The 57671-nt window shown below is 39.1% G+C and carries 61 protein-coding genes and 4 pseudogenes (1 of these 65 running past the window's edge); 26 read left to right on the plus strand and 39 right to left on the minus strand.

Annotated features, from left to right (window positions below; genetic code table 11):
• A partial coding sequence (locus AC1DDX_RS09800; protein WP_477622002.1) for a nuclease/transposase family protein occupies positions 1-1038 on the plus strand: 1038 nt, incomplete at its 5' end.
• 797 nt (positions 1039-1835) lie between these two features.
• On the opposite strand, the gene rfbA is transcribed toward AC1DDX_RS09800, so the two are convergent.
• The 15 genes from rfbA to uvrB form a co-directional block, all read right to left on the minus strand.
• A complete protein-coding gene (gene rfbA / locus AC1DDX_RS09805; protein ID WP_288883107.1) occupies positions 1836-2696 on the minus strand; it encodes a glucose-1-phosphate thymidylyltransferase RfbA in 861 nt (286 codons plus the stop codon).
• A 37-nt stretch (positions 2697-2733) separates the two neighbouring features.
• The gene (locus AC1DDX_RS09810; protein WP_172662096.1) at positions 2734-3312 is read right to left on the minus strand and encodes a DUF3109 family protein; all 579 of its coding nucleotides are present in this window, start codon (positions 3310-3312) and stop codon (positions 2734-2736) included.
• Between the two features lie 6 nt (positions 3313-3318).
• Positions 3319-4095 (minus strand): DUF3108 domain-containing protein, encoded by a 777-nt coding sequence (locus AC1DDX_RS09815; RefSeq protein WP_172662097.1) that lies wholly within the window; start codon positions 4093-4095, stop codon positions 3319-3321.
• Between the two features lie 30 nt (positions 4096-4125).
• Positions 4126-4641 (minus strand): DUF2480 family protein, encoded by a 516-nt coding sequence (locus AC1DDX_RS09820; RefSeq protein ID WP_172662098.1) that lies wholly within the window; start codon positions 4639-4641, stop codon positions 4126-4128.
• A gap of 64 nt (positions 4642-4705) precedes the next feature.
• Entirely contained in the window at positions 4706-6802 is a 2097-nt protein-coding gene (locus tag AC1DDX_RS09825; protein WP_337716910.1) for a peptidylprolyl isomerase, read from the minus strand.
• Positions 6803-6929: 127 nt separating this feature from the next.
• Entirely contained in the window at positions 6930-7502 is a 573-nt protein-coding gene (locus AC1DDX_RS09830; protein WP_337716912.1) for a hypothetical protein, read from the minus strand.
• The gene (gene bamG / locus AC1DDX_RS09835) at positions 7502-8752 is read right to left on the minus strand and encodes a BamG family beta-barrel-assembly machinery protein (protein WP_477622003.1); all 1251 of its coding nucleotides are present in this window, start codon (positions 8750-8752) and stop codon (positions 7502-7504) included. The genes AC1DDX_RS09830 and bamG overlap by 1 nt, the downstream gene beginning before the upstream one ends.
• A complete protein-coding gene (locus AC1DDX_RS09840) occupies positions 8677-9447 on the minus strand; it encodes a type III pantothenate kinase (RefSeq protein WP_477622004.1) in 771 nt (256 codons plus the stop codon). Before AC1DDX_RS09840 ends, bamG begins: the two co-directional genes overlap by 76 nt.
• 80 nt (positions 9448-9527) lie before the next feature.
• Positions 9528-10508, minus strand: a complete 981-nt coding sequence (locus AC1DDX_RS09845) for a DUF6427 family protein (protein WP_172662101.1) — start codon at positions 10506-10508, stop codon at positions 9528-9530.
• Positions 10509-10537: 29 nt separating this feature from the next.
• The gene (locus tag AC1DDX_RS09850) at positions 10538-11524 is read right to left on the minus strand and encodes a glycosyltransferase family protein (protein ID WP_337716917.1); all 987 of its coding nucleotides are present in this window, start codon (positions 11522-11524) and stop codon (positions 10538-10540) included.
• Positions 11525-11641: 117 nt separating this feature from the next.
• The gene (locus AC1DDX_RS09855) at positions 11642-12493 is read right to left on the minus strand and encodes a UDP-2,3-diacylglucosamine diphosphatase (protein ID WP_337717138.1); all 852 of its coding nucleotides are present in this window, start codon (positions 12491-12493) and stop codon (positions 11642-11644) included.
• Positions 12494-12717: 224 nt separating this feature from the next.
• A complete protein-coding gene (locus AC1DDX_RS09860; RefSeq protein WP_337716921.1) occupies positions 12718-15201 on the minus strand; it encodes a hypothetical protein in 2484 nt (827 codons plus the stop codon).
• An 84-nt stretch (positions 15202-15285) separates the two neighbouring features.
• Entirely contained in the window at positions 15286-15546 is a 261-nt protein-coding gene (locus AC1DDX_RS09865; RefSeq protein WP_172662104.1) for a DUF4834 family protein, read from the minus strand.
• Positions 15547-15726: 180 nt separating this feature from the next.
• Positions 15727-15927, minus strand: a complete 201-nt coding sequence (locus AC1DDX_RS09870; protein WP_337716922.1) for a YwbE family protein — start codon at positions 15925-15927, stop codon at positions 15727-15729.
• Positions 15927-17963: an excinuclease ABC subunit UvrB gene (uvrB, locus tag AC1DDX_RS09875; protein WP_288883094.1), complete on the minus strand. Its 2037-nt coding sequence runs from the start codon at positions 17961-17963 to the stop codon at positions 15927-15929. The genes AC1DDX_RS09870 and uvrB overlap by 1 nt, the downstream gene beginning before the upstream one ends.
• A gap of 172 nt (positions 17964-18135) precedes the next feature.
• Between uvrB and upp the strand changes: the two genes are divergently transcribed.
• From upp to AC1DDX_RS09910, 7 genes are all read left to right on the plus strand, one after another.
• On the plus strand, positions 18136-18780 hold the full coding sequence (gene upp, locus AC1DDX_RS09880) for a uracil phosphoribosyltransferase (protein ID WP_172662106.1): 645 nt from the start codon (positions 18136-18138) through the stop codon (positions 18778-18780).
• A gap of 12 nt (positions 18781-18792) precedes the next feature.
• Positions 18793-19482 (plus strand): YjjG family noncanonical pyrimidine nucleotidase, encoded by a 690-nt coding sequence (locus AC1DDX_RS09885; protein ID WP_288883090.1) that lies wholly within the window; start codon positions 18793-18795, stop codon positions 19480-19482.
• Between the two features lie 55 nt (positions 19483-19537).
• Positions 19538-20278, plus strand: coding sequence for a DUF4476 domain-containing protein (locus AC1DDX_RS09890; RefSeq protein WP_337716924.1), 741 nt, complete (start codon positions 19538-19540; stop codon positions 20276-20278).
• A 30-nt stretch (positions 20279-20308) separates the two neighbouring features.
• The gene (locus tag AC1DDX_RS09895) at positions 20309-20698 is read left to right on the plus strand and encodes a hypothetical protein (protein ID WP_172662109.1); all 390 of its coding nucleotides are present in this window, start codon (positions 20309-20311) and stop codon (positions 20696-20698) included.
• 23 nt (positions 20699-20721) lie between these two features.
• Positions 20722-22062 (plus strand): flippase, encoded by a 1341-nt coding sequence (locus AC1DDX_RS09900; RefSeq protein WP_172662421.1) that lies wholly within the window; start codon positions 20722-20724, stop codon positions 22060-22062.
• Between the two features lie 82 nt (positions 22063-22144).
• Positions 22145-22480: a hypothetical protein gene (locus AC1DDX_RS09905; protein ID WP_477622005.1), complete on the plus strand. Its 336-nt coding sequence runs from the start codon at positions 22145-22147 to the stop codon at positions 22478-22480.
• A 4-nt stretch (positions 22481-22484) separates the two neighbouring features.
• Positions 22485-23384 (plus strand): glycosyltransferase, encoded by a 900-nt coding sequence (locus AC1DDX_RS09910; RefSeq protein WP_288883085.1) that lies wholly within the window; start codon positions 22485-22487, stop codon positions 23382-23384.
• A gap of 3 nt (positions 23385-23387) precedes the next feature.
• Here the strand turns inward: AC1DDX_RS09910 and AC1DDX_RS09915 are convergent, their stop codons facing one another.
• A complete protein-coding gene (locus tag AC1DDX_RS09915) occupies positions 23388-24137 on the minus strand; it encodes a class I SAM-dependent methyltransferase (protein ID WP_337716925.1) in 750 nt (249 codons plus the stop codon).
• A 169-nt stretch (positions 24138-24306) separates the two neighbouring features.
• Between AC1DDX_RS09915 and AC1DDX_RS09920 the strand changes: the two genes are divergently transcribed.
• Genes AC1DDX_RS09920 through AC1DDX_RS09930 form a run of 3 tightly spaced genes read left to right on the plus strand, consistent with a single transcriptional unit; the run spans position 24307 to position 27088 of the window.
• Complete coding sequence (locus AC1DDX_RS09920) at positions 24307-25578, plus strand: glycosyltransferase family 4 protein (protein WP_288883082.1); 1272 nt, start codon at positions 24307-24309, stop codon at positions 25576-25578.
• Positions 25579-25598: 20 nt separating this feature from the next.
• Positions 25599-26348, plus strand: a complete 750-nt coding sequence (locus AC1DDX_RS09925) for a glycosyltransferase family 2 protein (protein ID WP_172662114.1) — start codon at positions 25599-25601, stop codon at positions 26346-26348.
• A gap of 8 nt (positions 26349-26356) precedes the next feature.
• Positions 26357-27088, plus strand: a complete 732-nt coding sequence (locus tag AC1DDX_RS09930) for an AAA family ATPase (RefSeq protein ID WP_337716927.1) — start codon at positions 26357-26359, stop codon at positions 27086-27088.
• A gap of 5 nt (positions 27089-27093) precedes the next feature.
• Here AC1DDX_RS09930 and AC1DDX_RS09935 read toward each other — a convergent pair whose 3' ends face one another.
• Both AC1DDX_RS09935 and typA read right to left on the minus strand, forming a co-directional pair.
• Entirely contained in the window at positions 27094-27810 is a 717-nt protein-coding gene (locus AC1DDX_RS09935; protein ID WP_337716929.1) for a 3-ketoacyl-ACP reductase, read from the minus strand.
• A 92-nt stretch (positions 27811-27902) separates the two neighbouring features.
• Positions 27903-29702, minus strand: a complete 1800-nt coding sequence (gene typA / locus AC1DDX_RS09940; protein WP_337716930.1) for a translational GTPase TypA — start codon at positions 29700-29702, stop codon at positions 27903-27905.
• Between the two features lie 138 nt (positions 29703-29840).
• On the opposite strand from typA, the gene AC1DDX_RS09945 reads away from it, so the two are divergent.
• Positions 29841-30050, plus strand: a complete 210-nt coding sequence (locus tag AC1DDX_RS09945; RefSeq protein WP_337716932.1) for a hypothetical protein — start codon at positions 29841-29843, stop codon at positions 30048-30050.
• A gap of 10 nt (positions 30051-30060) precedes the next feature.
• Positions 30061-30723, plus strand: a complete 663-nt coding sequence (locus AC1DDX_RS09950; protein ID WP_337716934.1) for an oxidoreductase — start codon at positions 30061-30063, stop codon at positions 30721-30723.
• On the opposite strand, the gene AC1DDX_RS09955 is transcribed toward AC1DDX_RS09950, so the two are convergent.
• Entirely contained in the window at positions 30720-31541 is an 822-nt protein-coding gene (locus AC1DDX_RS09955; RefSeq protein WP_288883075.1) for an alpha/beta hydrolase, read from the minus strand. The two genes, AC1DDX_RS09950 and AC1DDX_RS09955, sit on opposite strands and share 4 nt — an antisense overlap.
• Before the next feature lie 215 nt (positions 31542-31756).
• Between AC1DDX_RS09955 and vapB the strand changes: the two genes are divergently transcribed.
• From vapB to AC1DDX_RS10015, 12 genes are all read left to right on the plus strand, one after another.
• Positions 31757-31963 (plus strand): type II toxin-antitoxin system VapB family antitoxin, encoded by a 207-nt coding sequence (gene vapB, locus AC1DDX_RS09960; RefSeq protein ID WP_288883074.1) that lies wholly within the window; start codon positions 31757-31759, stop codon positions 31961-31963.
• 105 nt (positions 31964-32068) lie between these two features.
• Entirely contained in the window at positions 32069-32332 is a 264-nt protein-coding gene (locus AC1DDX_RS09965) for a type II toxin-antitoxin system VapC family toxin (protein ID WP_288883073.1), read from the plus strand.
• 565 nt (positions 32333-32897) lie between these two features.
• On the plus strand, positions 32898-33611 hold the full coding sequence (locus AC1DDX_RS09970; RefSeq protein WP_337716936.1) for an esterase family protein: 714 nt from the start codon (positions 32898-32900) through the stop codon (positions 33609-33611).
• A 20-nt stretch (positions 33612-33631) separates the two neighbouring features.
• Positions 33632-34627, plus strand: a complete 996-nt coding sequence (locus AC1DDX_RS09975) for an ATP-grasp domain-containing protein (RefSeq protein WP_337716938.1) — start codon at positions 33632-33634, stop codon at positions 34625-34627.
• A gap of 27 nt (positions 34628-34654) precedes the next feature.
• The gene (locus AC1DDX_RS09980) at positions 34655-35761 is read left to right on the plus strand and encodes a carboxylate-amine ligase (protein WP_477622006.1); all 1107 of its coding nucleotides are present in this window, start codon (positions 34655-34657) and stop codon (positions 35759-35761) included.
• Positions 35758-36591: a type 1 glutamine amidotransferase gene (locus tag AC1DDX_RS09985; RefSeq protein WP_337716942.1), complete on the plus strand. Its 834-nt coding sequence runs from the start codon at positions 35758-35760 to the stop codon at positions 36589-36591. Before AC1DDX_RS09980 ends, AC1DDX_RS09985 begins: the two co-directional genes overlap by 4 nt.
• A 2-nt stretch (positions 36592-36593) precedes the next feature.
• Positions 36594-37247, plus strand: a complete 654-nt coding sequence (locus AC1DDX_RS09990) for a hypothetical protein (RefSeq protein WP_477622007.1) — start codon at positions 36594-36596, stop codon at positions 37245-37247.
• Positions 37248-37263: 16 nt separating this feature from the next.
• On the plus strand, positions 37264-37644 hold the full coding sequence (locus AC1DDX_RS09995) for a hypothetical protein (protein ID WP_448636257.1): 381 nt from the start codon (positions 37264-37266) through the stop codon (positions 37642-37644).
• 50 nt (positions 37645-37694) lie between these two features.
• The gene (locus AC1DDX_RS10000) at positions 37695-37853 is read left to right on the plus strand and encodes a FeoB-associated Cys-rich membrane protein (RefSeq protein WP_172662124.1); all 159 of its coding nucleotides are present in this window, start codon (positions 37695-37697) and stop codon (positions 37851-37853) included.
• A gap of 9 nt (positions 37854-37862) precedes the next feature.
• Positions 37863-38459 (plus strand): Crp/Fnr family transcriptional regulator, encoded by a 597-nt coding sequence (locus AC1DDX_RS10005; RefSeq protein WP_172662125.1) that lies wholly within the window; start codon positions 37863-37865, stop codon positions 38457-38459.
• A gap of 87 nt (positions 38460-38546) precedes the next feature.
• On the plus strand, positions 38547-39077 hold the full coding sequence (locus tag AC1DDX_RS10010; RefSeq protein ID WP_477622008.1) for a YceI family protein: 531 nt from the start codon (positions 38547-38549) through the stop codon (positions 39075-39077).
• Between the two features lie 40 nt (positions 39078-39117).
• Positions 39118-39993, plus strand: coding sequence for a pirin family protein (locus AC1DDX_RS10015; RefSeq protein WP_337716946.1), 876 nt, complete (start codon positions 39118-39120; stop codon positions 39991-39993).
• A gap of 55 nt (positions 39994-40048) precedes the next feature.
• On the opposite strand, the gene ispF is transcribed toward AC1DDX_RS10015, so the two are convergent.
• From ispF to porV, 3 genes and pseudogenes are all read right to left on the minus strand, one after another.
• The gene (gene ispF, locus AC1DDX_RS10020; RefSeq protein ID WP_172662128.1) at positions 40049-40525 is read right to left on the minus strand and encodes a 2-C-methyl-D-erythritol 2,4-cyclodiphosphate synthase; all 477 of its coding nucleotides are present in this window, start codon (positions 40523-40525) and stop codon (positions 40049-40051) included.
• A gap of 26 nt (positions 40526-40551) precedes the next feature.
• Positions 40552-40716 (minus strand): annotated as a pseudogene (locus AC1DDX_RS10025) (type IX secretion system outer membrane channel protein PorV); the annotation flags it as partial.
• Positions 40717-40733: 17 nt separating this feature from the next.
• The gene (gene porV, locus AC1DDX_RS10030; protein ID WP_477622009.1) at positions 40734-41648 is read right to left on the minus strand and encodes a type IX secretion system outer membrane channel protein PorV; all 915 of its coding nucleotides are present in this window, start codon (positions 41646-41648) and stop codon (positions 40734-40736) included.
• Between the two features lie 212 nt (positions 41649-41860).
• Here porV and AC1DDX_RS10035 point away from each other — a divergent pair, with 212 nt between their 5' ends.
• Positions 41861-43447, plus strand: coding sequence for an SUMF1/EgtB/PvdO family nonheme iron enzyme (locus AC1DDX_RS10035; RefSeq protein WP_288883470.1), 1587 nt, complete (start codon positions 41861-41863; stop codon positions 43445-43447).
• 55 nt (positions 43448-43502) lie between these two features.
• Here the strand turns inward: AC1DDX_RS10035 and AC1DDX_RS10040 are convergent, their stop codons facing one another.
• From AC1DDX_RS10040 to AC1DDX_RS10120, 17 genes and pseudogenes are all read right to left on the minus strand, one after another.
• Positions 43503-44000: an acyl-CoA carboxylase biotin carboxyl carrier protein subunit gene (locus AC1DDX_RS10040; protein WP_337716950.1), complete on the minus strand. Its 498-nt coding sequence runs from the start codon at positions 43998-44000 to the stop codon at positions 43503-43505.
• Positions 44001-44002: 2 nt separating this feature from the next.
• Positions 44003-44659 (minus strand): DUF4159 domain-containing protein, encoded by a 657-nt coding sequence (locus AC1DDX_RS10045; protein ID WP_337716952.1) that lies wholly within the window; start codon positions 44657-44659, stop codon positions 44003-44005.
• Entirely contained in the window at positions 44656-45360 is a 705-nt protein-coding gene (locus AC1DDX_RS10050; RefSeq protein WP_337716954.1) for a 16S rRNA (uracil(1498)-N(3))-methyltransferase, read from the minus strand. Before AC1DDX_RS10050 ends, AC1DDX_RS10045 begins: the two co-directional genes overlap by 4 nt.
• Before the next feature lie 11 nt (positions 45361-45371).
• Complete coding sequence (locus tag AC1DDX_RS10055) at positions 45372-46688, minus strand: hemolysin family protein (RefSeq protein ID WP_477622010.1); 1317 nt, start codon at positions 46686-46688, stop codon at positions 45372-45374.
• Entirely contained in the window at positions 46688-47242 is a 555-nt protein-coding gene (locus AC1DDX_RS10060; RefSeq protein ID WP_048903407.1) for an inorganic diphosphatase, read from the minus strand. The genes AC1DDX_RS10055 and AC1DDX_RS10060 overlap by 1 nt, the downstream gene beginning before the upstream one ends.
• A gap of 8 nt (positions 47243-47250) precedes the next feature.
• A complete protein-coding gene (locus AC1DDX_RS10065; RefSeq protein WP_172662135.1) occupies positions 47251-47913 on the minus strand; it encodes a DedA family protein in 663 nt (220 codons plus the stop codon).
• Between the two features lie 45 nt (positions 47914-47958).
• Positions 47959-49310, minus strand: a pseudogene (locus AC1DDX_RS10070) (NADH-quinone oxidoreductase subunit N).
• 4 nt (positions 49311-49314) lie between these two features.
• Positions 49315-50781: a complex I subunit 4 family protein gene (locus AC1DDX_RS10075; protein WP_172662137.1), complete on the minus strand. Its 1467-nt coding sequence runs from the start codon at positions 50779-50781 to the stop codon at positions 49315-49317.
• Between the two features lie 21 nt (positions 50782-50802).
• A pseudogene (locus AC1DDX_RS10080) lies at positions 50803-52391 on the minus strand (NADH-quinone oxidoreductase subunit L).
• A gap of 22 nt (positions 52392-52413) precedes the next feature.
• Entirely contained in the window at positions 52414-52734 is a 321-nt protein-coding gene (gene nuoK / locus AC1DDX_RS10085) for an NADH-quinone oxidoreductase subunit NuoK (RefSeq protein ID WP_216854440.1), read from the minus strand.
• Between the two features lie 8 nt (positions 52735-52742).
• Positions 52743-53240, minus strand: coding sequence for an NADH-quinone oxidoreductase subunit J family protein (locus AC1DDX_RS10090; RefSeq protein WP_048903402.1), 498 nt, complete (start codon positions 53238-53240; stop codon positions 52743-52745).
• A gap of 59 nt (positions 53241-53299) precedes the next feature.
• Positions 53300-53797 (minus strand): NuoI/complex I 23 kDa subunit family protein, encoded by a 498-nt coding sequence (locus tag AC1DDX_RS10095; RefSeq protein ID WP_048903401.1) that lies wholly within the window; start codon positions 53795-53797, stop codon positions 53300-53302.
• A 36-nt stretch (positions 53798-53833) separates the two neighbouring features.
• Positions 53834-54561, minus strand: a pseudogene (locus AC1DDX_RS10100) (complex I subunit 1/NuoH family protein).
• Positions 54561-55565 (minus strand): NADH-quinone oxidoreductase subunit G, encoded by a 1005-nt coding sequence (locus AC1DDX_RS10105; protein ID WP_048903399.1) that lies wholly within the window; start codon positions 55563-55565, stop codon positions 54561-54563. The pseudogene AC1DDX_RS10100 and the gene AC1DDX_RS10105 overlap by 1 nt, the downstream one beginning before the upstream one ends.
• 5 nt (positions 55566-55570) lie before the next feature.
• On the minus strand, positions 55571-56938 hold the full coding sequence (gene nuoF, locus AC1DDX_RS10110; RefSeq protein WP_172662139.1) for an NADH-quinone oxidoreductase subunit NuoF: 1368 nt from the start codon (positions 56936-56938) through the stop codon (positions 55571-55573).
• The gene (locus AC1DDX_RS10115; protein WP_172662140.1) at positions 56938-57450 is read right to left on the minus strand and encodes an NADH-quinone oxidoreductase subunit NuoE family protein; all 513 of its coding nucleotides are present in this window, start codon (positions 57448-57450) and stop codon (positions 56938-56940) included. Before AC1DDX_RS10115 ends, nuoF begins: the two co-directional genes overlap by 1 nt.
• A protein-coding gene (locus tag AC1DDX_RS10120) for an NADH-quinone oxidoreductase subunit D (RefSeq protein WP_048903397.1) crosses the window boundary here: on the minus strand, positions 57443-57671 show its final stretch. It continues 980 nt past the right edge of the window; the window shows 229 of its 1209 coding nt (coding positions 981-1209); its start codon lies off the right edge, out of view — the gene reads right to left on this strand; the stop codon is at positions 57443-57445. The genes AC1DDX_RS10115 and AC1DDX_RS10120 overlap by 8 nt, the downstream gene beginning before the upstream one ends.

The raw sequence follows: 57671 nt of genomic DNA on the forward strand, positions 1-57671 counted from the left end.
AAAGAAGAGATTAAGGCCGCAAAGGATCAATTGTACAGCTGGCAGCGGATTTGTTTCCGTGCCGCCAACATGATCATGAGCCATCATTTTGTGCAGGAACAGGTCAAAGATTTTTTTTATTTAACAGAAGAAATCAAGCTTAAAATCGCTGATGAAAAGAAAGAGGAAAACGGAATTTTAAAATCCTCCCGTCAAAACACCACCTATCGGCTGCTCTCCAATCATTTTAAAGGACAGATTCCTACAAATATTCTAAGCTACCTAAACAACACCCTGATATCCTCTTTTAACAAGGAAAAGGTGGCCTATTGGAAAGGTGAAAAGTCGCTGAGGAATTATAAAAAGAATATTCCCTTGCCTTTCGGGGCGGAAGTGATTTCAAAGCTGAGCCATACGCCCGATGGACGAAATTTTTACTTTAAGCTGTTTCAGATTCCATTCAGGACCTATTTGGGTAAAGACAGATCAGATAAAAAGATTATGCTGAACAGGGTACTCAATGGCACCCTAAAACTTTGTGCCAGCCATATCCAACTGGATCAAGGCAAAATCTATCTGTTGGCGGCCATTCAGATCGAAAAGGAACAACATCATTTGGATACCTCCGTCATTGCTGAAGCATCCTTATCTATTGAACATCCCGTTACCGTTAAAATCGGCAGCCAGGAACATACTATTGGSAACAAGGAAGARTTCCTACACCGGAGAYTRGCCATACARGCRGCGATCTRCCGGGTAAAGAARGCGGTTRCTTTTAACCGRGGTGGCCATGGACGRAAGCGAAAAAGGAAAAGCCTGGAAGACTACCRGCATCAGGAAAGAAAATATATTGACTATAAACTYCATGTGTATAGCCGCATGCTGATAGACCTGTGTGTAAAGCATGAGGCGGCAACACTTATTCTCGTCAATCAGGAACTAAAGGAGGAAATAGCGAAAGAAGATCCGTTCTTATTGCAGAACTGGAGTTATTACAGCCTGAAAGAAAAAATTGCCTATAAAGCTGACAGAGCGGGCATTCAGCTAGTAGTTGAATAGAAGTATCAGGCTCAGGCCAGTCCTGATGGTGATAAAGTCAGTTCTTTGAAAGGAAGCTATTTAATATGGAGGCTGTTTGTACAGCCATAGGGTGAGGTTACTTTAACACTCACTGAATTGTTTAGGTAGAAATGTCTATTAGTGGACATCACCTATCTTGAAAGCAATATACAATGCTCTATTGTAAGTCCGTTTCAGAAACGCATATGCTCTAGGCATGACAAAATGTAGATCTTGGTAATTGATTAGATCCTGGGTTGATAGATATGCCATCCGGGAAAATTTTATCTCTTTTCGAATGCCACGGGACACCAGGCTGTTTGTATAGAAATAAGAGGCTGCTTGTACAGCCATAGGGTGAGACTGAAACCGTGCTCACTAAGTTCCTGGCAGCATTTGGCAGTGTCATTTGCCTGCTCCATAGCGAACATACCATGCCGGGGTAGCTTATTAAAATCCCTTTGGACATTTAGGTCTGGAAAAAAAGTATAAGAGGTTACTTCTACATGTAAATATTAAAGAAACTTGAGGCTGCTTGTACAGCCATAGGGTGAGACAAAAAATGTACTCACTGAGTGTAAAAGACAATACAACCGCTACGGGCTCTATTAATATGACGTATATAACATCTTTGCAACTAGCGTAAAAAAGGCCTTTTATATTTTTATAGGTTTCCCCCGCATGCATTAATAAGCTAAAACATGCAGGGTAAAAAGTCCTCCACCAACAGAAGGCATTGGCAGCGGTAAGCTCACTGCAGGATGACTCGTTGGTAAAATTATTATTTGCAAAAAATGCTATCTTAAAATCTTCAACAGGTAAGAGCCGTATCCACTTTTCACCAAAGGCTCGGCTACTTTCCTTAACTGCTCTTTATCAATAAAGCCCATTCTGTAGGCAACCTCTTCGATACATCCGATTTTCAATCCCTGACGTTCTTCGATTACCTGTACAAATTGTCCGGCCTGCATCAGAGAAGCAAAAGTACCTGTATCTAACCAGGCAGTACCTCTGCTCAATACGCCAACTTTTAGCTTGCCTTGCTCCAGATAAACTTTATTTACATCAGTAATTTCGTATTCCCCTCTTGGTGAAGGTTTGATGTTCTTCGCAATTTCTACAACAGAGTTATCATAAAAATATAAGCCTGGAACTGCATAATCTGATTTAGGTTGAGCTGGTTTCTCTTCAATTGAAATCGCTTTGTTTTGATCGTCGAACTCCACAACACCATAACGTTCAGGATCTGAAACCCTGTATGCAAATACAACACCACCATCCGGATCTGCACTTGATTGTAATAATTTAGCCATTCCATCGCCATAGAAGATGTTATCTCCAAGCACTAAAGCAACTTTATCATTTCCAATAAAGTCAGCCCCGATTACAAAAGCCTGTGCAAGACCATTTGGCTGCTCTTGTACGGCGTAAGAGAACTTACAACCAAGAGATGCTCCGTCGCCAAGAAGTTTTTCGAAATTAGGGAGATCGTGAGGTGTTGAGATGATCAGAATTTCTTTGATTCCCGCCAGCATCAATATAGACAATGGGTAATAGATCATCGGCTTATCATAAACCGGCATCATTTGTTTACTCATTACCAGGGTTAAAGGATGCAACCTTGTGCCACTTCCCCCTGCTAAAATTATTCCTTTCAAGTTATAGCGTTTGTTTGTTTAAAAATCTATTAAGGTGTTAACTATTTACGTCTTTATCCGAAGATACATTATCTTCCAGCTCTTTAAACCATTCCGCACCATATTTTCTGGTCAAAGGCCCTTTTAAAAATTGATAAACCGGTACTTTTAACTCTCTTCCAAATGAACATGCATCATGGCAGATGTGCCATCTGTCGTAATTTAAAACTTCAAATTCCGGGTATTGGGTTACCCTGATCGGATATAGATGGCAAGAGATTGGTTTTTGCCAATCGATTATTCCCTGCTCATATGCCTTCTCAATTCCACACTTCGTAATTCCGTTCTCGAAGGTAACATAAGCACATTCTTTGTGCCCATCTACGCATGGCGTAGTTAAATCGCCATCTGCATCAACGACAGATGTTCCCTGCTCTTCAATTGCGGCTATTCCCTTAGGTTCAAGCAAATGCTGAATCTTTGGATAAATTTCTTTAAGTATTGCTGTTTCTGCTACATCTAAAGGTGCACCAGCATCACCCTCTACACAACAAATACCCTTACATTTGTTGAGGTTGCACACAAAGTTTTCCCTGATCAGGTCTTCATGCACGAGGGTATTTTGTACTTCTATCATCTTCTTCTATTTTACTATAGCCAGGGGATACCTTAATCCATCGGCCGATTTAATTTCCATTATTACTGACCCTACCAGAATCTCCACCTGAGCCTTTACAGGCACCCTGTTGCCATCATCAGTAATCCATAAGTACAATTTACTGTCTTTACGGAATATCCTTCCTGGCTTTATGGAAGGGCTAAATTTAAGACAGCTTATTTTTCCAAGCTTAGTCTTTATCACTTCCTTACCTAAATATTGTATTTGGAGCTGACTGATCTCATCGCTCAGGAAATAGTTTAGTTTAACAAAATCACCGGATTTCATTTTAGAGACATCAAGGCTTCTGGCAAAATAGTAAGAAGAAACCAGGTCGAATGTTTGATTACTAGGGGCAATAAATGTACCCTTTGTAGCCACTACTTTCCTCTCCTCCTGATTAAATCTGGCTTTGTCCTGTCGCCTGTAACTCCCTTCCCTGATATTCTCCTGAAAGAAATAGGGCTTTAAGTTAACCTTATCTATGTAGGAATCGTAATGATCTCTGATCTTATAAAAGATATCGAATGTTCCGGAGGTTACTCCATCCACACTTAATTTATAAGTCGGATTACCCTCAAATTTAAGATCAGAGTTAAGCACTTTTAATGTGCCTTCTGCCGCGGTAATAAATCCATATTTCAATTTATAGGTTAAAACCTCTCCGGGTTGAAACACCGGTTCCTTTACAAAAGGTAACTCCTGGGCCGCGGCTCTAAAGCTTAGGAATGCAACAACAATAAACAATAGTGATTTTCTCATACCTAAGCTAAAACAAAAAACAATCCAAAATTAATCCTTTCGCTTATATATGGGCACAGTAGAACATGGCTCTCCATACATAATGCTTTTTACAACTGGCGTTAGCAGATTAGTAATCTCTACATAAGCTGCAACAGGCAGATCAATATCTGCACAACCTTTTACGACCACACGCTCACCGGCAAAGGCATTAAGATCAATCTTTGCCAGGGCTTTAGTAAACAACACGGCTTCTAATGTTTCAAGGCTACCAAATACAACCTCATTTGCATATGGTTTCATTTTATTGGCTAACAGCATGTAAGCCCAGGTAGGTACTATAGCATCGGCACTGCAGGTGATTGCTACATTTTTACCAGTATAAGCGGCCCAGTCGTGCGCTTTTATAAACTCTCTGAAATCTTTCTCTCTTAACATTAGTCCGTGAAAAAGATTATCCTTAATATCATAAACGACTCTCTCGCCCTGATTAAGGTAATCTTCAAGGTTAAACGTAATTAAACCGCTGGCCGCTACTTTATTGACAAAATTTTCTTGAATCTCCATCTCTCTAAAATAAAAAAACCGGAAGTAGAAACTACTTCCGGTTACAAAATTACGTAAAATAAGATTAATAGAATTTCACCCTATTGTCTTTTATGTCGCTTTTATCTTGCAATGCCTGAAATGCCGCACCCAAAGAGCGCTGAGCAGTAGCCTGCATCATTATTTCTTTTTGTTTATAAGTATTCGCTAACGGTGCAGGATTAGTAAATCCATCTACTGAGAATGCATAAACACCACGCTCGCCATCAATTGCTTTAGAAAGCTTACCTGGCTGAGATCCAAATACTGCTCCAACCACTTTATTTTCCTGGCCACCGCCTGGGATAATAGGATTAGAGAATACGATGTTTTGAACCGGTGTTGCTGGTTTAGCCAGTTTTTGAGCTACCTGATCAATGTTGGCCGCACCTTGTAATGCTTTGTCAACTTTTTCTTTAAGCATTTTAGCTTTAACTAGGTTACGAACCATTGGCTCAATATCTTTCTTCACTGCATCTAATGGTAATGTTCCTTTTGGTCTAATATCCGTAACACGTGCTACCACAAATGAATTATCCATTTGATATACCTGGTCTAACACATCTCCTTTTTTAGCATCATACGCATCACGAATTAATTGACGTGGATTATCTAAGCCCGGAGCGAAACCTTGTGTTGGTGTAATTTTATCAGCTACACCTACAGTATAACCTTTTTTCTGAGCAAGCTCAGAGAAACTGCCACCTTTAACTTCACTTAAGAAGTTACTTGCTTTTTTATAGGCCGCATCTTTAGTTTTATTACTTGCCAATAAGCTCTTCTCGATGTAAGCCAGTTTAGCCACTTTTGAAGAACCAATTTGTTTCTCGATTTTAATTAAGTGCACACCAAACTGTGAGGTTACCACTTTAAGGTCGCCAACGCTACCGTTAAATGCAGCATTCTCGAATTCAGGCACCATTTGGCCACGTGCAAAAGTACCAAGATCTCCGCCTTTATCTTTAGATCCGTCTTCGCTGTACTGAGCGGCTAAAGTAGCAAAGCTTGCGCCTTTTTGAATCAGTCCTTTTAACGAATCGGCCATTTTTACAGCTTTATCTACACCACCAAGTTTGCTGGCATCAAGTAAAATATGACTTGCTTTCACTGAATCAGGAGAGAAACGGGTATCTATAACTTTAACCAGTTTGTAAGAGTTACCTGAGAATTTAGGCCCGAAGAAACTTCCTGCAGGCAGATTAAATACTACTGAATCTACAGCTGGGTCCAATTTACCTTTATTAATATAAGTGTATGGAACTTTAACGTCTGAGTTAACCGCAGCAAAAAGAGAATCGTTGGCTGCTGTTTTAAAGTCGGCTGCAAGTTTCTCAACCTGAGATTTAACCGCTGCAGAATCTTCTTTAGTTGGGCTAACACTGAAAGACACATACTCAAATGCACGTGTTTCTGTAGGGTTTTCAAAACGTTGTTTGTTATCGTTATAGTAATCTGAGTAATCAGATTCTGCAATCTTTACGCTTGCGTCAGGAATAGATGCATATTCAAGACCAACATATTTAAAGTTAGCCAGTTTATTACGGTTTATATATTCATCATTAGCTTCTAATGAAGTTACATAAACAGCGTTGCTGATCATCTTAACATATTTTTGTTGTAATGCCTGTCTTTCTATTTCAGCTTCAACTGCCTGAAGCTGTTTTGCCATATTAGGATCTTTGTAACCTTCTTTAAAGGTTCTGATCACCTGAGCTCTATCAACCTGACCAGTTTGAGGGTTTCCAAAATATTGTACAATTATCGGGCTTGGATTGTCTCCTTTAATCAGGTCAGCCAATTCATCACCAGAAACGTTTATACCTAAACGGTTATACTCTTTTCCTAAAAGAACTCTTGCTACTTCACCTTGCCACACATTATCAACCGCCATAGCCTGCATTTGGGCATTGCCTGAACCACCATATTGTTGTTTGAACTGAGCAAGGCTTTGATCAACCTTAGCCCCAAACTCATCTATGTTTATATCCTCACCATCAACAGACCCCACAACTTTTTGAGAAGCAGCCCAAAAAGGCTTACCTACGTTAATTGCATCACCAACCAAAAATGCAACAATTGCAAAACCGATGGCTCCTATCAGAATATAGCCTGCGCGATTCCGCAAAAATGTCATTAAACCCATAATATTCTTATTTATAATTTTTTTTAAGAGGGCGCAAGATACAACTTTTGCTAAAAAAAGAAAATATTAAATTGTATTTGAATAAGTATTTAAAAATTAGGGAAATAAGGCCCTTAAATAATTGTGCTTATTCTCCGAAATTATCCGGCACATAGGTCTCACCCGATCCGTTTTTCCAGTTGATAAAATTGAAATCTTCGGTAGCAGTAAAGTCGACCGCATTAAGCACTGTACCGTCTGGTTTTGTAACTACTCCCTTTGGAGATAAAAACAGTTTCTTGTTTTGGTCCCAAACCAATTCTTCGGTATTAAAGGTCATGTTTTCATTAACAACAACAACGTTTCTCCTGAAGATGGTCAGCTTCTCGGTATCCTTCATAATCGCATAGTCTGAAGTTATAGAGCCTTTGATCTTTGTCGTGATTTCGTCGATGAAGTTGATTTTTACACCCTTTGGCATTTCCTGATAAACAGCGCCATTGGCGGGAGTAACTTTATCCAGAATAGGTGCAAACCCTTGCGCTTTAACTTTAGCAGAGTCGCTATAAATAATGTCGACACCGGTTGTACGGTCCCTGTTTAAGGCAATCTTTTCAGATAGCTTTGCGGCTTTCTTCAAGTCGTCTTCTCCACAGGAGCTTAAACAAATTTGCAGCAGACAAAGTATAACACTTCCATATATTATACCCCCGGTTTTCATTAGTCGAATTTATATCTTCTGAACCAGGTATCGTTAAGTGTAAATCCTAGATGGAAATTAATATAGTTCTCCTGGATAAGTCCGTTCGTTAGTGATCCTCTTTTTCCTACTTCAGTAGTAAAGTTTAGCTTGTAAAAAGAGCTTCTGCTAAGTGCTAAAGGAAGCCCTACACCAAAGGTAACTGCCATTTGCTTTACGTCCTGATTATTTAGCTGGATATAGGTTTTATCATACTGGAATCCAACACGATAATCTACATGCTTAAAATATCCCGAAACTGCACTTGCATCCGGCGTGATTTGTCCACCTGCCGAGAAACCCCAGCTATCCTGCAATCCCTGATTAACACCATCCATGCTCAATTTAGACCACTGGCCCATTCTATAATCGGCACCAATCATCCATTTGTTATCTCTTTGAATAGAGATCCCGAAATTGTGCATTAATGGAAGTTTCATTTTAGCTGAGCTGTTTTCAACTATTTTAACAGTATCAACTTGTGGCAATTCATTACCTTCATTATCCCTTTGGTATAAGGTAGTTAAGAAAGTCTTTTTGTAATTGACTGACGAAGAAGAGGATCCTGAATAACCTAAAGTAATGCGTTTTCTTGTTCCCAGTGGAATTTCATATTGTGCGCCGTAAGAAAAACCAATTCCACCAACACTATTCTTTTTAATGTTGCGGCTATTACGGGCAACCTGATTAACCGGCTCTAAAGAGGCGCTTTCCTGCAGGTTTCCGAATATGTATTCGATGTTACCACCAATTCTGAAATGGTCTCCGAATTGCTGTCCGTAACCAAAATATGCTTTTGTTAAGTTTCCTTCTCCTGAATAAAGGTAATTTACGCTGTTTGTATCCAGTTTATCACTAACCGTATATTCGTAACCAAGCTCTGTAAATGGCAACAAACCAAAGCTTAAAGCTGATTTTCCTGATATTACCGGGAAAGCAAGTGCAACATGACTAAGTGTACCGTTAAAACTGCTTTCAGATTTTGAGCCATCTTTTAGGGTAGTAAAAGCTCCGCTTAAACCCATATCAAGTGTGGTCATTGTGATTCCGGAATAGGATGCGGGGTTCTGCATATTAATATTGCTAAATCCGCTGGGTTTATAAACCCCTGTGGAAATACCACCCATTGCCTTAAACTGAGGAAGTAATGCTCCTTTTACGTTTCCAAGTCCAAACCTGGAGTATGGCGACTGTGTTGTAACCTGCGCATTAACAGAAATACTGGTAAGCAATAACAATATATAATTTGAGGCGCAAAGATGCTGTTTTTTAATTGTTTCAGCAAAAAAGCTGCATCTCCTCCTGTTATTAGTACCGTCAGATCCTTATTTTCTTTATTTTTATGGGAAATAAATCCCTCAACTTCATTAATTACGCCTTGTAAAACTCCGCTTTTAATGGCAGTTGGCGTGTCTTCACCCGCGGGTATCTCTGTTTCAGTTCTATCCCACTTTACGAGGGGCAATCTGCGGGTAAAATGATGTAATGCTTCAAAACGCATGTGTAAGCCTAAACTTATACTACCTCCAAAATAGGCATCATCGCTATCCAGCAAATCATATGTGATGCAAGTTCCTGCATCAATTATAAAACAATTTCTTTTGGGATAATAATAATGGGCTGCAATAATCTTTGCCCACCTGTCCAAACCCAGCGTAGAAAGTGTTTTATAGTGATTCTTGATTCCAGTGTTTATCCTTGTAGAAAACTCAATATAATTTGTGTTCTCTTTTAAAATGCCAATGACATCTTCAAATTCAATGGCTACACTTGAAATTGTTGAATTGCTAATCTTATACTGCTTAATTAAACCTATCAGCGCCTCAGCCGTTACTTGTTTCAGCGTTTGATATTCAACCAGCTTCCGGTTATTAAAAACAGCCAGTTTACTATTCGTGTTACCAATATCTATGACAAGATTATGCATTCAGGACAGCTACTCCAAACTTCATTGCACAAAGCTATTAATCTTTAGCAAGTTTCAACATTTCAAATTGTTAAAAAAAGTTAAACAAACAAAAAGTACTGAATAGCAAAAACCAGGATTAGAAACATACTTTCATAAAACCATCTTTTTTTGGCATTTGAGAAATAGTACGCCAATAAAACCGCTCCCGGGGGTACACACAACAAGAAATGATATAACCTGAAATCGGGTTTGGTATAAAAACTGACAATGCTGATGATGAACATAAAGAACAGCATTTGAAATGCCTTTCGTGTACTGATGAAGCTTCTAAAAAAGTTCTCGCGCAGCTGCAGTGTGGCCAGAACAATCATCACCACCACCGGAACCAGCACCAGGTAGTCGTTATAATTGATTGTAAATACAGATGGGAATTTATTGGTTAACGGCAGCCAGATCTTGTAGAACATGGACAAATTATCATTCCAATAGTAGTAAACGCCTACAAAGAAAAATATGGTTAAGAACCCCACCAGACCAGAAATCCACTCTCGCCAGCTAAACGACCTGTATAGCAATAATGTAAACCACAGCATGGCCAGCATGACAATAAAAGGAAAATAAATAAGCGTTCCGATAGCGATGATCATCCCTACATCAAACATCGTCATGATTGCGTTTAGAGATTTCCCCATCTTCAAAAATTTGTCCATTATCCATATCATGAGGAAATTACAAATCAAAGTAGGACTCAGAATAAGAAAAGGCATAAACAAGCTCGAAGCGGTAACATATAACAGTGCAGGTAAATACCCCGGCTTACTTAACAAGCCATGATTGTTGACCACCCTGTTAAACAGGATTGCCTGTACAAAAATGATTATCCCTGCAAAAAAAACATTGCCTGCAGGCGAAAAAGTATTTTGAAGAGGCATCTGAATAAAGAATTTAGTATACGGTTCTAAAAATTCAAACTGAAGCGATGGAGGGAGGTCAGCAAATATTGCCATGCGCATAAAAAATGTATATGCGAATAATATGAGCAGGTTTATGGGGTTTAAATTTCTAAATTGATTGATCATGCCTGTATATTAAGGCAAAGTAAAGCAAATTATCTGGCAAACTGCCTCACAACTTTATCAATTACCGCAGCGGTTTCATCTGGAAAATGAAATTGATGCTCCTGAGGATTGCTTACCCAGTTTTTAATAATTGGCAACCAGTTTCTATTGCTTCCCCATATTACGGGTAGTCCGAATTGCTTTAATGCGAAAGCATTACATTGCTGTTCGTACTGAAATTTCATGGGCGCAACAAGCAATTTTTTACCCATATGCAATGCTTCGGCAGGCCCCTCAAATCCGCCACCTGTAAACAAACCTTCGCAGGAAGCTAAGCTCTTATTGAACAACTCATTATTCACCGGCTGAACAGCCACATTTTCATCAGTATAGGCCACTTTAGTATGTTTAGAGAAGACCTCCCATTTGATATGCGGGATTTGTTTTAAGATAGGAACGAGAAATTTATCGTCTATTGCAGGCAGGTAAACGGTATAATGGCCCAGGTTTGAAACAATCATATTCCTGATTTCAGCACGAATTACCGGTGTATAAATGAAATCATCATATCTATCGAAATGGAAGCCAACATAATGAGATGCAGGAGCATAGTATTTCATAACCAGCTGCGCCCAATCTATACTTTTAGGTTTAGGAACTTTTTTAGATTGAAAGGAAGCCTGGTGACTGAGCCCAACGCTTTCTATCCGCTGGCGTTTACAAGCCCAGGCGGTAACCGGTTCAAAATCATTAAGGATCAGATTATACTCCTTAAGCGGCACACTACGCATGTCTTTAATAAAAAGGGGAAGATTCATTTCCTTCCACGTTTCATAATGATTTACACCACCTTTTTTACCGAAAATAAAGCTAAAGCCATGAAGCTGATATTTCACCTGCTGTGTTAATTTAACATCGGCCTGGGTTCCGCTGATTAAAAGATCAACATCTCCATATTGCTGTAGCAATGGCACAATTTCTCTTGCCCGGCTAATGTGTCCATTACCGGTTCCCTGAATGGCGTAAAGTATCTTCATCCGCACCGAATATCTGTAATTTTAATCAGAATATATTGCTTTTTTATAGGTTATAAAGCTTGCATGAGCTGAATTCAAAGTAAAAGAACAAATGTAAGCTCATGCAGGTTTAACGCGCTAGGCAATTTCTAATTTAATCTTTTGCAATAAAGTATTAATATCCAATTTACTGTGAAGATCTTCACTGTCTGACAAAACACCTTCCTCTGCTTCATCCTTCTCAAAGTCCTTTTGATCGTACTTAAAAATCTTCCAGCCTTTATCGTAGTACTCGAGTGCTGTTAAATTTTCAACCCAGTCGCCACTATTCAGATAAGTTACTTCACCATCTTCTGTGGTAATGGTACGCATTTCGGGTTGGTGAATGTGCCCACAGATCACATACTGGTAACCTTTTTCGACTGCAAGTTCTGCAGCGGTATACTCAAACTTATTGATGAATTTTACCGCATCTTTAAACTTGGCTTTAATTTTTTTAGAGAAACTCATCTTCTCGCTTCCTATAGAAGTAAGGCACCAGTTTACAAAACTGTTTATCAAAATCAGTGTATCATAACCTACTGCACCAAGTTTGGCCAGCCATTTAGAATGCTGCATGGTTACATCAAAAACATCACCATGAAAGAACCATGCCTTTTTTCCATCGAGTTCCAGGATCAGCTTATTCTGAAGGTGAAATGCACCTAAATGCATGTCGGCAAATTTTCTCAGCAATTCATCATGATTACCTGTTAAATAATATACTGGAACGCCCTCTACTACAAATTTCATTAGTTTTCGAACGACCTTCATATGGGTTTCTGGCCAGTATCTTTTACTAAACTGCCATACATCTATGATGTCGCCGTTCAGCACCAGCATTTTAGGTTTAATGCTTTTAAGGTATTTTAACAATTCTTTGGCGTGACAACCATATGTCCCAAGGTGAACGTCGGAAATTACAGCTATATCAACTTCTCTTTTAGATATCATCTTCCTCCATTGTTAATTCGTATGGGCTGAAAAAGAAAGCTACTATTGCAATGACACATACTATTAAAAACAGTTCCAACATAGGATATTAGTTTATTATACAAATTTGCAACACGTAGATTAACAAGGCGTTAAGAAAACATTATGATTAACCGGAAGGACAAAAAAAAAGGCCGCCACTTTTTAAAGTAACGGCCTGTGTAAAATTTTATAAACGACTATTATTTAGCTGCTTTTTTCTTTCTCTTATCGTCATAGAACGCAAATCCAAGACCAGCTACTAAAAGGATAGAACCGGCCAAAGAGATTTTTTCACCCAAATAATATGAAGTTGGCTCAAATTTAAATTCAACCTTATGGTTACCCGCATCAAGCTGCGCAGCACGAAGTACATAATCTGCTCTGAAGTATGGTTTCTGAACCCCATCAACATACATATTCCATCCTTTATCGTAATAAATTTCAGAGAACACAGCAATGATATCACGAGGAGCGCTGTAAGAGTAAATCATATGATCGGGGCTATAGCTATCCAGCTTAATGGAAGCCGTTGGATCTGCCCCAACATTCTTAGAGCTGATCTGATCTTTGTATCTGACATCAACAATAGCTTCTTTTTTAGGATCAAAGCTGCTAATTGCTTTCATTTCCTCATCCGCATCTTTAACAAACTGGACGTTCTGAACAATCCATACGTTTCCTGCTGCTGTTGCATTATTTTTCATCTGGTAAGATCCGTTTTTAGGATCCTGGGTGATGATATATTTCGTGTTCAGCATGTCCAGCACATCCTGGTTAACACTTTTGGTAAGCTGGTTGTCTATCAGTTCCTGATATCTTTTCAGTTTTGCTGCGTGATACCCGCCGATGGTTTTATGGAAAGCAGAAGTACTTGCATCGGAGAAAGTATTAATGGTTAAATCCATTACCCTGAAATCAGGATCCTTATCTGAAGAGATGAAAGTATCCACTTCACGTGGTTGGAAATGGTTATTTAAATCCGTTTTACTCGCAAAATTACCGTTGTTCAGATAACGGCGATCTACCTGCCACATGTCAATCATAACGGCGCATCCCAACAGGATAAATGCAAGTTGCATGTTGATCTTTTTAGTGATAAGTGCCCATACCAAAGCGTATCCAACAGCAATAAACAGGAATGAACGAATGGCATCTGCACGTGCAATATCAGCCCTATCGGCAATAAGTGCATTGGCGATAGATTGCGCAACGCTGGCATTATTTTGAAGCATCTGTGTAAGCGCCTGTACCATTAACTGATGATTAGCTGTAGTGAAGCTAAACAGCGCGGTAGGCATGATGGCCACAATTAGTGCAAAACCACCAGTTATCCCACCTGCGATCGTCAGTTTTTTAACAAGTGTTTTTTGATCATAAGTGCCTTCCTGAGCTTCTTTAATGGCAAGAAAAGCTAAAACAGGGACCATTAAACCAACAAGGGCCAGAATAGACTCAACTGCTCTAAACTTATTATACAACGGGAAATACTCGAAGAAAAGGTCAGAGATCAACGGGAAGTTCTTTCCGAATGACAGGAACATGAACAGAATGGTTGTACCGAGTATCCACCATTTTAATCTGCTTCTTACGATTAGTAAGCCAAACACGAACAGGAAACATACGATAGCACCAAAGTAGTACGGGCCGGATGTTCCAGGTTTCTCGCCCCAATATTGCTGCAAGCCGATTTGTCCTGCCAGCTGGCCTATTGCCTGTGTTGGATCGCCGCCGGTTATACCCTGCAAAGTTTTATAAGTATGGCTTTCGGGCTTTACCAATGCATCTATACTGGTTGCACCACCATAAAGGTCCGGGATCAGGAAAGTAAAACTTTCGCCAATACCCTGACTCCAGCCATAAGCATATTCTTTTGACAAGCCATTTTTCTCCTCTGCCGCATCGGTAGTTAAGTTAGATTTGCCTCTGTTAGATTCTTTGCCGTACTCGTAAGTAGTCCATAGCTTACCTGTATTAACCATAAATGCAACCAGCATTCCAACGGCCAAAAAGCCTAAAGCCTTGCCCAACTGGTCAAGTTTCTTAGCTTTTACAGCATGGTAAATTTCAATACCGATGAATATTAACAAAGCAATCATCAGGTAATAGGTCATTTGAATATGGTTTGACCTGATCTCTAATGCAAGGAATAAAGCAGTTAAACTTGCCCCTATCCAATATTTTCCCCTGAGTGTTAAAATTACACTGGCGATTATTGGCGCACAAAATGCAATAGCAAGTGCTTTGTTGCTATGCCCTGCAGCAATAATGATAAAATTATACGATGTAAAGGCGAAAGCTATTGCTCCCGCTGCTGCCAGCCATGGATTGATGCGCAGCACGATAAACAGGAAATAGGCACCAACAAGGTACAATAAAACCGAATCTACCGGGTCAGGAAAAATAGTTTTTATTAGAGAGATGACATAAGTTGCTCCATTATACGGATGCTGAACCCAAATCTGGTATGCCGGCATACCACCAAAAATCTGGTTAGTCCATAATGGACCTTTACCATCTTTTTCTTTGTAGTGCATGATTTCCGTGGCGGTTGCCTTAGCTCCCAAAACGTCTCCCTGAGCAGGTGCCTTACCTTGCAGGACAGGACTGAAGTAGACAAAACAGATGATTATAAAAAATCCAATAATGGCCAGGTGTATGCCATTTGCTTTTAACCAATTATTCATTAAGGTTTGTTTATGATTTAAACTAACCCCAAACTTAGATAAAAAATCCTTTTTAAAAAAAATAAAAAACTGGCAAAAAAACGGCTATTTTATCTCTTCGTAATCTACAAAATCGCCTAATTTATCTGAATTTCCCTTCTTTTCTCTAGGTGGTACGTATTCGATTGAGATGTCGCCTTCTGGCTTTGAATAGCGTTGATTGTTCGGCTGGCGAGACTGGTTTGCAGCTTGCTGCTGAACTTTGCTAAACATACTTCTCAATACTACAGGAAATATTAAACGGAGGATGATCCGGATAATATACATGACCAGTACCGATATTAATATGAATTTTATAAGTCCCATTTCTTTATTTTAATATTTACAAATTTAAGTAAAACTGTTCAATTACAGCCTTACTAACCTCTCTGCAACCTTTGAAAAGAGATTTATTGGTAAAATATAGACACAGTTGCGATATCAATATTACAAACGCAATTAGATTATTGCAAAGCAATTACAATATACCTTATTTATTCTTCATATTTATTCTTCATCAACAATGGCTGCAACCCTGCCCACTTGCCCGTCTTCCAACCGAACCTTAATTCCTCTGGAGTGATATGGTGCTGAGGTTAATAAATTACTGACAATGCCTCTTGTTAATGCACCATTACGCTGATCTTTTTTCAATATGATATCCACTTCTAAACCCGGATATATGTCTTTTCTGTTTTTTCCGTCCATTATTTACCAAATCTTTCTTCAAACATTTTTTCCATTGCAAACATCTCATCTCTCAATCTTGCAGCCAACAAGAAGTCCATCTCTTTTGCAGCTTTAGCCATGTCTTTACGTGTTTTGTCTATTGATTTTTGCATTTCGGGCTTAGTCATGTACTGAACAATCGGATCAGCAGCTATGCTCACTTCATCAACTTCTACATATGCCTTTGCACGGGTAGCATTACCAGAGAAATCCAATACTGATGTTTGCTCGAGTATTGCCTCTCTGCTTTTACCTACAGTTTTAGGGACGATGCCATTTTCCAGATTATAAGCAATTTGTTTGTCTCTTCTTCTGTTGGTCTCCTCTATAGTTCTTGCCATAGAATCTGTAATTTTATCGGCATACATGATTACCCTCCCCCTATCATTACGTGCAGCTCGTCCAATTGTTTGAATTAACGCGCGATCAGAACGAAGAAAGCCTTCCTTATCTGCATCCAGTATGGCTACAAAAGAAACTTCCGGCAAATCCAGACCTTCCCTTAACAAGTTAATCCCTATCAGCACATCAAATTCACCTAATCTAAGTCCCCTTAAAATTTCTACACGTTCCAGTGTTTTTACTTCAGAGTGTATATAGCGGACTTTGATGTTTAAGCGGTCCATATATTTGGTCAATTCCTCAGCCATTCTTTTTGTAAGCGTGGTTACCAATACCCTATCGCCCATTTTAATGGTTTTATCGATTTCATCAAGCAAATCATCGACCTGGTTGATTGCCGGACGAACTTCAATTAAGGGATCTAGCAAGCCAGTGGGGCGAATTACCTGCTCCACATACACCCCATCAGATTTTTGCAGTTCATAATCGGCAGGTGTCGCACTTACATAAATCGTTTGTGGTGCCAAACGCTCGAATTCATCAAAATTAAGCGGGCGGTTATCCAGTGCTGAAGGCAAGCGGAAGCCATATTCTACAAGCGACATTTTACGGGATCTGTCGCCGCCATACATGGCTCTGATCTGCGGAACAGTGACATGGCTCTCATCAATCACCATCAAATAATCGTCGGGAAAATAATCAAGTAAGCAGAAAGGCCTCATTCCCGGCGAACGTCCATCGAAAAACCTTGAGTAATTTTCAATACCTGAACAATAGCCCAGTTCTTTCATCATTTCGATATCGAAATTTACCCTTTCTTCAAGTCTTTTTGCTTCCAGTAATTGTCTGTCGTCAATCAATTGATTTTTCCTGATCTCCAGTTCTTCCTGGATACCCCAGATAGAAGAGTTAAACCTGTCCTTTGGCGTTACAAACAAATTGGCAGGGTAAATGGCCATATCTTCAAGCTTCTCAAGTGTTTTCCCAGTCACAGGATCAATAGCACTAAGCTCTTCAATATCGTCGCCAAAGAATGAAACACGATAAGCCGTATCCAGGTAAGCAGGAAAAATATCTACGGTATCGCCCTTTACCCTAAACGTCCCCCTCTTAAAATCATTTGTGGTACGTGCATATAAAATCTCGACCAGACTATGTAAAAATGAATTGCGTGAGATCCGAGTTCCTACTGAGAAACGAAATACTGATCTTGAAAAATCTTCAGGATTACCCATACCATAGATACAGGAAATGGAAGAAACCACGATCACATCCCTGCGACCCGACATGAGTGCCGATGTAGTACGTAATCTTAATTTCTCTATTTCTTCATTTATACTAAGGTCTTTTTCTATATAGGTGTTGGTACTGGGCATAAAAGCCTCAGGTTGGTAATAGTCGTAATAAGACACAAAATAGTTCACGGCATTTTCTGGGAAGAATTGTTTAAACTCTCCATACAGTTGTGCCGCAAGCGTTTTATTGTGGCTGAGGATTAAAGTAGGCTTTTGAGTTTGCTGAATTACATTGGCAACAGTAAATGTTTTTCCTGAACCGGTAACACCTAAAAGCGTTTGATAATGTTCATCTCCATTCACACCCTCAACCAGTTGTTGAATGGCGTTAGGTTGATCGCCTGTAGGTTTATAATCTGAAACAAGTTGAAATTTCATCCGTGCTTTTTATGATTTTTAATTTTAGATGGTACCTGGCATAATTTTCAAATTTACAAAAAAAAGTACACAACGGCTATGCAGCCGCCAAGCTGAAGGTGGCAACTGTAACACCTTTAACTTAAAAGAGCAACCAATTGTTTTAGAGGGCAATTTTGTTTAAATTTATGTGATGATATTCGAACTCAGCAAAATAAATTCACATGCCAATGTTTTCATTTCGGAACTTCGGAATGAGCACATCCAAAAAGACGCCATGCGTTTCCGCAGAAATATGGAACGTATAGGTGAATTTTTTGCCTATGAAATCAGCAAGACGCTTGAATACACAAAAACGGAAACCCAAACCCCATTGGGCATTGCACCAAGCGTGCAATTGTTGGATCAGCCGGTTTTGGCAACGATTTTACGGGCAGGACTCCCCTTACACCAGGGATTGCTGAATGTTTTTGATCAAGCTGATGCTGCTTTTATTGCTGCCTACAGAAGAACCCACAAAAGCGGAAGTTTTGAGATACAAATGGAACATGTTTCGTCGCCTGATTTAACGGATAAAACCGTGATCATAGCCGACCCTATGCTGGCAACCGGTCTGACAATGGTACTTTGCTGTAAGGAATTAATACGAAGATATCCACTCAAAGAATTACACATTGTTTCGGTAATTGCAAGTACCGAAGGCGTTAGACATGTAAGGGCAAATTTACCCAAAGCTAAGTTATGGCTTGGCGCTATTGACGAAGAAATGACCAGTAAAGCGTATATTGTGCCCGGATTAGGCGATGCCGGAGATTTGGCATATGGGCTTAAGCAGTAAGGCGTTTTTACTATGATTAAACATATTTTTTTCGATTTAGACCATACCATTTGGGATTTTGACAGAAATGCTCAGGAAACTTTGCATGAGCTTTATACACATTATGAGCTTCAGAAACTCGGATTAACATCTGCTGAGGATTTCATAACGACTTATACTGAAAACAATCATCTGCTTTGGGCGCAATATCATGTAGGCACCATCACCAAAGAAACTTTAAGATCAGAGCGATTTAAAAAGACTTTTATTCAGCTAGGGGTATCCCCTGAACTTGTGCCACAACAATTTGAAGAGGACTATGTGAACCTGACCCCGACAAGAACTAATTTATTTGAAGGATCCGAAAAGGTATTGGCTTACCTTCAAAAAAAGTACACCTTACATATCATTTCCAATGGCTTTAAGGAAAGTACATTAACCAAAATGGATCGGTCAGGTTTAAATCCGTACTTTAAAAATGTGATCATTTCTGAGGATGTTGGTGTTAATAAACCTGACAAAGCTATTTTTGAATATGCGCTGGACAAGGCCAGCGCAGAAAAACATGAATCTGTTATGATTGGGGACAGCGTTGAAGCAGACATTCGCGGTGCCCAGGCATATGGAATTAAGGCCATTTACTTTAACCCTTTAAATAAAGAAAAACCTGAAGATGTTGAATGGCAAATTACACATCTTGAAGAATTAATGTTACATTTTTAAATGTTGCAGATCTTATGAAATTAGATTTAACAACATACATACTAAGAAAATCATTATGAAAACGCTCTTATTATTTATCGCAGCACTGCTGCAAACATCTTTAATCTTTGCACAGAATTCAGGCACCGACACAGAATTGTTTATTGAAGTTGCCGAACAGGGAAAAATTGTTGTCTATGTAAATGATGAACAGGTTGGTTCTTCAAAAGGCCGCTTCCGCTTTTATGACGTAGAAAACACTTCTCCAACTGTTATCATCATGAGAAACAATAGACAGATCGCAAAAACAACCCTATCCCTTACAAGAAATAGCAGAACAATTGCACGTTATTCAAGTTTTGATGGGCTCAAGGTGGTTAAAACCCTACCCATGTTTGATGCCAATCAATATGCCTTAGATGACTGGGACGGGATATTTGATAGTACCCCCGATGGCCCAACACGCCCTTCGAGACCTGCTGAACCTGGCAGACCTACACGCCCTACATTGTCCAGAGATAAAATCATGAGTAACCAATCCTTTGATCAACTTTTAAATATGGTGAGGCGTGCGGATTTTGATAGCGGCAAAATAAAGCTGGTTAAAAGCGCATTGAACAACAATAAAATTTCAGCATCTCAACTGACAGCTCTTGTAAAAGTTTTTGACTTTGATGCCTCCAGGCTTGAGATAAGTAAATCGGCCTATGATTCGGTTGCAGATAAACAGAACTATTTTAAAGTAACCGAAGCCTTTGAGTTTGACTTTAGTAAAGACCAACTAATGGATTACATCAACAAAAAAACTTCAAGATAATTATCCCTTTAATCCCTAAAAAAATATTCAATGAAAAAAATCCTTTACATCTGCTTTTTAGCATTCGGCTTTTCTGCTTGTCAGACCAGCCCTAAAGAAACTCAGAATATTGTTACACCTACACCAAATGGCGTTCCATCAGCACCATCTACTACCACATCGGTTCCTGCTCAGCAAAGTGCAGCTACTGGCGAAAGGCCGGCAAATAATCCGGCACATGGTCAGCCATTTCACGACTGCTCAATTCCTGTAGGCGCCCCACTTAATGCAAAAAACACAACCGCTCCTGCCGTACAAGCTCCTGTTGCAGCCCCTGCACAACAACAAGCGCCTGCAACAGATAAAGAAGTAAAATTGAACCCACCGCATGGACAACCTGGACATGACTGTAAAGTATCAGTTGGCGCACCCTTAACCTAAAAAAACTAAGAGACAGATTGAGTGTGAAGATCCCAAGCATTAAAGGTTTTGATCAGGCGGCCCTGGAGAAATATGTGAAAAACACAGGCTGGCTAATGTTGGCCAGAGTTGGAAGCATGGCCATTAAAGTTGTGGTAGGTATTGCCGTAACAAATTATTTAGGGAAAGACCAAAACGGAATACTTAATTACCCCGTGGCTTTTGTAACCTTTTTTACTGCAGCAGCAGCCTTGGGGGTAGATGGTTTTATAACCAGAGAACTATTGCGCAATCCTGAAAAGAAAAATGAATTGCTTGGAACAGGCTTTGCCATAAAGTTTATGGGAGGCCTTATTGTTCTTCCACTGATCTACACAACATACGTTATAGCTAATAGCTATAACAGAATCGACACTCCATTGGTTTTTATTATGACTGTTGGATTTACCGGTTTAATCCAATCGTTCAATATCATTGACAGTTTCTTTCAATCCAGAACGCAAGGCAAGTACATTATGCGTGTACAAATTGCAGGAAACGTTCTTTCTGCTGCGATTAAGCTTGCTTTGATCATCATTGGCGCCGGTTTGAAATGGTTTATTTTTGCACTTTTGCTAGACGCCGCATTGCTGGCAGCGGGTTACCTCTTTATTTATCAGAACAATGGAGAATCAGTTTTCAGATGGACATTTAAAAGCGATATCGCCAAATTTCTGTTAAAAAACTCCTGGCCCCTGGCATTTTCAGCGATCCTTGTTTCCATTTACATGAACATTGATAAGCTAATGATCGAATACTATAAAGGTACCGGAGAGCTGGGGATTTATGCCAATGCAGTTCAGTTTGCCGAAGCATGGTATTTTATCCCCGTTGCTGTAGCCGCCTCAGTATTCCCCGCCATTATGAATGCCCGCAGGGACAACCTCCAGCGGTATGAAAAGAGGATGCAAAACCTGTACGATTTAATGGTTTGGATAAGCATGGTTCTGGCCATATTTATCACATTTACGGCTCCATATCTCTTCAGAATATTTAAACCTGAATTTTATAGTGGTGCGCATGTGTTGTCGATACACATCTGGGCAGGTATCTTTGTATTTTTGGGTACTGCAAGTGCTCAGTTCTTAATTGCCGAGGGCTACACAAAATTATCTATGCTGCGTACCGCGATGGGTGCCTTGATCAATATTATATTAAACGTTTTCTGGATTCCTAAATATGGAATAGCTGGGGCAGCAATGGCGACATTGGTTGCTTATGCCTGTTCTACATTTTGGATTTTACTTATCCCAAAAACAAGGCATCAAGGTATAATGATGCTTAAATCGTTGCTGCTAATTACATTATACCAGAAATTAAAAGGTTCAAAAGACCAGCCAGGTTAGACCTAACATAAATTTTAATATTGATATATTAGCACCTTGCATTTAACGTTTTAAGTTTACCATAAATCATAACACATTAAAGATGTCCTTAAGAAAGGTAATAAGAGAAATTGTATATAAGCCCAAAAACATCCTGGAGCTCATTCAGCTTAAGGCTAAAATAAAGAACAGCACAGGTGGACATGGAGAGGGCGCTCATGACCATAAATTATTATATGATTATAAAACGCTATCAAAAGCATTCGAAGAGTCAGGCTATCGCGTAAATCTTTTGGAGTATTATGATGAGAATGGTCAGTTCCATTTTAATGAATGGGATAGTAAAGATGGGCACGTGATCAGATCTAAAAGGTACGATAAACGTTTTAATGAACCACTGGGTTATTCGTCTTTAATTGTAGAAGGTATAAAAGATTAGATTTATGCAAACCTTTGCTCCCATAGCATTATTTGTTTACAATCGTCCTGAACATACTGCGCGAACAATTAAATTTTTACAGCAGAATGAACTTGCATCTGAAAGCAGGCTATTTGTGTTTTCTGATGGATTTAAATCGGAGGCCGACGAAAAGAATGTGCTTGAAGTAAGGGAATTGCTTAGAAATATTGATGGGTTTAAATCGGTAGAGATTGTAGAGCGCAAGGAAAATATGGGGCTTGCCAAATCGATTATCATTGGGGTAAGCAAACTCATAAAAGACTACAAGCAAGTAATTGTTTTTGAAGACGATCTGATCACTTCACCTTATACCTTAACGTATTTCAATGAAGCATTAAGTCGGTACCGCGATGAAAGCAAAGTAATGCATATTGGCGCTTATATGTACAATTTAAAGGATGCTGATTTACCTGAAACCTTCTTCTATCGTGCTGCCACCAGCTGGGGCTGGGCTACTTGGGAACGCGCATGGGACCACTTTGAGCCAAACATAGATACCCTGATGGCTAAGTTTGACAAATCAGCAAAAAGTGCCTTTTCTATTGAGCATACGATGAATTTCTGGAAACAGATGGAAGACTTTAAAAGCGGCAGGAACAATTCGTGGGCAATAAGATGGTACGCTTCCATATTTTTAAAAGGAGGATTAACGCTTAATCCCTCTCAATCGCTGGTAAACAATATAGGTCATGATGGATCAGGCATACATTCGGGGATTAACGATATTTACAATGTCATCATCAATCCGAAACCTATCACCCAGTTTCCTGATACGATAGCCGAAAGTCCTGCTGCATATGCAGCCATCAAGGGTTTCCTGAAAAACAGAAAAGGAACCTTATGGGATAGATTGAAACGTTACGTAGTACAGCGAATTAAGTAAAATCTAAGGCTTTCTTGCTTCTAAAATAATGTAAGGCGAAAGCTGTTTGGAATTGAAGGGGAATACTTTGGTGAAGATTTTACCAGCCAGCCACAGTGATTTTTTTAACAACCTTATTCCTGCCGGTTTTTGCTGCTGATTCTCTAGCCATAAACTAAAATGACCAAAATATTTGGCTTTTACCACCTCTAAACCCGCTTGTTTACAAATGTTTTCGAGCAGCCTGGGATCCATACAATCAATATTGTGCTTGTCGTAATTCTCCTTATCAAAGTTCTTTTGAAACCAACCGTTTAAAGCTTTAAAATTAGGCAGTGTAATAAACAGAGTTCCCCCTGGTTTTACAAAATTAATATGCCTGTTAATGATGTCGGCAGTATCATTAAAATGCTCAATAAGACCACAAGATAAAACAAGATCGTATTGTTGCTCCGGCACGTAATTAAACAAATCCGTTTCAATAATATGGATATCCGCTTCGTTTAGTTGATTGGCCTGCAATAAAGAGTTGGTAACCGGTGGGTGCACAAAATAATCGAGCAGGGTAACATCAAGTTTAAAATACTTCTTCAGAAACACGGCATAATATCCGGGGAAACCACCCAATTCAATAGCCGTTTTAACTTTTTGGCCATTAATGATGTCTGCGAGTTCTTTATGAAAAAGATAGTCCTCGGGAATACTAACCGATAACCCGGTCTTGCTTTCCCAATAATTCACCCAAAACTGTCTGTCGGTTAACAGGTTACCCATATTGCTTTTTTTGTTCTTATAAATAGACGATCATTACAGGACTGTTGCCTAAAGTCTGTAAAAAATCAATTCTGACGAAAATACACAAGAATTTAATAAAGATTGAAAATATATATTATTTTAGGCTGCATAACCGTTTAAAAAGAAACAATTATCTAAGTTTGATTCATTGAAAGTAGTACACCTAAATACATACGAAGGTAATGGAGGCGCCGGAAGGGCCTGCCTCAGATTAAGTGATGCACTAAATGCAAGTGGCATCGAATCTAAAGTAATGGTTTACTTTCAGTTCAGCGAAAGCACAAAAACGGGAACTTTTAGTAAGGGGCCCTTTGCAAAAGCAAAAGCCGTGTTTAATATCCTTTCTGAACGTTATTTATCTAAAGCCGTAGCCAAAGCTGTGAAAACACCTTTCTCGCTCCAATGGTTTGGCACTTCAGTAATTGACCATCCGACAGTAAAAGAGGCTGATATTATACACCTGCACTGGATTAACCATGGCTTCTTATCTCCAAAATTCCTGGCAGAAATTGATGAGTTGGAGAAACCAGTAGTTTGGACATTTCATGACAGTAACGCATTTACAGGTGGTTGTCATGTACGTTACTCATGCGAAAATTACTTTAAAGAATGTGGGAACTGCCCTTTACTTAGGTCGAGTGGTAAAAATGATTTCTCGCACAAAACATGGTTGCGTAAGAAAAAAGCTTACTCGGAATTAAACTGTCATATTGTTGCCCCAAGCAGATGGATGGCCGATTCAGTTAAACTGAGCAGTTTAATGGGATTTAGAGAAGTAACGGTTATCCCAAACACAATTGAGACTGAGGTTTTTAAACCTTATGTAAAATCTGAAGCCAAAAAAATACTTAAGATAGATCCAAAGAAATTTGTACTGATGAGTGGTTTTATGCCGTCTAAAAATGACAAGCATAAAGGCACATCTTATTTAATAGATGCGCTAAATGATCTTGCAACAAGACCGGGGATTATTAAAGAGAATATAGAACTGGTGATTTTTGGCAATAAGGATAGTGCCGAAATGCCGGAGTTTCCGTTTAAGACAACATTTCTAGGCACCATTAGCAATGACGCCCACCTGGCCAAGTGCTATTCGGCGGCAGACGTATTTATAACCCCCTCCCTTGAAGATAATCTGCCAAACACAGTAATGGAAAGCTTATCGTGCGCAACGCCTGTAGTGGCCTTTAAAACAGGCGGGATACCAGACATGGTAAAACATCTTGAAAATGGGTATCTGGCAGAATACGAGTCATCTGAAGATCTTGCTACAGGGATAGAGTGGCTATATCACGATGAAAATGCGCCTGAAATTCAGAAAGAAGCAAGAAGAACAATTTTAAATCAATTCTCTGAGCAAGTAATTGCAGAAAAACACTTATTATTGTATCAGTCACTGATAGATTTACAACCCCGATAATTTTTTAGATTCAGAACCGCATGCAGCCAAAGTTAAGTGTTATTACTATCGTTTATAATAATGTAAAGGATATTGAACGCACCATGCTTTCTGTGCTGAATCAAACCTATCAAAACATTGAATACATCATTATTGATGGCGCTTCAAAGGATGGTACTGTAGAAAAAATCTATAATTATAAATCGAGGTTAGCCCAGTTTATCTCTGAACCCGATAAGGGCATATACGATGCCATGAATAAAGGGCTAGCGCTTGCAACCGGGGATTATGTGCTTTTCATGAATTCCGGGGACGAGATTTATGCACCTGAAACAGTAACCGAAGTATTTCAGAGTGCTGCATCGGCAGATATTTATTATGGTGAAACTGAAATGTTTGACCAGGACTGGATCAGCTTGGGCCAAAGACGACACCATGCACCTGAGCACTTTGACTGGCAAAGCTTCAGGTATGGAATGAGTATAAGTCACCAGGCCATCTATGTTAGAAGAAGCCTGGCAGAGCCTTTCGACTTAAAATACAAGTATAGCTCCGATATTGACTGGATCATTAAAGCTGCCAAACATGCTTCGAGTATTGTGAATACACATATTTACGTGGCCAAATATCTGGTGGGCGGAATTTCTAAGAAAAAGCATCTGGCTAGTCTTAAAGAGCGGTTTCACATCTTCACAAAGTATTACGGTCTAATTCCAAACCTGATTAATCATATTTTTATCGGGATTAACCTGGCTCAGTATTTTATCCGTCACCGCAGAACCAACGATTAGTTTCATAAATGCCTTTTTTGCGTCAAATATCGTTACCTAAAATAGATGCACCTGATTATCCATTTTCTATCCCTGCGTTTAAGGAAGGAGTACTGTTAAAAATAAACAGCAATGTTACCTTTTTTGTTGGAGAAAATGGTTCAGGCAAATCTACCTTGCTGGAAGGACTTGCAGAACATTGTGGATTTAACCTGCGCGGAGGAAATCGCAATCATAACTTAAATACCGGACATAATTTTGAGGGCTATGAAAATCCATTAACACAACATCTGGGCTTACAATGGATACCCAGACGTATTACTGAAGGATTTTTTATGAGAGCAGAAAGCTTCTTTAACTTTGCAGATTACATAGATGAAATAGCCCTATCTGATCCCAGGATATTTGAGGCGTATGGAGGAAAATCGCTTCATCATCAATCACATGGAGAATCATTTCTGGCTCTTTTTCAAAATCAGTTTCAGAGTGGAATTTATATTCTGGATGAGCCTGAGGCTGCATTATCACCAACCAGACTGATGACCTTTATGTCAATCATTAATAATCTCGAAAGATCGGGAAGGGCGCAATTTCTGATTGCGACTCACTCCCCGATGCTTCTTTGTTATCCTAATTCACAAATCTTTAATTTCGGCGAAGACGGACTAAAAGAGACCTGCTACGAAGAAACGGAGCATTACCGTTTAACCAGAGGTTTTCTGGAAAATCCGGATGCCTACTTCAGGTTTTTATTTGAATAGCCAGATTACGGATTTGTAGACCAAAGACCTGCTTCTTTTACAAATACCCTTCTGTTTAATTTTAACTGGGCAACAACCAATTCGGCAAAGTCTTCTGGTTGCATCACCTTATCGGGATTTCCGTCAGTCAATTTGAGATCCTTAGCCATATCGGTTGCAATGGTACTTGGCAATAGCGTGCTTACGCGGATGTTGTGCTTACGCACTTCCTGCATTAACGACTCTGACATTCCTATTAAACCAAATTTTGAAGCGCTATAGGCACTGGTTACTGCCGCGCCATTTTTACCTGCTGTAGATGATATATTAATAATATCACCGGTTTTTCTTTCTATCATTTCAGGTAAAACTGCCCTGGTGGTGTAATAAGCACCAAATAAGTTTACTTTAACAATCTCTTCCCATCTTGACGGTTCCAACTCCAGGAAAGGCCCAAAAGAAGCAGTTCCGGCATTATTAATTAAAATGTCAATTACACCCAATTCAGATTTAACCTTTGTAACCGCGTCATTCACATTTTCAATATCAGAAACATCGACTGTAGCAATTGCTGTTTTAACCCCATATTGCTTTAATTCCTCTGCAAGAATTTGTAAATCCGATATTGTTCTGGCCATTAGACCTATATTGACGCCTTCCTGTGCCAAAGCAATAGCCATTGCTTTTCCTATTCCCTTACCTGCTCCGGTAATGATTGCGTTTTTACCTTTTAATGATTCCATAGTATCTTTTATTAAAATTCAAAAATAACAAAAAACAAAAGCCTGTTTCTTGCGAAACAGGCTTTATGACTTATCAATAGAAAATTTCCTATTTATACAATTTTATTAAGCTTACGCGCAGCTTCAGTTAAGTGAATTTTACGTAAACGCATGCTTAACGGTGTTACCTCGATGTACTCATCAGCCTGGATGTATTCCATAGCTTCTTCCAAAGAGAATTTAATTGCCGGAGCAATACGCTGACTATCATCTGTACCAGAAGCACGCATGTTAGTTAAAGCTTTACCTTTTACAATATTAACTACCAAGTCATTATCACGGATGTGCTCTCCTAAAATTTGTCCTTCGTAGATATCTACTCCCGGATCAACAAAGAAACGACCACGATCCTGTAATTTATCAATTGAATAAGCTGTAGTGCTTCCTTTTTCCATAGAAACCAATACGCCATTCAATCTACCAGGGATAACACCTTTCCAAGGTTCGTATGCTTTGAAACGGTGGGCCATAATCGCTTCACCACCTGTAGCAGTTAACACGTTATTTCTTAAACCGATAATACCACGTGCAGGAATATCAAATTCTAAATGTTGTAAATCTCCTTTTGGTTCCATGATCAATAACTCTCCTTTACGTTGTGTTACCAATTCAATTACCTTACCAGCAACTTCACCCGGTACATCAACGATTAAGGTTTCGATAGGCTCACATTTTTTACCATCAATTTCTTTGATGATTACCTGCGGCTGACCAACCTGAATTTCATATCCTTCGCGACGCATGGTCTCGATCAATACTGATAAATGGAGGATACCCCTTCCGTACACCAAGTAAGAATCAGGAGACTCAGTTTCTACAACTTTAAGTGCAAGGTTTTTCTCAATTTCTTTGTATAAACGCTCTTTTAATCGCTGAGACGTTACGAATTTACCTTCTTTTCCAAAAAACGGTGAGTTATTGATTGTGAACAACATGTTCATTGTTGGCTCATCAATTTTGATTACAGGCAATTGTTCCGGAGCTTCGAAATCAGCAATAGTATCACCAATGTCAAAACCATCAATACCTACCACTGCGCAGATATCACCTGATTTTACTTCAGTGGCACGGATTTTTCCTAAACCTTCGAAAGTATATAATTCTTTTACTCTTGATTTTACCATTTTACCATCACGTTTAATCAAAGTAACCGGTTGGTTTTCTTTAATTACGCCACGGTGTACACGACCAATTGCAATACGACCTACGAAAGATGAATAATCTAAAGAGGTGATTTGCATTTGTAAAGTACCGTCGTTTGTTGGCGCAGCAGGAATTTTCTCAACAACTGCGTCTAAAAGTGCGAAAATATCTGTTGTAGGTACTTTCCAGTCAGTACTCATCCATCCTTGTTTAGATGAACCGTAAATTACTGGAAAATCAAGTTGCTCTTCTGTTGCTTCTAAGTTGAAGAACAATTCGAAGATCTGTTCGTAAACTTCTTCAGGGCGACAGTTTTCTTTATCAACTTTATTTACAACAACAATAGGTTTTAGACCTAAAGCTAAAGCTTTTTGAGTTACGAAACGTGTTTGAGGCATGGCACCTTCAAAAGCATCACACAATAACAATACACCATCAGCCATTTTCAATACACGCTCTACCTCACCACCGAAATCGGCGTGACCAGGGGTATCGATAATGTTGATTTTAACGTCCTTATACTGAACCGAAACGTTTTTTGACACGATGGTAATACCGCGCTCACGCTCCAAATCATTGTTATCAAGTATTAAATCTCCCGATTGTTCGTTATCGCGGAAGATTGAACAAGAGTGTAAGATCTTATCGACCAGTGTAGTTTTACCGTGGTCAACGTGGGCTATGATAGCTATATTTCTTATTTTTTGCATAAAATGCTACTAATTTTTGGCGCAAAGATAAGATTAATTATCGAGATTTCAGTACATTAGTTAAGAGGCATTTAACTCTTTTTAATTTTAAACAATGTATACCTTCAGATGTTTCATATATACTAAATTACAACGGTGATGAGCAAAACAAAAAAAACCGATAAACAGAATCCGCCAAAAGTGGACCAGCACAATAAAACAGGACTAGATGAGTGGAATGACCGTTTGGATGAAAACTGTGAAAATGAACACGAGGGCAATGAGCTTGCTGACGAAAAAGCAAGAGATTATTCCTATAAAGCCGGAAGTGGAGACCAATCGGACGAAACCATAGATATTCAAAAATAAGTTCCTTTAAATGTCAAAAAAAGCAATATTACTTGGTGCGAGTGGATTGATAGGCAACAACTTATTGGCACAACTACTGGATAACCCTAGTTATAGTGAGGTGCTTGCTATTGGGCGAAAAAAGTTAAATATTGAACATCCAAAGCTAAAAGAACTGATTGTTGATTTTGATCATATAGATCAGTACGCAGCAGGTATTACCGGAGATGTGGTATTTTGTTGTTTGGGCACCACAAACAGTAAAACCCCGGATAAAGTACAATATAAAAAAATTGACTACTGGTACCCTTTAGACATTGGCTCGATTGCGCAAAACAATGGTGCTACTTCATATCATTTGATCTCTTCAATGGGTGCAGATATCAATTCATCCTTATTCTACCCCAAAACCAAGGGAGAGGTAGAAAGAGATCTAAAGGCGATCCCCTTCAAAAGCATTTATATTTATCGCCCTTCGCTGCTTGATGGTGATCGCAAAGAAAAACGCTGTGCAGAAAGAATTTTGATAGGTCTGATGCGTCTGCTCAACCCAATCTTAATTGGTGGTTTAAAAAAATACAGAAGCATCAAAATTGAAACTGTTGCCTCAGCAATGCTTAAAGAATCATTAACTGATAAAAAAGGTGTATTTATTTACTCTTCGGATCAGATTCAGGCACTCGGACAGATTTAAAAAAGATTCTTTTTCCCAAAAGCCCAAATCAGAAATGGCGACATGGCTTTGGCCCAGGTCTTTAATTCGTGTTTGCCTCCGACCATTTCATAGTACGCGATATCATCAGGTCTCTTGTAGCCTTTCTTTAAAAGCTCTTTGATCACATCAATGGTATCGTCAATGGAATCGATGATAAAGTTTTTATTTCGATCGGCAAGCTCATCTTCMGTACCTGTCATCAGCCAGAACTTTAATTCCGGTTTGACCTCCGTATCAATAATTCGCTGATGCAAAATACGATCGCTATCTGTATAACCATCTTTAAGGTCTTTTTTACGCCACCAGAATGATCCTGAAAAAACACCGACAGCATCAAAGTAGTTATCATTGTTCCAGGCAATATCAAACGCGGTTAATCCGCCAAGCGAGAATCCCCCAAAAGCACGCTTCCCATTTATCGGAAACTCAACTGTGGTTTGTATGAAAGGAATAAGCTCTTTAATAATGAAATCTGTATAAGCCTGCGCTTTGCTTCCCCTATCCTGAAAATCAGGTACACCAGCAACTCCGTATTCTTGTAAACGATCTTTTGAAGCTTTTATAGCCACCACGACCAGGGGTTCTATTTTGTTTTGGCCATAAAGGGCAGCAAGTGTGTGTTGCAACGCTAATTCTTCTGTATCCTGACCATCGTTTAACAACAGCAGATTTAATTGTTCATTCCCCAAAAGGTTGTCTGGAACAAAGATTTCAAGCTCTACTCCTCTTTTAAGATGTTTAGATGGTATGGTTTTTTCAGTTTTAATAACTTCCGGAAGTGTTAGTGTAGTATACATAATTCAGCAATTTCCCTTCTCTCAAATGCACTGCAAAAGTAATACTCTTATTAAAAATTAAAATAATTGGTGTGTAATTTTATATCAAACAGACATTTAGCATAATATGAAGGGCTTTCGCTGCGTCAAAAAATGTAAAAATGTAAGGTGTGTTTTTCAGCATGGTTATTGTAGAAATATTCATTAAATTTGTGTTTAACTGAAATAATTAAGGTATGACCAGCTTGACTCTTTATGCAAAACTAGAAACACTTCCACCTGATCTTAAATCGGAGGCGAATGACTTTATCGATTTTTTGATGGAAAAGGCGAAGAAAAAAGATCATAAGGCTGGTGTCGCTAAATTTGGCAGTCTAAAAGGTAAGATCACGTTGTCTGATGATTTTAATGCCCCTTTAGAAGACTTTAAGGAGTATACGTAATGGCATATCTGCTGGGTACCCATACTTTTCTTTGGTTTTTGAATGGAAGTGATGACTTATCGGCCAAAGCAAGAAAGACTGTTGAAGACAATAGGCAATTGAACTATGTCAGTCTTGTTTCATTTTGGAAAATTGCCATTAAGAGTAAGTCTTGGAAAGCTGGAACTAGGCATTTCTTATGAAGAGTTACAGCTCCAGGCAATAAAAAATGGCTTTGAATTTCTTCCCCTAACTTTTGAACATTCCGCCGGCTTGATTGGTTTGGAATTTCATCATCGGGACCCCTTTGATAGAATGATCATCTCTCAAGCTATTGTTAAAGGGTTGACAATTGTCGGAAAAGACCAAAATTTCCTAAATACCCTGTAAAGCTTCTTTGGTAATGCTTCTGGATCTGACTTTGATATAAGGGGCCTTTTATGCTGTTTCCTGAATTTATTGTTCTTTTGTCGGCGCATATGTTGTATCGCTACTGTGCACAGGGTTTACGATTTGATTTTCTTTTATTCCTAGGGGTGTCTCCCCATAATTCCAAATTGGAGCATTCTTTCAATTGACCAATGTCACCGATGCCCCCCTTGAACTTGTTTAAAACAAATCCCTACAATTATGTTTCGAATATTCATTTAGCCTATATTGATCCTTAAGGATTAGACACTAAGAGCAGAAAGATACTTACCATTAGAACCATTGACATTACAAGTATCCAATTGACAATACCGTTATAAAATGATGAAGGCAATATATTGCTATTATTACTTGCTCTACACAAAGCACCTCCAAAAGATCTGTTAAAGCTACAATGTTTTTCTTCTTTGGCGGCGTTCTAGATGTTGCGGGGGGAACTATAAATGATATTTAGTGTAAGAAATAAGCAGGTTGCTTGCTTTTAACATTCTTTATTTCTTATCTTAAAGCATCTAAATTTTACCGGATGAAAGAGGAATATAAAAAGTGGCACAGCAATAACTTAAGTGCCGATTTTGAATTGCTCGCTTTTGGGCACAGCGGCTATCCAATCCTCCTTTTTCCTACCAGTATGGGGAGGTATTTTGAAAATAAGGACTTTAAAATGATCGAATCTATTCAGTGGTTTATAGATGAAGGGAAAGTTAAGGTTTACTGTGTTGACAGCATTGATGGTTTGAGCTGGTACAACAAAGGCATCCATCCGGCCGACAGGGTAAAAAATCATATTTGTTACGACAAGCTATTACTGGAAGAGGTTTCGACAATGGCCCGTCAGGAAACAGGGCATTCCAAAATCATCACTGCAGGCTGTAGTTTTGGAGGATATCATGCGGCAAATTTTGCTTTCAGGCACCCATGGCTGGTCAGCCATATGTTTAGCCTGAGTGGGGTTTTTGATATTAGATCGCAATTGGACGGATTTTATAATGATGAGGTTTACTTTAATAATCCGGTAGATTTTTTACCAAATGACAATAATCCGGAGCTATGGAACATGAAAATAATACTGGGTACAGCTGAAAGAGATATATGCAAGCCAGATAATGAACGATTGTCGCAGATTTTAACCGATAAGGGAATTAACCATTGGCTGGATGTGAAAGAGAATGCAGATCATGACTGGCCCATATGGCGAAAGATGCTGCCGGAATACCTATCACAATTATCATTTAACTAAAAACATCTAAAATATATACCATGAAAAAAATCGGAATACTGTTCGGCAAAGAAAGATCTTTCCCCGAGGCTTTTGTAAAGCGCGTAAACGAGATTGCAGGAAAGGACATTAAAGCCGAATTTGTAAATATTGATAAAATATTTCAGGCTAAAGCATTGGACTACGCTGTGATTATCGATCGAATATCTCAGGATGTTCCTTTTTATCGTTCTGCGCTAAAAAACGCGGCGATTACAGGAACCGCCGTAATAAACAATCCCTTTTGGTGGAGTGCCGACGAAAAGTTTTTTAATAACGCATTGGCCGTAAAAATTGGAGTTCCTGTCCCTAAAACGGCTTTGATACCTTCTTACGAACAACCTGATGACACCTCTGACGAATCGTTCAGCAATCTGGCATTTCCCTTGGATTGGGAGGCTATTTTTGAATACACAGGTTTCCCCGCATATATGAAACCTTTTGATGGCGGAGGGTGGAAAGAAGTTTACAAGCTACATGATATGGAAGATTTTTTTGATAAGCATAGTCAGACAAAAAAGACAGTGATGATGCTTCAGGAAGAAATCGTTTTTGAAGAATATTTTAGGTGCTATTGTATCGGTGGCAAATATGTTCGGATAATGCAATATGAACCGCGTAATCCTTTTCACCTGCGCTACCAGGTAAACACCCCTCCTTCGAGCGAGAAATTATTAAAAACCATTCACGACTATGTGATAAAACTGAATCAGTTTTTGGGTTATGACTTTAACACCGTAGAATTTGCTGTACGTGATGGAATACCCTATGCCATTGATTTCTGTAATCCGGCACCTGACGCTGAGGTAACCAGTGTTGGCCAGGAGAATTTTGATTGGGTTGTTGAAACCTCGGCACAGTATGCAATAGAAAGAGCAAAGGCTCAAATCGACGGGCAAGACAATTTAACATGGGGAGCGTATGTTAAAGCCTCGGCGGCAGGGTTATCATTAGACGGTAAAACCAAACCTAAAAAAGCTCCCGCTACAAAAAAATAATCAGGGATAAACAGGAGGGAATGAATTATGATGAATGAATTTACGCTTGGTGTAGAAGAAGAATACATGGTGGTTGATCCGGTAACCCGTGAACTTACCTCACATGATCAAAAAATAGTTGAAGCGGCTCAAAAAATACATAAAGATCAGGTTAAAGCTGAAATGCATCAGGCTGTTGTAGAAGTAGGAACAGGAATTTGTAAAAACACGGAGCAGGCACGAGCCGAAATCTCGCAATTAAGGTATACGGTTTCGCAGCTGGCAGGGGAGCAAGGGTTAAGAATTGGTGCGGCAGGCACACATCCTTTTTCCCATTGGGAAAAACAGCTGATCACTGAGCATCCACGTTATAGTGAAATCGTAAATGAGTTGCAGGAGGCTGCAAGATCCAATCTGATTTTTGGCTTACATGTACATGTCGGTTTCCAATCCAGGGAGCTTGCCATTCATATTGCAAATCAGGTGCGCTATTTTTTACCGCATGTGTTTGCCCTATCTACCAATTCCCCCTTCTGGGAAAGCAGGAACACGGGATACAAATCTTTTAGAACTAAGGTGTTTGATAAGTTCCCCAGGACGGGCATTCCTGATATTTTCAATAGCATTGAAGATTACGACAACTATGTTAAGCTGCTCATTAAGACCAATAGCATTGACAATGCCAAAAAAATATGGTGGGACATCAGGGTACACCCTTTCTTTGAAACCATAGAGTTCAGGATTTGCGATTGTCCAATGTTGATTGATGAAACCATGGCTTTTGTAGCCTTATTTCAGGCCCTTTGTGCCAAGTTGTATAAACTACGCCTGCAGAATATGAAATTTATCAGCTATTCCAGAGCCCTGATAAATGAAAATAAATGGRGGGCTGCCCGTTACGGCATTGACGGGAATCTAATTGATTTTGGTAAGGAGATGGAGGTAAACTGCAGAAATCTGATATTGGAATTACTGGATTTTATTGACGATGTGGTAGATGATCTGGGCTGCAGAAATGAGATCAACTATGTACTTAAAATACTTGAGAATGGAACCGGGGCTGATAGGCAATTGGCTGTTTACGAACAAAGTGGTAACTTTGAGGCCGTAGTAGACTACATTACTACTCAAACATTAATTGGGGCTAAGCAGTGAGCATAATAGATAGAAATAAGATTAGGGTTGCCGTAATTGACATGAATAATGGCGTGACCAACCAGGGGATGCGTGGGATACAGGAAATCTTGTTGCGCTATCGCGTGGAGAATGATATAGATCTGGGGTATGATATTTTTGACTTAAGACAGCGGGGAGAAATCCCTGATGAGCATTATGATATCTATATTTCAAGCGGGGGCCCGGGAAGTCCCTTTGATGGTGTGGGGGAAAAATGGGAAAGTGACTTTTTTAACCTGCTAGGTAAAATAGAAACCCATAATCAGATCAGCCAACAGAAAAAACACGTTTTTTTAATCTGTCACTCTTTTCAAATGGCTTGCAGAAAGTATCATGTTGGAGAAGTGATCAGACGAAAATCAACCGCTTTTGGCATTTTTCCTGTGTTTTTAACGGAAGAAGGGGAAAATGATTTAATTTTTAGTGGTTTACCTAATCCATTATATGCTGTTGACAGTCGCGACTGGCAGGTGATAAATCCTGATGATGTGCTATTTTCCAACTCGCAGGCCAAGGTCTTGGCTTTGGAAAAAGAAAGACCACATGTTGATTTGGAACGCTGTGTAATGTCGGTTCGTTTTACCAACGAAATAATCGGAACACAGTTTCATCCCGAGGCAGATCCTGTTGGGATGAAAATGTATCTGTTACAGGATGATAAGAAGAAAGCAATTACCGAGAGTTACGGGCAGGAAAAATATGAAGACATGTTGTCAAGTCTTGACAATCCTGATAGAATTAAACTCACGCAGAGTGTTATTCTGCCTAACTTTTTAACTGAGGCATTAAATGCCTTACAGGAAGCGTAACTATGATTAGCAAATACAGGGGCCAGTTTAACAGTTCCTTCACGGAACAGAAGTACAAAAGCTTTTTAAAAATTCTGGAATCCGGATTAACAAGCATCCCTTTTAGAGTTGCCGAAACTCCTGTGTTTATTCCTTCAGATCTGCAGAAGAAACTAATTGATGCAGGGGAAGAAATCATAAAACTCATAAAGCAGCCTGACTTTAAGGCACTTACTAAAGATGCTATTCCCTCAAATTGGAATGTTCCAAATGAAAATGAACACCCGCATTTTTTAACTTTCGATTTTGGGATATGCAAGGATGCAAATGGTCTTTTGACACCAAAGCTAATTGAAATGCAGGGTTTCCCCTCCTTATATGGATTTCAGCCTGAGCTGGGGAGGGTTTATAAGGAGTCGTATGAATTGCCTGCGGCTTTAACCCCGTTTTTTAATGGATTGGATGAGCAGAAATACGTTAGCCTACTTAAAAGGGTAATTATTGGCGATTACGCACCTCAGGAGGTAGCACTAATGGATATTGATGCGCCGAATCAAAAAACAGCAATTGATTTTTTAATTACCCAAAAATATTTAGGTATAAAAATTTTGAGCCTGACAGATATCTTTAAAGAAGGGAATGCGCTATTCTATAAAGAGGAAGGAAAGGATCAGTAAATATACCATGCCCTTTTTGAAAAGCGAATTTGTACCAGAAACTCATTTCCTAGATACGTTAACTGAAATCCCTTCAGATCTCGAAAACTATGTTTTAAAACCCTTGTTTTCTTTTGCAGGCATGGGTGTGATTATTGATGTAACAAAAGCGGACATCGCTGAAATTAAAGACCCGAAGAATTGGATACTTCAGCGAAAAGTTGTTTATGAGCCCATTGTGCAATCGCCGGATGGTGGGGTAAAACTGGAAATCAGATTGATGTATTTATGGGCGGATGGCCAGGAGCCCCAGTTGTGCATTAATTTAGCACGCTTAAGCAGAGGAAAAATGATTGGCGTGAGATACAATAAAGACTTTGATTGGGTTGGTGGCACGATTGGCCTTATGGAAAAGTAAATTTACAATTAACAGACCTGCGAGAAGCAGGCATTAACTAATTTTGGGATATGGATATTCAGACTATTCTGGTAATTATACTGTTTGCGGGGGCATTATTTTATGTTGGCCGCATCGTTTATCGCTCAATAGCACCTAAAAATGGTGGCTGTGGTTCCAACTGCAAGTGTGGCGTAGATTTTTCCAATGTTAAAATAGACAAGAAATAGATTTTATCTATGACAGCCTTACTTGAGCCATTTAAAACTTATTTAAAAAACAAAGTAGCGATAACTGATGAGCAGTTTGGCCTCATTTCTGACAAACTTAAAGTAAAAACCTTCGATAAAAACGAGATGATCCTGATGAAGGGCGAAGTTTTATCTCATGGCTTTTTTGTTTTAAGTGGTCTGTTACGCAGTTATTCAATAGATAGTAAGGGGAAGACGCATATCATTCAGTTTGCCCCCGAACAATGGTGGCTTTCGGAACGTAACGGGATGTTCAATGAAGCATCAGAGTTTTTTATTGATGCCATTGAGCCTACAACAGCTATTGCAGTAAACAAGGATTTTATGAATGATGCTGCAAAGCATGTTCCCTGCATGAGTGACCTTAATAGCACCATGCTCAATAATTCCATCCGGTTTATGCAGAAAAGGATCAATATGCTTTTAAGTGCTACAGCCGAAGAACGCTATCTGAATTTTATAAAATTATATCCAAATCTTACCTTAAGGGTGCCACAGTGGATGATTGCCTCTTATTTAGGCATTACACCTGAATCATTAAGCAGGGTCCGTAAAGACCTGGCGCATAAGCATTTTAAACCTTAGTGTTTTCTTATCATAGGTCAATGTGGGGCCAAACATCTGTTTGTAATTTTGTGTTGTAATTAAAGAACAACTTAAAAAAACAATATTATGGCAACTACACAATGGGTTTTAGACCCGACCCACAGCGAATTACAATTTAAAGTTAAACACTTAATGATTACTACTGTAACCGGTAGTTTGYACCTGATCAGCGCGACATTAACTTCAGAAGGTGACGATTTCGAAAACGGAAAGGTTACTTTTGAAGGCGAAACCTCCTCTATCAATACCGGAAACGCTGACAGAGACAATCACTTAAAAAGTGCTGATTTTTTTGATGCAGAAAATTTCCCTAAAATCACTTTTGAATCTACCTCATTAACAAAAGACGGTGATGATTACATTTTAAATGGAAATCTGACAGTTAAAGGCGTTACCAAACCGGTAGAATTGAATGCTGAATTTGGTGGTATCGCAACTGATCCATGGGGCAATACAAAAGCTGGTTTTACGCTAAGCGGCAAAATAAACAGAACTGATTTTGGCCTAACATGGAATGCGGCATTAGAAACTGGTGGTGTTATGGTTAGTGAGGCAGTAAAAATAGCAGGTGAATTACAGTTTGTAAAACAAGCCTAAACAATTAAAACCAAGCATCCATAAAAAATTAAAGAGAAAAATGGAAGCAAAAACTAAAACGGTGTCGGCCATTTTAAATGCGCCGGCACCTCATATGGTTGGCGATGGCTTTAGGGTGCACAATTTTTTTCCGAAAGGTTATAAAATTAAAATGAGTCCATTCTTTCTGCTGGACTATAACGCCAGGATAGAATTCTCTGCACGTAACGAGCCCAGAGGTGTAGGTGTTCATCCTCATAGAGGGTTTGAGACGGTAACCATTGCATACCATGGCGCAGTTGCACATCATGACAGCGCAGGCAACAGCGGTGTAATTTATCCCGGTGATGTGCAATGGATGACCGCTGGAAGTGGGATATTACATAAAGAATATCATGAAGAGCAGTTCAGTAAAAAAGGCGGAGCCTTTCAAATGGTTCAGTTGTGGGTGAATTTACCTGCAAAAGATAAAATGACCTCACCAAGGTATCAGGATGTAAAGCATAGCGAGATGGCAAAATACAATCTGGAGAATGGAGCTGGTGAAATTGAGGTAATTGCAGGTGACTATAACGGGACCAGAGGGTCTGCAACCACCTTTACCCCACTTAATTTATTCAATGCCCGGCTAAATGAAGGAGGCAAAGCATTTTTTAATTTTCCTGCCGGACACAATACTGGTTTTGTAGTTATAGAAGGTCGTGTAAAAATTAATGATACTGAAATTGCCAAAACTGATCAGTTTGTTCATTTCAAAAATGACGGTTCGATAATAACAGCTGAGGCCTTGGAAAACTGCATTATCCTGATATTAAGCGGCGAGCCGATAAATGAACCGATTGCTCAGTACGGACCTTTCTTAATGAACAAGCCAGAAGAGGTACAGCAAGCGATAAATGATTACAACCAGGGTAAATTTGGATACCTTGACGAATAATAGGTACTTTTTTGATTTTTAGGAAACCGGAAAGCTTTACAGCCCTCCGGTTTTTCTATTTCTCGATAAGGCATACCGCGTAGGCGACTACGCCCTCTTCCCTGCCTATAAAGCCCATTTGCTCATTGGTGGTCGCTTTTATAGAAATATCATCAATAGACATYCCAATTGCTTCCGCTATATTCTTTTGCATCTGGGGAATATGGGGATTAATTTTTGGCGCTTCCAGGCAAAGCATTGCATCGATATTACCAATCTGCCATCCCTTGTCTTTAAGAAGCTTTACACTTTCCTTTAGGAGGATCAGACTGCTTATTCCTTTCCACTGAGGGTCGGTATTCTTAAAATGAAAGCCAATGTCTCTTAAATTCGCAGCGCCTAACAAGGCGTCGCAAATTGCATGGAGCAAAACATCTGCATCGGAATGGCCAAAAGCTCCTTTATGATGTTCCAGATGAACTCCGCCTACTACAAATGGGTGATTATCCTTTAACTGATGCACATCGAACCCAAACCCTACTTTAATTTTCATTTGTTAAATTATGTTGTTATATACTGTTATTTGGCATCGCCAAAATTGAAAAGCAATGTAAAGCGTAATGTATTTGCCAATGGACTCTTTTGTGCATTGGCCGCCAGATACGCAAAATCGATATTGAAGACATTGTATTTTAATCCGGCACCAAGTGTAAAATATCTTCTATCACCCTTTTGCGGGTTCTCATAAAAATACCCGGCTCTTAGCGCAAACTGCTGGTTGTACCAATACTCGGTACCGAGCGATCAGGATCCTTTCCCGCTAAGATCCTTCCATTTTCATCATATATTGGTTGAGTTGGCACCAGAAGCTTGTTAAAATCAAGCGCAAAAGTAAACTGATTGTAATCGTCGATTAAAAAGGTTGAGGCTCCTCCTATTTTAAAGTTTGTGGGCAGAAAGTTCTTTTCCCCACCCTGTACATAGCTGATTTTTGTTCCAATATTTGAGATGTTAATTCCGGCGGAGAGGATCGCATCTTTACCCAGGAAAATAGTCGGTTTTTTGTAATATGCAGAAACATCAACTGCAATTGCTGAGCCAGCCTGCGTTTGCTGTCCTGCTGCAAACTGACCTGACAACAAATTGGAATAAATGTATCTCAATGAGGTACCTAGTGAAAACGAGCTGCCAAATCTTCTGGCATAGGTTACGTCCAATGCTAGTTCATTTGGACTATAAACTCCTAGATCTTGCTGGTTAATGTCTACGAACTGTATTTCACCCAAAGAAAAATACCTTAAAGAGCTCCCCAGGGTACTCTGGTCATCAAGTTTATAAAACCCACTTAAATAGGCCAGATTAATATCAGGAACCAGGCTTTTTAACCAAGGACTATAAGAAGCGGAAAATCCATATGGTTTATCTAAAAAAGCTAGTTTAGAAGGGTTTATACTCATTGAGTTTGCATCCGGAGCAATTGCCACTCCAGCATCTCCCATGCCTCCGATCCGGGCATCAGGAGTAATCAACAAAAAAGGGACCGCTGTAATGATATTATTTGGAACACTTCCATTTGTTTGGGTACCTGGCTGTACTTCTTGGGCAAACAGTCCTGTAGCAACTGTTGCCAGCGAAAAAATGCTTAATGCAGTTTTTACAGTGTACCTTAAATTCATGCGTCCCGTATAATTAATACTATTGCACGCAAGTTAACATAGTGCTGCTAAATTTCAAAGTATTCCCCCGGTTTACAAAGCATTTGAATAATATCCTACCTGAAAACTCTGTTCGGAGATAATTTGTTTCAATTTTATAAAAAAAGTTTTTTTGGAGCGAACACCTTTTTTTGTGTAGTTTTAACCTTTAGAGTAACTATTTGCGCAATCCAATGAAAAAATCATACCTATACTCGCTTGCATATCTCGCACTTGTAGCCTCCCTTGTCTCCTGTAAATCTAAATCAGGAACTTCGGACAAGACAGGATTAGCCTATAATAAAAAGGAATATGGAGGATTTCAGGTCAACAATAAATTCAAAAGAGGACCCGGTCCCGGCCTGGTCGAAATTGAAGGCGGTGTTTTTGTAATGAGTGGTAGCGCAATAAATGTTGCAGGACAAGAACTAAGCGATTACAACCATAAAAGAGAAACTACTGTTTCTTCTTTTTATATGGATGAAACGGAAGTTTCGAACACGAACTGGCTGGAATACCTAAATTGGATAAGAACCAATTATCCAACTGATTACGAATATTATTATAACGAAATACCCGACACCTTGGTTTGGCGAAGACCGTTATCATACAATGAACCTTATGTGGACAATTATTTAAGGCACCCTGCCTACCAGGATTATCCGGTAGTTGGGGTTACCTGGGAACAGGCGTCAAGGTATTGTGACTGGAGAACTGATCGGGTGAACGAATTGCTCCTCAGGGATCAGGGTTATATGACGAGCTTTAAAGACATAAACGGGGATACCAGAAGCGGTGTTGCCGAGGCAAGCGAAAGACCGACAGCACCTTTTAATACGGAAACCTACCTAAGTGGCCAGCATAATGATAAAGGTAAAAAGGCGATGAAAGATCTAAGCCCTACCAGTGCTAAAGCTGCCGATGCCGGCGCGAATGGGAAAGGTGCAACCAGAACGGTAAGACTGGAAGACGGGATTTTAAAACAACCGTATCGCCTGCCAACTGAAGCCGAATGGGAATATGCTGCACTTGGATTAATTGGCAATACGGAGTACGAAAACATTCATGAAAACAAAATTTATCCATGGAATGGGCTGGGGTTAAGCTCTGCAAAGAAAAAAACCCGTGGTTTGATATTAGCCAACTTCAAAAGAACAAAAGGTGACTATATGGGTGTTGGAGGTTCTTTAAATGACAAAGGCGGGCTAACCGTTCCGGTAAGATCTTACACGCCAAATGATTTCGGCTTGTACAATATGGCTGGAAATGTAAATGAATGGGTTGCGGATGTTTATCGCTCCAAAACTTTTGAGGCTGCCGATGCGTTTAACCCTTACAGAGGAAACTTTTATGAGGATAAAAAAATAGCCGATCCCAGTACCGGAAGGATAGAAATAGACAAACACAACCGTCCTGTGATGACTGCAGCTGTATCGGCAAGAAAACAAACATGGGCGGAAAAACAAGCCGCTGCGAGTAAACCTGCAGATTCTGTGAATACTTACGCCGATCAAAGAGGGTACCGTGACAAGGCAAATGACCTGTATGGTGAAATTACACTTATTACGGATAAATCCAGGGTATATAAGGGTGGATCATGGGATGACCAGGCCATGTGGTTAAATCCTGCAACCAGAAGATTCCTTCAACAGGATGAATCAACAGCCGACATTGGCTTCAGGTGTGCAATGACAATGCTTGGTGCCTCTGAAATTAGATCTATGGGAAAACCGCAATTCAAGACTAAACCGCAAAAGGCCTTTAAAGCTGGCAAGAGATAAACATATTTTTATTTTGATATAACAAAAACGGGGGTCATGTGGCCCCCGTTTTTGTTTATTGAAATTGTATCAATATTTCATTTTTCTCTACCTTGTCTGCCTTATTGATGAGGATCTTCTTAATCATTCCCGAAGCTGGAGATTTAATAACATTTTCCATTTTCATGGCCTCCAGCACCAGTAAGCTATCTCCTTTGCTCACCTGTTGCCCCTCAGTAACCAAAACACTCAAAACCAGGCCTGGCATAGGGGCTTTAATTTCACTAACCTTATTGGCCAAAGCACTATCCATGCCCAATTGCTTAAGTAACTGATCATATTGATCTTCCATTGCGATGGTATAGGTAGTTCCATTTACCTTGATGACACTTGTTTTATCAGCTTTACTTTCGGAGACGACCTCTATGTTGTAGGATTTATTATTGTAGATCACGTGAGTATGGTTATTCCCCAAACTTCTTGGATCTAAAGTTACTTCCAAACCATTAACACTCATTGAATTATTGTTTATTTCGACATTGAAATTGTAGTGTTCGTTGACTTTTACCTTCATAACTATTGTGTTAATGCGTATTGAATTAAATTTGCGCCCATTTTAAGCGCGCTGGAGCGCTTATCCTGAGTATCTCCAGGGTAAGTTCCATAATCCTCCCATCCATTCCCCAAATCGCATTCATAAGTGTAATAACAAACGATGCGTCCTTCCCAGATTAATGCAAAACCCTGAGGTCTTTTATTGTCGTGTTCATGGATCTTGGGCAGGCCATTGGGAAACTTAAATTTTTGATTGTATATCTGATGATTGGCTGGTAATTCTGTGAATGTTAATTCAGGGAATACTTTCTTCATTTCTTTACGGATAAACTTATCCAGTCCGTAGTTATCATCAATGTGTAAGAAGCCGCCACCGATTAAGTATTTACGGAGGTTACTGGCTTCAGCACCACTAAAAACGACATTCCCATGTCCTGTAAGGTATACGAATGGGTAATTAAATATTTCTGCACTTCCAACCTCAACAATTTCCTCCTGCGGGGCAAAGTTTGTTTGCAGGTTCTTGTTACAAAAGTCGATAAGGTTGGGAAGTGCGGTTCTATTGGCATACCAATCGCCACCACCATTATATTTTAGTTTTGCTAATTTATAAGTAGGGGAATAAAAGCTTGAGCATATCAAAATTATTCCGGCGAAAAAAAGGGGTTTAAACTTCATCGATTTAAATAATTCACCTCAAAACAGGCCGCTAAAGCAGCGGTTTCTGTTCTCAGCCGTGTATTACCTAAAGTTAAGGGTTTATAGCCATTCTGCAAAGCCAAATCAATTTCCATCGGTGTAAAATCACCTTCTGGTCCGATCAGGATGGTATAATGCTGATGAGGTTCAGCAATTTGACTGATGTACTGCCTGGAAGACTCATCAATGCAATGCGCTATCATCCTATTAGTGGTATTTTCTATTTTTAAGAAATCGGAAAAGTTTATCTGAGGATTAACTATAGGATGATAGGCTTGAAGGGATTGCTTCACAGCAGAAGTAACGACCTTAACCAACCGGTCTTCTTTAACTACACGACGCTCAGAACGATCACAAATTATTGGCGTGATCTCTTCTATCCCTATTTCAGTCGCTTTTTCCAGAAACCATTCTAATCGATCTATGTTTTTAGTTGGTGCAATAGCAATATGCAGCCGATGATTCCGCTTGTTGTAGTTATGGGTTGCTTCCAGAACTTTTAGTTCAACGTTTCTCTTTGTCTGGCCTACAATTGCAGCCTTGTAAAGTCCTCCAACGCCATCAATAAGGTAAACTTCGGCACCAATATTTAATCTTAAAACCTTTATGCAATGCCTGCTTTCATCCTCATTTAAGACATAATCATCAGAAATGATGTCTGGTGTATAAAAAACATGCATTACAAAGTAGATTAATGGTTGTCGACCATATCACTCTTGCTAATCACGAGCTCCAGTTTTATGGTTTCTATATTCTGTTCTGTTTTCTTTAAGATCGTAAATAAATACCCATAACATTCTTCGCTATCACCTACTTCAGGGATCTTTCCAAATGCATGAGACACAAGCCCTCCTACTGTATCAAAATCCTCATCTTCGGGCAGATCATGAGGTAAATGCTCATTTACATCATAAACAGTTGCATAAGCATTAATGATAAATTCTGTATCAGATATTTTTTCAACAGTTGGTTTTTCCTCATCATACTCGTCCTGTATCYCACCAACAATCTCCTCTACGATATCTTCCAGCGTTACCATTCCGGCTGTACCGCCGAATTCGTCAATGACAATAGCAATTTGAATGCGCTTCTGTTGAAGTTCACTTAGCAGGTCATTTATTTTCTTTGTTTCAGGTACAAAATATGGCTTCCTGATAATATCACTTAAAGACCATTCTTTATTACCCGCCAATAATGGGAGAATATCCTTTGCGTGAACAATTCCGATAATCTTATCGATAATGTCATCATAAACAGGCATCCTTGAATATCCTTCGCCAATTATTGTTTCTACAACTTCCTGTTTAGGTGTAGATAATTCAATTCCAGAAATTTTGGTTCTTGGAACCATGATATTTTTAACAACTCGCTCATTAAAATCAAAAACGTTTTTAATCAGTTCGTGTTCATTGGTATCCAGCGCGCCACTTTCTTTACCCTGATCCAATAAATAATACAACTCTTCTGTACTGTGTACTGATTCATGTCCACCTACATTGGAAATACCAAACAGCTTAAGGATTATATTAGCCAGGCCGTTTAAAACCCATATAAAAGGTCTGAATAGCCAATAGAATGCCTGAAGGGGAACAGCAATGAATAATGTTGTAGCCACAGGTCTTTGTATTGCTACCGACTTTGGTGCCAATTCTCCAAATACGATGTGCATTACCGTAATAAATAGAAATGCAATAAACGTAGATATAGAGGTAATGTAAACCTCTGATAAATTAAAGTTAATCAGCGCATCGTGAACAATGTTATGCATCACAGATTCACCGACCCAACCCAAACCAAGAGAGGCAAGCGTAATACCCAGCTGTGTTGCGGCTAAATAGCCATCAAGATGCTGGGTAATGTATTTTGCGATATTTGCAACCCTACTTCCGGATTTCGCTTTAATTTCAATTTGCGAGGCCCTAACCTTTACAATTGCAAATTCTGCTGCAACGAAAAATCCGTTCAGCGCTACTAAGAAGAATGTTAAAAATATCTTGAGACCTTCCATTAAGAATTCTTATTTCTAAACTTTTCGTCATAGAGAGCAATGCTTTCCTGTATGACTTTATGTGCATATCTTACACCCAACAGATGTTCGATAGTTACTTTCTTTTCTTCCAGTGCTTTATAATCCTGGAAGAACTTAACGATTTCTTTCATTGTATGCGGAGGCAGATCAGCCAAATCATTAATGTAATTAACCGACATATCGTTTTTAGCTACCGCAATGATTTTATCATCTTGTTCGCCGTTATCTACCATATGCATTACGCCGATAACTTTCGCCTCGATAATTGACAATGGATAAACATCCACTGAGCATAACACCAAAATATCAAGAGGGTCATTATCATCGCAATAGGTTTGTGGAATAAACCCATAATTAGCGGGGTACATCACTGAAGAGAATAATACTCTATCTAATTTAATCAGATTAGACTCTTTATCAATTTCATATTTCGCTTTTGAACCTTTTGGAATTTCTATAATGGCATTAACAATTTCAGGTAAATTATCGCCTGGAGAAACGCTGTGCCATGGATGATGATCGTAATTATTCATTTTTTATTTTATTGTTCTGTATTTGTTGTTTCTTTATCTGTGTTATTTACCACCTTCTTTTTCACGAACGTGATGATAAGCGGAATGGTCGTAACAATAATAAAGCCTATAATTATGTATAATAAATAATCGGTTATTTCTTTTTCAAATCTTTTACCTAAGAAATAACCAAGCAAAGTTAAGGAAGCTATCCATAATATTGCACCTGCAATGTTATATAATGCAAATCTCTTAAAATCTAGTTTAACTACGCCAGCAAAAATCGGGGCAAAAGTCCTGACGATCGGAACAAATCTTCCCATTATTAAAGCAAAAGCTCCCTGTTTGTTGTAATATTCCTCGGCAGCTTTCAAATAACGCTTTTTAAAGAAGAAAGTGTCCTTCCTATGATAGAGTACAGGGCCCGTCTTTCGACCAAACCAATACCCGGTAAAATTACCTGAAATGGCAGAAAGGCATAAACCCAGGATAAGCACGTAGATATTTACATCCAACTTTCCTGTTGCTACAAACATGCCCGCAAGAAATAAAAGGTAATCGCCTGGTAGGAAGAACCCAAAAAATAAACCAGTTTCAGCAAAAATAACGAACATTACAACATAAAAACCACCTTCTTTAAGTAATTTTTCAGGGTCGATAAAATGCTGTAATGAGGTCCAGAAATCTTGCATAGTTCAATTACTCGTAAAACTACAAATAATTATCTAGAGAAATGGTTATATCAAATTTAAAATTACCGCAGGGTATACCCCTAAAAATAATGTAATTACAACTGAAAAAATCAATACTGCTTTGTATTGAAGCGGTACTTCCAGCTCAATTTCATTACCCTCTTTAAAGTACATGGCCACGATTACTTTAAAATAATAGTAAAAGCCAACCAAGGCATTTAAAATAGCGAATGCAACAAGAAGGATCTGATACTCTCCCATTACATTCAGAAACATTAAATACTTCCCGATAAATCCTGCTGTTAGCGGTATACCGGCCAGCGATAACATCGCTATTGTGAGCACCAAAGCAGTTAGTGGATTGCGTTTAGCCAGTCCGTTAAAGCTGTCAAAATGATCATTACCTGTTTTCTGTTTAACCATAATTAGCACCGCAAACGCAATGATACTGGCAAAAGTATAAGCTGCTGCATAAACCAATACATTATTTGATGAGTTTGCAGACAAGGTTACTAACGAAAACAATAAGTAACCTGCATGAGATATACTCAGTTCTTTTGAAATAAGGCAGTAACATTTCCAATAAACAATGTAATACAAACAATTGCAACTAGTGGTGGTAGCCAGAAATCATGAAGCGGAGCAAAAGTATCAGCAAACAGGCGTAAAAAGGCAGCAAAACCTGCAGTTTTCACTACTGTGGACATAAAAGTTGTAATCAAAGTCGGCGCACCCTCATATACGTCCGGTGTCCAAAAGTGAAACGGTGCAGCTCCTACTTTAAAGCTCAATCCTATTAACATCAGAATTACACCCGGATAAAACATCGGGGAGATGGATTTGTAATTGCCCACTAAATACTGATTAATGGTCTCCAAATCGAACGAGCCTGTCGCACCATAAATCAAGGTAATGCCAAATAGTAAGAATCCTGTTGAGAATGCTCCCATTAAAAAGTACTTCAATGAAGCCTCATTAGATGCAAAGTTACTTTTCCGAATACCCGCAAGTATATATAAACAAACAGACATAATCTCAATGCCAATAAACAACATGGACATGTTCTTGTAAGAAACCATGATGATGATACCTGCCAGTGCAAATAATATTAGTGTGAAATATTCAGCAATATTTTCACTATCCGCTGCAAAATAATTTTGTGTAAGTAGAAATACAAACAATGTACCCAGGATGGTTATACCTGAAAAAGCCAATGCAAAATTATCCATCTGCATCATGCCAAAATAGGTCTGATTAGTGTTCCATGAAGTAGCAACAAAAGCCAGTGAAATAAGCAATCCAATAAGAGTAATGGGTAATAATGCTTTTTTAGCCTTAAACAAACCTGCGTAAAGCACTACTAAAGCTGTAACAGTAATTGTTATTATGATATTCATTTGCTTAGTTTACCGATGTTAATTTTTGTGTTACTTGTTCTATTAAATGCTGCACTGATGCTTCAGACAATTGCAGAATTGGTTTTGGATAAACGCCTAATACAATAATTAGTGCGCAAATGATATATAGTACTATCCTTTCCGAACCTTTAACGTCTGTAAAGGTAATTGTTAAATCATTCGTTTTGCCCAGCATAATGTTCTGGTACATCCTGAACATATAAACTGCCCCGAATATAATTGTTAATCCTGCAAAAACAGCTAACCAGATATTGTACTGATACACGCCTATCAGCAACAGGAATTCTCCTATAAAGCCGTTGGTTCCAGGTAATGCAACCGTTCCAAGAACGATGATCAAAGCCGTAATTGCCAATACTGGTGCCTGTTTGGCGATTCCACCCAATTCACTTATTCTATTTGTTTTCAAACGGCTTGAAACAATGTCAAGCACAAAAAACAAACCTACCACATTGATACCGTGACTAAGCATCTGAATCATTGCACCCTGCATGCCCTGTGTATTCAACGCAAAAATACCTGCACTGATTAGGCCAACGTGGGCAATTGAAGAATAAGCCACCAAACGCTTTGCGTCTTTTTGTGTAAATGCGATAATTGATGCATATACGATTCCTATAACAGACAGTATAATTGCAACATGACCCCAATCCTGAACTCCGGAAGGAACTATAGGCAACAACCAGCGGATAACCCCGTAAATACCCATTTTAAGCATGATACCCGCCAATAACATAGTACCGGCAGCAGGAGCTTCGGTATATGTATTTGGCTGCCAGGTATGGAAGGGGAATACAGGCATCTTAATTGCAAAAGCAATAAAGAAAGCCCAAAATATCCAGCCCTGTTGTGTTGCATCCAAATTAAGATTATAGAACGCCTGGATATCAAAATTATGCGCAGGGTTCTGTAAGTACAGGTAAATCAATCCCAGGAGCATAAATAACGAACCCGCTATGGTATAAACAAAGAATTTCATGTTTACCTTAATACGATCTTTTCCGCCCCAAACTGCACAGATAAAGTAAATCGGAATTAATGCTGCTTCCCAGCCAATATAGAACAAGAAAGCATCAAGAGCGGTAAATACGATTAACAATCCGCTTTGCATGAAAAGAATTAAAGCAAAGAATGCATTTGAACTTTTGTAGCTATGCTGGTAACTTGCCAATATGATTAATGGTATTAACACGTTGGTCAATAGTATTGTAATCATACTTATTCCGTCGACACCAGCGTGGAAATTTATCCCAAGATCATGAATCCAGGAGTAGTTTACCACAAATTGGGTGCTGGCATCAGGTGTAAAATTACATACCATCGCCAATGCAAAACCTAAAGAGACAATTGCCGAAACCAATGCCACATGCTTTGCTGCATTTCCGGAAAGAGCGGTAACCAAGGCACCTAGCAATGGTAAGAATATAAGAAGTAGTAAAAGTTGTTCCATTATGTTTTCTTGAACGATCTTTTATAGAGATAAATAAGTATACAATAACAATGAGATGATTCCTACCACCATCATAAAAATATAAAACCCAACATTGCCGGATTGTATTAAACGCAAACCTTTACTGGCTTCGGTAGTTCCCCAGCCTAAGCTGTTCACAATACCATCAACGATCTTATTATCTACGATTTTGTAGAAGAATACTGAAATTGCATCCAAAGGTTTTCTAATTAATGCATCATATATCTCATCAAAATAAAATTTATGGTAAGACAGGTTTGCCAGCACAGAACGTTTAGCTTCATCTGAAGCCGGTATGTGATTTTGTTTGATGTATTTGCCATATGCTATTGCAATAGAGATTAAAACACCAACCACAGAAACTGCCATAAGGATATATTCAGTAGCGTGATCCGGTGATTCCCCGGTATGCTTAATTACCGGAGAAAGCCAATGTGATAACCAATGATTTCCGCCCAAAGCCTCAGGCACACCAATGATACCACCAAGGGCTGACAATACCGCCAACACGATCAAAGGAATTGTCATTGATTTAGGTGATTCATGAATTTTTTCTTCGGCATGATGCGTTCCGCGATATTTACCGTAAAAAGTAAGGAACAACATCCTGAACATATAAAATGCAGTAAGAAACGCGCCAAACACTGCAATTCCCCACATTACTTTATCGTGCAGGTACACATGTGCCAAAATCTCGTCTTTAGAGAAGAATCCAGAAAAAGGAGGAAGCCCTGCTATAGCAATGGTACCAATAAGCATTGTGATAAAAGTTACAGGTAGTTTTTTACGTAAACCGCCCATATGTCTCATATCTTGTTCGTGATGTAAGGCATGAATAACAGATCCTGCACACAAGAATAATAATGCTTTGAAGAATGCGTGAGTAATCACATGGAAGAAAGCTCCATTATATGCGCCAACACCTAAACCTAAAAACATGTATCCCAATTGTGATACAGTAGAATAAGCAAGTACTTTTTTGATATCTGTTTGCGTGAGTGCAATAATTGCCGCTACAATAGCGGTAGCAAGGCCAACGATGGCAATTACGTGTTGAATTAAAGGGGCCAAATCAAAGATCAGGTTAGATCTGGCGATCATATAGATACCGGCAGTAACCATGGTTGCGGCATGTATTAAGGCTGAAACAGGTGTTGGTCCAGCCATCGCATCAGGTAACCAGGTAAAAAGAGGTAGCTGAGCAGATTTACCGCAGGCTCCGATAAATAACAACAATGCGATAAGCGCTATGGTTGTGTTTCCAGCATATATCCGATTGAGTAGATATGGATCAGAAACCCTACTCCGGTAACAATAAGTAGCATTATAGCACTTAACGGGTCTACCAGAAAAGATACCGGAATATGTAACGCACCGGCATTTATCCAATCAAAAAGAAAAATTTCATGAGATTTATTTGCGTCTGCACCTAAGGCCAGAAATATACCAACACTGATCGCAAAAGAAACAAAAATAACACTGCTTCCTATAAAACCAATAAGGCTTTTAGATAATGTGTTTCTTCCCAAGCCATTGATTATAAAACCAATCAGAGGAATCAACGGAACCAGCCAAACTAAATCTATTATCATTTTTTATCTATACTTAATATTACCACTTAAGGCGATTCAACACATTAATATCTACTGACTGTGTATTTCTATACACCATCACAATAATACTTAAGCCCACCGCAACCTCTGCAGCAGCTAAAGCCATTATGAAAAACACAAAAACCTGTCCGGATGGATCATTGTTATGCACTGAAAAAGCTGTTAGCAGCAAATTAACTGCATTCAGCATCAATTCAACCGACATAAATATAACTATAGCGTTTCTGCGGGTTAATACTCCAATAACGCCAATGGTGAAAATAATAGCACTTAGCCAGATGTAGTGGTTAAGTGGTACGCCCTGCAATTGTTGAGTCATGTTCTCCACTATACTTTTTCTTTTTTAGTTAACAATACTGCACCAACCATCGCAGAAAGCAATAAGATTGATGAAAGTTCAAAGGGCAACATAAAAGGGCCGAACAATTCCTTGCCCAGATTTTTCAGTAAGCCCAAATTAGGATTTCTTAAAATCACCGGATCAGACACTGCAGTAGCCTTTAGGGATCCAACCAAAGTAACCACAAGACAGCATCCTGCGATCACACCGACAACTTTTACTGCTCCTGATTTTAACGGCTCGTTATCCTTATTGAGGTTCAGTAACATCAGCACAAAAAGGAATAGAACCATAATTGCACCCATGTAAACAATGAAATTTACCACAGCCAAAAACTGTGCGTTTAACAGAATGTAGTGAACCGTAAATGTGAAGAATGTAACAATCAGATAAAGCACACTATGCACCGGGTTTTTTGAAAAAATAACCATCAGTGAAAAGATCACGCTTAATGTTGCTACGAAATAGAATACTGAAGTACCCATTATCTATGTTTAAACTGTTTATATTAAAAGGCCCTTAACAGGCATTGTATACTAAATTACTATTTATTCAATGGTTGCTCTACCAATTTATCCTTCCCGTAAATAAAATCTTTACGAAGATAATCGGCAGGTACGATTGGGCCATCCAGGTAGATTGCTTCTTTTGGACAGGCTTCTTCACATAAACCACAGAAAATGCAGCGCAACATATTAATTTCATATACTGCAGCATACTTCTCTTCCCTATAGAGTTCCTTTTCTTCAGGCTTGCGTTCTGCAGCAATCATAGTGATCGCTTCAGCCGGGCAGGACAGCGCACACAACCCACAAGCAGTACAACGCTCTCTTCCCTGCTCATCTCTTTTCAAAGAATGCATCCCTCTAAAGTTGGTTGAGAATTCTCTTTCAACTTCAGGGTATCTTATGGTAGCCTCTTTTTTAAATAGGTGGCTAATTGTAACAGACAAACCTTTGGCTATTGCAGGCAGATACATTCGTTCTGCAAACGTTAATGGTTTTTGTTCTAATACTTTCTTTTTACTGGTTAATGGTTCCATTAAACCTCCTTATTATTTATCCGCTAGTGCGGGTAGTTAAAACTTTTCAATTATTGCAATCACAATTCCTGTGATAATGATGTTAGCGATAGCCAAAGGAATTAAACCCTTCCAGCCAAGGTGCATCAATTGATCATAGCGGAAACGAGGGATTGTCCAGCGTACCCACATAAAGAAAAATATGAATGCGAATATTTTTATAAAAAATACAAACGTTCCAATCAGAGGACCAATAACCGGTCCTGTATGTAACAATACCCAATCCATACCCGGATAGTTATATCCTCCAAAATAAAGCGTAGCCATAACTGCTGATGACACAAACATATTGATGTATTCAGCAAATAGATAGAAGCCCAGTTTCATTGAAGAATACTCCGTATGATAACCACCAATCAGCTCGGTTTCACACTCCGGCAAATCAAAAGGAGCCCTATTGGTTTCTGCAAAGGCACAAACCATAAAAATGACAAACCCTAAGGGCTGGTAAAGTATATTCCAGTGCCAGCCATGTTGTTGTTCCACAATCTCTTTAAGACTCATTGTTCCTGTAACGAGCAACAAAGCAATAATAGATAAGCCCATAGCGATCTCATAGCTGATATTTTGCGATGCCGCACGAATGGCACGTCTGGTCCAAGCCTGTCCTGTAAAAAGGCAGCAACTTTCCGCTCAGCATAAGTAGAGTACATAGCAATCAATAAACTGATACCAAATATGATGGCAACCAGTACAAATTTTTCTATTACAAAAGCTATATCCATTAGAATTTGGTTGTTTTTTCTAGTTCTACTTTATTTGCCTGTTGTAATTGAGGATTGTTTTGAATAACAGGCAAAGGCTTTAAGGTTTCATAATGGTTAGAAGCAATAACGGAAGTATCGCTAATATGAGTGGGATGCTCAATTACCCAATCAGCCGTTTTCTTTTTATCGAAGCGGCAGGTATTGCAGATAAATTCTTCCACCTCACCATAAATATCTTTACGTGCTGTAACCCTTAGCACATCTTCTCCCTTATACCATAAAGTAACTTTACCACTGCATGTAGGACAATCTCTGTGTGCGTCAATTGGCTTGGTAAACCAAACACGATTTTTAAATCTGAATGTTTTATCGGTTAATGCTCCAACAGGGCATACGTCAATCACGTTTCCGGAAAAATCATTATCTACAGCTGTTTGTATATAGGTAGAAATTTCTGAGTGATCACCTCTATTTAAAATACCATGTACACGTTTGTTTGTAATCTGGTCGGCAGTAAATACGCAACGATAGCATAAAATACATCTGTTCATATGTAACTGGATCTTATCTCCAATATCGATACGTTCAAAAGTTCTGCGCTCAAATTCATATCTGGTTTTCTGCAAACCGTGCTCATATCCAAGATTCTGAAGGTCACATTCTCCTGCCTGATCACAAACAGGGCAGTCTAAAGGATGGTTGATCAGTAGCATTTCTACTACACCGCTTCGCGCTTCAATAACTTCCGGAGAAGTGATATTTTGAACCTCCATGCCATCCATAACTGTTGTACGGCATGATGCTACCAACTTTGGCATTGGCCTGGGATCTTTCTCAGACCCCTTGCTAACTTTAACAATACAAGTACGGCATTTTCCTCCGCTACCTTCTAATTTGGAATAATAGCACATTGCAGGAGGCACTATATCACCACCTATTTGCCTTGCAGCATTTAGAATAGTTGTGCCGGGTGCTACTTCTACTGTTATCCCGTCTATGGTTACCTTAACTTTGTCACTCATGATTGTTAATTTCCTGTCGTAACTTCTGCTTTCGCAATAGGCTCAGCATAATTTGCCAAACCATAATTAGTATCTAAACATTTGATTGGCTCTTTAACATGCCATTCAAACTCATCTCTGAAATGTCTGATTGCACTTGCAACCGGCCATGCTGCCGCATCGCCTAAAGGACAGATTGTGTTTCCTTCAATCTTTTTAGAAACATCAACCAATAGGTCAATATCGCTCATTTTACCATGGCCATACTCTATTCTGTGCAGCACTTTTTCCATCCATCCTGTTCCCTCTCTACAAGGAGAGCATTGTCCACAGCTTTCATGATGATAAAAACGAGCGAAGTTCCAGGTGTTTCTAACAATACACTGATCTTCATCAAATGCGATAAAACCGCCAGAACCCATCATTGATCCAGTAGCAAAACCACCTTCTGACAACGATTCATAGCTCATTAATCTTGGTTCGCCATTCGCTAACTTCAGGGTTAGATTTGCGGGTAAGATAGGAACAGATGATCCCCCGGCTACAGTAGCCTTTAATCTTTTACCGTTTGCGATACCTCCGCAATATTCATCAGAATAAATAAACTCTTCTACAGGCAATCCCAGATCTATTTCATATACACCTGGTCTCACTAAGTTACCAGAAGCTGAAATCAGTTTAGTACCTGTACTTCTGCCGATTCCTATTTTGGCATACTCATCACCACCATCGTTAATGATAGGCACAGTCGCCGCAATAGACTCCACATTGTTTACTACAGTTGGACATCCGTAAAGCCCTGCAATTGCAGGAAAAGGAGGTTTAATCCTGGGATTTCCTCTTTTACCTTCTAAAGACTCCAATAATGCGGTTTCTTCTCCACAAATATATGCACCGCCACCTGGTTGAACATATAGTTCCAAATCATAGCCGGTTCCTAAAATATTCTTTCCTAAAAACCCAGCATGCTTTGCTTCTGCAATTGCTTTTTCCAGTATTCTAATCTGGGGCATCATCTCACCTCTTACATAAATGTAAGAGGTATTAGCACCCAGCGCAAAACTTGAAACGATCATTCCCTCAATAAGTGCATGAGGGATATGGGTCATCAGATAACGATCTTTAAAAGTTCCTGGCTCAGACTCGTCTGCATTACAAACTAAATATCTTGCTACGCCTTCAGGTTTCGCCAAAAAACTCCATTTCATTCCCGTAGGGAATCCTGCACCGCCACGTCCACGTAATCCAGACTTCTTAACTTCTTCCACTACTTCATCAGGAGTCAAAGTTTTTAAGGCCTTTTCTACGGCACGATAACCGCCTTTTTGGCGATAAACATCAAATGTATTGATGCCTGGTACGTTTATGTGTTCTAATAATAGTTTACGGGCCATTATTTCTTGCGTAAATCTTGTATCAACTCGTCAACCTTTTGTTCATTAAGGTTTTCGTAAAATGTATATTCCGGACCGATCTGTAATACCGGGCCATATCCACAGGCAGCTAAACACTCTACACCTCTCCAGCTAAACAAGCCATCAGGTGTAACCTCCCCTTCTTTAACGCCTAGATTTTGTTCTATATGGTTCATCAGCTTCTCAGCACCCACTAAACAACAAGGGCCGGTTCTGCATACTTCCAGAACATACTTACCCTGAGGTTTTAAAAAATACATGCTGTAAAACGAAGCTACTTCATATACCTCAATGTTCTGGATATCCAGATAAGCAGCAACTTTATCCATTGCATCCGGGCTTAACCAGCCTAATTCAGCCTGAACCTCATGAAGCATCGGCAATAAAGCAGATTTATGTTTACCCTTCGGGTATCTGCTAATTATCTCATCAAACTTCTCTTTTAAAGCTGATGAAAACTCTACAGGTTGTTGTTGTTCTACTTTAAGCATCTAATTCTCCTGCAATAATGTTCATACTACTCATGTTGATAATGGCATCTGACAGCAGCATGCCTTTACTCATTGGTGCAAACATTTGGTAATTAATAAAACTAGGTCTTCTGAAGTGTAAACGATATGGCGTTCTTCCTCCATCATTGATTAAATAGAAGCCCAACTCACCATTACCACCTTCAACTGAATGATATACTTCAGCTTTAGGAGCATCAATT

Source organism: Pedobacter sp. 10L46_2 (assembly GCF_056395165.1).

Excerpts from the sequence above, each read along its gene's own strand:
- AC1DDX_RS10000 (WP_172662124.1), top strand. The coding sequence starts at position 37,695 with ATGGATATTCAGACTATTCTGGTAATTATACTGTTTGCGGGGGCATTA.
- AC1DDX_RS09950 (WP_337716934.1), top strand. The coding sequence starts at position 30,061 with ATGTCAAAAAAAGCAATATTACTTGGTGCGAGTGGATTGATAGGCAAC.
- AC1DDX_RS10040 (WP_337716950.1), bottom strand. The coding sequence starts at position 44,000 with ATGAAGGTAAAAGTCAACGAACACTACAATTTCAATGTCGAAATAAAC.
- AC1DDX_RS09930 (WP_337716927.1), top strand. The coding sequence starts at position 26,357 with ATGCCTTTTTTGCGTCAAATATCGTTACCTAAAATAGATGCACCTGAT.
- AC1DDX_RS09815 (WP_172662097.1), bottom strand. The coding sequence starts at position 4,095 with ATGAGAAAATCACTATTGTTTATTGTTGTTGCATTCCTAAGCTTTAGA.
- AC1DDX_RS09845 (WP_172662101.1), bottom strand. The coding sequence starts at position 10,508 with ATGATCAATCAATTTAGAAATTTAAACCCCATAAACCTGCTCATATTA.
- AC1DDX_RS10050 (WP_337716954.1), bottom strand. The coding sequence starts at position 45,360 with ATGCATGTTTTTTATACACCAGACATCATTTCTGATGATTATGTCTTA.
- AC1DDX_RS09970 (WP_337716936.1), top strand. The coding sequence starts at position 32,898 with ATGAAAGAGGAATATAAAAAGTGGCACAGCAATAACTTAAGTGCCGAT.
- AC1DDX_RS10060 (WP_048903407.1), bottom strand. The coding sequence starts at position 47,242 with ATGAATAATTACGATCATCATCCATGGCACAGCGTTTCTCCAGGCGAT.
- AC1DDX_RS10065 (WP_172662135.1), bottom strand. The coding sequence starts at position 47,913 with ATGCAAGATTTCTGGACCTCATTACAGCATTTTATCGACCCTGAAAAA.
- AC1DDX_RS09965 (WP_288883073.1), top strand. The coding sequence starts at position 32,069 with ATGTCAGTCTTGTTTCATTTTGGAAAATTGCCATTAAGAGTAAGTCTT.
- AC1DDX_RS09945 (WP_337716932.1), top strand. The coding sequence starts at position 29,841 with ATGAGCAAAACAAAAAAAACCGATAAACAGAATCCGCCAAAAGTGGAC.
- AC1DDX_RS09850 (WP_337716917.1), bottom strand. The coding sequence starts at position 11,524 with ATGAAGATACTTTACGCCATTCAGGGAACCGGTAATGGACACATTAGC.
- AC1DDX_RS09865 (WP_172662104.1), bottom strand. The coding sequence starts at position 15,546 with ATGGGACTTATAAAATTCATATTAATATCGGTACTGGTCATGTATATT.
- AC1DDX_RS09895 (WP_172662109.1), top strand. The coding sequence starts at position 20,309 with ATGAAAAAAATCCTTTACATCTGCTTTTTAGCATTCGGCTTTTCTGCT.
- AC1DDX_RS10035 (WP_288883470.1), top strand. The coding sequence starts at position 41,861 with ATGAAAAAATCATACCTATACTCGCTTGCATATCTCGCACTTGTAGCC.
- AC1DDX_RS09935 (WP_337716929.1), bottom strand. The coding sequence starts at position 27,810 with ATGGAATCATTAAAAGGTAAAAACGCAATCATTACCGGAGCAGGTAAG.
- AC1DDX_RS10005 (WP_172662125.1), top strand. The coding sequence starts at position 37,863 with ATGACAGCCTTACTTGAGCCATTTAAAACTTATTTAAAAAACAAAGTA.
- AC1DDX_RS09840 (WP_477622004.1), bottom strand. The coding sequence starts at position 9,447 with ATGCATAATCTTGTCATAGATATTGGTAACACGAATAGTAAACTGGCT.
- AC1DDX_RS09905 (WP_477622005.1), top strand. The coding sequence starts at position 22,145 with ATGTCCTTAAGAAAGGTAATAAGAGAAATTGTATATAAGCCCAAAAAC.
- AC1DDX_RS09810 (WP_172662096.1), bottom strand. The coding sequence starts at position 3,312 with ATGATAGAAGTACAAAATACCCTCGTGCATGAAGACCTGATCAGGGAA.
- AC1DDX_RS09925 (WP_172662114.1), top strand. The coding sequence starts at position 25,599 with ATGCAGCCAAAGTTAAGTGTTATTACTATCGTTTATAATAATGTAAAG.
- AC1DDX_RS09870 (WP_337716922.1), bottom strand. The coding sequence starts at position 15,927 with ATGGACGGAAAAAACAGAAAAGACATATATCCGGGTTTAGAAGTGGAT.
- porV (WP_477622009.1), bottom strand. The coding sequence starts at position 41,648 with ATGAATTTAAGGTACACTGTAAAAACTGCATTAAGCATTTTTTCGCTG.
- AC1DDX_RS10095 (WP_048903401.1), bottom strand. The coding sequence starts at position 53,797 with ATGGAACCATTAACCAGTAAAAAGAAAGTATTAGAACAAAAACCATTA.
- AC1DDX_RS09885 (WP_288883090.1), top strand. The coding sequence starts at position 18,793 with ATGATTAAACATATTTTTTTCGATTTAGACCATACCATTTGGGATTTT.
- AC1DDX_RS09820 (WP_172662098.1), bottom strand. The coding sequence starts at position 4,641 with ATGGAGATTCAAGAAAATTTTGTCAATAAAGTAGCGGCCAGCGGTTTA.
- AC1DDX_RS10045 (WP_337716952.1), bottom strand. The coding sequence starts at position 44,659 with ATGAAGTTTAAACCCCTTTTTTTCGCCGGAATAATTTTGATATGCTCA.
- nuoK (WP_216854440.1), bottom strand. The coding sequence starts at position 52,734 with ATGACTCAACAATTGCAGGGCGTACCACTTAACCACTACATCTGGCTA.
- AC1DDX_RS10115 (WP_172662140.1), bottom strand. The coding sequence starts at position 57,450 with ATGCTTAAAGTAGAACAACAACAACCTGTAGAGTTTTCATCAGCTTTA.
- AC1DDX_RS10015 (WP_337716946.1), top strand. The coding sequence starts at position 39,118 with ATGGAAGCAAAAACTAAAACGGTGTCGGCCATTTTAAATGCGCCGGCA.
- AC1DDX_RS09975 (WP_337716938.1), top strand. The coding sequence starts at position 33,632 with ATGAAAAAAATCGGAATACTGTTCGGCAAAGAAAGATCTTTCCCCGAG.
- upp (WP_172662106.1), top strand. The coding sequence starts at position 18,136 with ATGATATTCGAACTCAGCAAAATAAATTCACATGCCAATGTTTTCATT.
- AC1DDX_RS10075 (WP_172662137.1), bottom strand. The coding sequence starts at position 50,781 with ATGGAACAACTTTTACTACTTCTTATATTCTTACCATTGCTAGGTGCC.
- AC1DDX_RS09890 (WP_337716924.1), top strand. The coding sequence starts at position 19,538 with ATGAAAACGCTCTTATTATTTATCGCAGCACTGCTGCAAACATCTTTA.
- AC1DDX_RS09990 (WP_477622007.1), top strand. The coding sequence starts at position 36,594 with ATGATTAGCAAATACAGGGGCCAGTTTAACAGTTCCTTCACGGAACAG.
- AC1DDX_RS09915 (WP_337716925.1), bottom strand. The coding sequence starts at position 24,137 with ATGGGTAACCTGTTAACCGACAGACAGTTTTGGGTGAATTATTGGGAA.
- uvrB (WP_288883094.1), bottom strand. The coding sequence starts at position 17,963 with ATGAAATTTCAACTTGTTTCAGATTATAAACCTACAGGCGATCAACCT.
- AC1DDX_RS09860 (WP_337716921.1), bottom strand. The coding sequence starts at position 15,201 with ATGAATAATTGGTTAAAAGCAAATGGCATACACCTGGCCATTATTGGA.
- nuoF (WP_172662139.1), bottom strand. The coding sequence starts at position 56,938 with ATGGCCCGTAAACTATTATTAGAACACATAAACGTACCAGGCATCAAT.
- vapB (WP_288883074.1), top strand. The coding sequence starts at position 31,757 with ATGACCAGCTTGACTCTTTATGCAAAACTAGAAACACTTCCACCTGAT.
- AC1DDX_RS09825 (WP_337716910.1), bottom strand. The coding sequence starts at position 6,802 with ATGGGTTTAATGACATTTTTGCGGAATCGCGCAGGCTATATTCTGATA.
- AC1DDX_RS10090 (WP_048903402.1), bottom strand. The coding sequence starts at position 53,240 with ATGGGTACTTCAGTATTCTATTTCGTAGCAACATTAAGCGTGATCTTT.
- AC1DDX_RS09910 (WP_288883085.1), top strand. The coding sequence starts at position 22,485 with ATGCAAACCTTTGCTCCCATAGCATTATTTGTTTACAATCGTCCTGAA.
- AC1DDX_RS10105 (WP_048903399.1), bottom strand. The coding sequence starts at position 55,565 with ATGAGTGACAAAGTTAAGGTAACCATAGACGGGATAACAGTAGAAGTA.
- typA (WP_337716930.1), bottom strand. The coding sequence starts at position 29,702 with ATGCAAAAAATAAGAAATATAGCTATCATAGCCCACGTTGACCACGGT.
- AC1DDX_RS09830 (WP_337716912.1), bottom strand. The coding sequence starts at position 7,502 with ATGAAAACCGGGGGTATAATATATGGAAGTGTTATACTTTGTCTGCTG.